Here is a 57,671-nt window from a genome sequence, read left to right as displayed (position 1 = left end):
TTATTGGTGTTCACCCTGACCATCAGCACAGAGGGCTAGGGCATGTATTAATGGGAGCCGTCGACGCGGTGGTGAATGAGGATCCTCTGAGTGAAGGGGTCGCCGTGCTGGTTACCCTACCCAAATGCCTGAGCTTTTTCGAGCATGGAGAATACCATCACATCACTGAGTTACAGGTGGGACGCATTAAGGGGCAACTGATGTTTCATGATGCAACGGAAAAGGCGTAAGAATAACGCCTCTCCCGTTGTACGAAATGTCGTACATTTGTGTAGGAAAATCTGACTTTTTATCCCTGTACAAACACCTACATAATTTGTTAATTCATTGAAAAATAAAGTTAAAATATCTAATTGTCAGGTCTGGATTTTCATCCGGGCCGAATCATTTTAATCTTCCCCATAGCAAAGTTCCTGGATTCCTATATCTTTATCCCTGTCACAAGGAAACACGATGGGTCAAGGACGCATTCAAGGACAACTTCAGGACGAAGCATACTGGTAGTGAGGATGACCAGTGACAAAGGATAAAAGGAAAGGGACTGGTTCAGGACGAACCCCTCAGTCAGGATGATTGAGATAACAGGAGAGGATGGCATAAGGATGTGAAGCAAGGACTGATACAGCAAAGGTATGCGTTATAGGGATGTAATCATCAGTAGGGGCGCGGCTTTATAGCCGCGCCTTTATTTTATGTCCAGGACGGACGGTATGCCGCGATCGCAAGGAAGCGCTAGAGCGGCGATGTCCAGGAAGGACGGTATGCCGCGGTCGCAAGGAAGCGTTAGAGCGGCGATGTCGAGAAAAGACGGCAGGGACGCCTGCATAATCTCAATCCGTCAGCCTGCATGCAGCCTCTACTATGCTGGGTTTATTACAGCGTATTGCTGCTAGTAGCAAAGTACGAGCTATGAGTGAGATCAGACCCGATAGGGTGGTAAGCTGGTTTCGCTCACATAGAGCCCGCGCATGGTCAGCACGCCCTGGTAAGCATCTTCCCCATTACCTGAAAACTCGAAGTTAAACTCGGTATACCAGTCCAGTTTACCCCGATAGCTGTTGATACGGGTTTTTCGTCGCGAAACAGAAATCAGTTGCAACCCTTGCTTCTTGCAATAATGGTGCAAATACTCGGTGGCTTTTTCACTGATGGCTCTGACGCGCCAGAACTGCCAGCCAACAGCTATAACAAGCAGCAGCAACACTAATTCGAATAGGCTCATTGTCGTTGCTCACTGAATAGCGCGCCTATGGCCTGAAGCAGTTCGGGGCTTTTATCGGGACTGCGCAACAGACTCAGCATTTGTGTTCTTAGCATAGGGATTCTGACCAGATCTGCAAATACCGCGCTAAAAAGCGCATGGGAATGTTGCGCCAGTGCATTCATGTAGTTGTGTAACAGGGCGTTGTCTTTTAAGCGCTGCCAGTGTCGTCCACTTATGATCACCAGCATGTCGGTATCAGCACGCTCTTCTGTAAGAAGTTGTTGCAAAAAAGCCGCTATGCGCTCTGGCTCTTTACTGCGTGACAGGGCGCGTAAGCCCGACAGTACGGATGAGGGTTGCTGCTCTGTGGCCAGCCATTGCAGTATCTTTGCACTGAAGTTCGCCGATGGCTGATGATTCTCCATGGCCTGGCACAGAGGCTGTTTTACTTCATCTGCCAGCAGGTCGAAATTATCCAGTACAGCCTGTTCAATAATCGGGTCATCCATGGCGGCGGCTACATCACTGATCCCCTGCACTGGCACATTATTCCAGTCTTTTTCTGTAGGTGACTGAATGTACCGCAATGCTTCGCTGAAATGATCGCTGTGCGGCAATCCCAATTGCTTCCTGACAATGGCATTAAAGTCGGCCATTTGCTGCTGAGGCGGCACAAAACTATAAGGGTGGTCGGGCACATCTTTGATGGTCTCGCCTTCAGCCTGTCTGGCAAGAGCTTCTAATAGAATGCGCAGGAAGTGATCGCGGGGACCCGGCATCAGTTTACTTTGCTCATCCAGTGGCAGTTTTAAAAACCAGATAAAATACTGGGGTGCGCTTGCGCTCACCATGGCGTTAACGCCCGCAGGATCGCTGTTCCAGAACAGAATGCCCAGCCAGGCAGCCCCGAGTCTTGGTGTTGGAAATGGCTGTAGTGCATTTTCTATATCGATAAACTCCTGCGCGGGGAGGGGGCGAATGCCGCGACTCATATCAAAAACCTGATATTGGCTATTGGCATGTAACAGAAATTCACTAATCGTACTGATGTTTGACATGTTATCCTTGGCGGTTTTTAGCGGGTACGGTGTTTTACGCTTTTTTGGCTTTACGGCTTTTTCATGGCGCACTGAAGTCAAATCAACACGCACCTGCGATTATACCCTGAGACGCAGTAACAGGCATCCTATGTCGAAACAGATCCCTAAACACCAACAAACCCGAAAATTACTCGGTGAGTTGACCGTGACCTTGCAGCAACAGGCAATGTGGCAATCTACAAGACCTGCGGCCATAAAACTGGCCAGCACAGAGCCATTTTGTTGTGACACATTGCGTTTTGAGCAGTGGCTGCAATTTGTTTTTATTCCCACTATGGAGCACCTGTTAGAAACGCAGCAGCCTTTGCCACAACACATGAGCCTGGTGCCGATGGCGGAACAAGTGTGGCCAGTGCACCTTCATTGCAGCGACCTGATGCAGGTGCTGCGGGCTTGGGACCGGTTATATCAAAAGGCAGGATAAATGTTACCCATACTCTATCAGGATGATGATTTGATTGCCGTGCACAAGCCCGCGGGATTACTTGTGCATCGCAGTCTGATTGACAAATATGAAACCCGCTTCGCCATGCAGATGGTACGCGATCAGATCAATCAGTATGTTTACACTGTACACCGGCTGGATAAACCCACCTCAGGTGTATTGTTGTTTGCCCTTAGCAGCGATGTGGCGCGGGTGCTCAGCCCCATGTTCGCTCAGGGGCAGGTGCAGAAAACGTATCAGGCGATCGTCAGGGGATTCAGTCCGCACAGCGGTTGCATTGAGCATGCCCTGAAAGAAAAGCTGGATGCAATAGCAGATAAAAAGGCGCGCACCGATAAAGCGCCTCAGGATGCCGTGAGTGAATACACCACATTGGCGAGGTTCGAATTGCCTTATCCGGTCAGACCCTACAACAGTGCGCGTTATTCCCTGGTAGAGCTGTATCCGCGCACGGGACGAAAGCATCAGTTGCGTCGGCATATGGCGCATATTAATCATCCCATTATTGGTGATGCGAATCACGGGGATGGCAAGCACAATGCCATGCTCAGAACAGAGTTCGATTTTCAGGGTTTAGCATTGACGGCTTGTGAGGTGGTGCTGAACCATCCCGTTACCGGGGAAAAATTAGTGATCAAATCAGAGTCAGAGCCACGTATGCAAAGACTCTTAACCCTTTGGCGAGAAAATAACTGGGAGTGCGAATGTCCAAAGTAAGTATTTTTTATGGCAGTGTGTATGGCAATGCGCAGCAACTGGCTGAAGACGTGCAGACAGAACTGGAAAAAATCGGGATTAAAGCTGAGCTGCTCGATGACCCCAAGCTGGATGATGTGCAGATGGCAGAGGAATTACTGTTTATCAGTTCCACCACGGGACAGGGGGATGTGCCGCCCAACCTTGAAGGCCTGATTCTGGATATGGAATCTCGTTTTCCCCTGTTAGACGGGCGCCCGTTTGCGGTGGTGGCACTGGGTGACAGCAGCTATGGTGATACTTACTGTGGCGCAGGACGGCATATCTATGAGCTGCTGGAGGAATTACAGGGCAGTGCTAAAGCGCCTCTTTTCAAAGTGGACGCCTGCGAAACCCTGGAGCCACAGGAAGAGGTCTTACCCTGGGTGAAAAAGCTTTATACAGCATAAATGCTTGCTGACCTATCCAGGCAGGGTATCGGCCCTGCCGTTCATCCTTTTCTGCGTTTACCCCCATTTCCTGCGTTTACCCTCAGAAGCATAATAAGAATTTTGCCATCCCCCCCTTTACGATTATCAGGCAGGTGAAGATAAAAAGGTAAAAAATCATTTGGACGTCTAGACGTAAAGATGTTGACATTTCTCTTTTAGTTGGCAAGATCGGCTCATGGCAGTCTTTGCCAATCCCAGTTCTGTTCCCAGGAGAGAGCCCATGCCAATTTGTATACCCGGTGAGCTGCCGGCACAGGATGTTCTGAGCGAAGAAAACATCTTCGTGATGGAGTCCCATCGTGCTGTCAATCAGGATATTCGTCCTCTGCAGGTCGGTATACTCAATCTGATGCCGAATAAAATTGAGACGGAAGTCCAGTTGTTGCGTTTACTGTCCAATACCCCGCTTCAAATCAGTGTGGATCTGATTCGTATTGACAGTGAGGCACCGAAAAACACCCCAAAAGCGCATATGGACGCGTTTTATCATCAGTTTGAAGAAGTGGCAGGTAAAAAGTACGACGGCCTGATTGTGACCGGTGCGCCGCTGGCCATGCTGGATTACGAGGCAGTGAAGTACTGGGACAAAATGCAACTGGTAATGGACTGGGCCAGACGCCATGTGCAGTCAACGCTATTTCTGTGCTGGGCCGCCCATGCTGCGGTCTATCACTATTTTGGCTTAAACCGTTTCCTGCGCGAGCAGAAACTCTCAGGCGTGTATGCCCATCAGGTCAACAGCGAACACGATGAACTGTTACGTGGTTTTGACCCGGTATTTAACGCCCCCCATTCCCGTTTCGGTGAAGTGGCACTGCAAGATTATCAGTCAGTGCCTGAACTCGACGTTCTGGCCAGTTCACAAGAGGCCGGTGCCTATGTGGTGGCGAGTAAAGACAAGCGCATGGTGTTCGTTACCGGTCATCCAGAGTACGATCCGGATACACTGGCACAGGAATATTACCGGGATTTAAAAGCCGGGCTTAAGCCAGCGTTACCGGAACACTATTTTATCAATGATGATCCGGCGCAGCCTCCGTTAATGAGCTGGCGCTCCCACGGCAGCCTGTTGTTTACCAATTGGCTGAATTATTATGTGTACCAGATTACCCCTTATAACCTGTCAGATATTGCCTGATGGCGAATGGAATAGGAGCTGTTTTTGACCGATTCAACTAAATTTACCCAGGCCCTCAAACAGAGAATTCTGATCCTCGATGGTGCCATGGGCACAATGATCCAACGTCACAAATTAGAAGAAGCCGATTATCGGGGAACCCGTTTTGCAGACTGGCACAGTGACATCAAGGGCAACAATGACTTGCTGGTGCTCACCCAGCCGGATCTTATCCGTGACATTCACGGGCAATATCTGCAAGCCGGTGCTGACATCATCGAAACCAATACCTTTAACGCCACCTCTATTGCCATGGCCGATTATGATATGCAGTCTCTGGTACGAGAGATTAATGTGGAGGCCGCCAGGTTAGCGCGCCAGGCAGCAGACCAGTACAGCAGTGCCGACAAACCACGTTTTGTCGCCGGGGTGTTAGGGCCAACCAACCGCACGGCGTCCATCTCGCCGGATGTGAACGACCCGGGTAAGCGCAATGTCAGCTTTGATCAACTGGTTGAAGCGTATGAAGAGGCATGCGATGGCCTGATGGAAGGCGGCGCGGATGTGATTCTGGTGGAGACGGTGTTCGATACACTGAATGCCAAAGCGGCCTTATTTGCCATTGAGAATACCTTCGACAAGCGCGCGCAGCGACTCCCAGTGATGATCTCCGGCACCATAACTGATGCATCCGGCAGAACCTTGTCCGGGCAAACGGCCGAGGCCTTCTATTACTCATTACGTCACGTTAAGCCCGTATCCTTTGGGCTGAACTGTGCGCTGGGACCGGATTTATTGCGCCAGTATGTACAGGATATCAGCGACATTGCCGAATGTGCCGTGTCTGCACACCCCAATGCCGGGTTACCCAATGAATTTGGTGAGTACGACATGGAAGGGGACGAAATGGCTGAGCATATTCGTGAGTGGGCAGAATCCGGACTGTTGAATATTGTTGGCGGATGCTGCGGCACCAGCCCCGAGCATATCCGTGCTATCGCAGCAGCGGTTGCAGATCAGGCACCTCGGCAGGCGGCTGCACCAGAAGTGCGTTTGCGTCTCAGTGGTCTTGAACCGTTCGTACATTGATAAAGAGGTAATTATGACGAATCAAGCAAGTACAAACTTTATCAATATCGGCGAACGTACCAATGTGACGGGCTCTGCCAAGTTTAAGCGCCTGATCATGGATGAGGACTACGAAACAGCACTGGATGTGGCCCGTCAGCAGGTAGAAAACGGCGCTCAGATCATCGACATCAATATGGATGAAGCGATGCTCGATTCTGAGGCCGCCATGGTGCGATTTTTAAATCTGATTGCCTCTGAACCGGATATCTCCCGGGTGCCGGTGATGATTGACTCATCTAAATGGACGGTCATTGAAGCCGGTCTTAAATGTGTTCAAGGCAAGGCGATCGTCAATTCTATCAGCCTGAAAGAAGGGGAAGAGCAGTTTCTGCAACAAGCCAGTTTGCTCAAACGCTATGGTGCTGCCACGGTGGTGATGGCCTTTGATGAAAAAGGCCAGGCCGATACCGAAGACCGAAAGTTTGAGATCTGTGAGCGTAGCTATCGATTATTGACCGAGAAAATCGGTTTCCCGCCGGAAGATATCATTTTCGATCCGAATATCTTTGCCGTGGCAACGGGCATCGAAGAGCATAATAATTATGCGGTAGACTTTATTAACGCCACGCGCAGAATCAAGCAGCATCTGCCTCATGCCCTCGTGTCGGGTGGCTTGTCGAATATCTCTTTTTCTTTTCGCGGTAACAATCCTGTGCGAGAGGCCATGCATTCGGTCTTCTTGTACCACGCCATTGCAGCGGGTATGGACATGGCGATCGTCAACGCGGGCCAGTTGGCGGTCTATGACGATATTCCCAAGGAGCTGCGCGAAGCCGTTGAAGATGTCATCCTCAACCGTAATGACCAGGCTACTGACCGGCTGCTGGAGCTGGCCCCTAAATATCAGGGCGACGGTAAAGAGGTGGTCAAGGAGAATCAGGAATGGCGTCAATGGCCGGTTAAAAAGCGCCTGGAACATGCCCTGGTTAAAGGCATCATGGACTTTATTGAAGAAGACACCGAGTCGGCACGCCAGGAAGCGGATTTACCTTTGCATGTCATCGAAGGTCCTTTGATGGACGGCATGAACGTGGTTGGCGATTTGTTTGGTGAGGGCAAAATGTTTCTGCCTCAGGTAGTCAAATCCGCCCGGGTAATGAAAAAAGCGGTGGCTTACCTGCAGCCATACATTGAGCGCGAGAAGTCTGAGGGCAGCAGTAACGGCAAAATCCTGCTGGCTACGGTAAAAGGTGACGTGCACGACATTGGTAAGAATATCGTCGGCGTGGTGCTGCAATGCAATAACTTTGAAGTCATCGACATGGGCGTTATGGTGCCGTGTGAGAAAATTCTGCAGACGGCCATTGATGAAGGTGTACAGATGATTGGTTTGTCGGGCTTGATCACGCCCTCGCTGGATGAAATGGTGCATGTGGCCAAGGAAATGGAGCGTAAAGGATTTGATATGCCTCTTCTGATTGGAGGGGCGACCACATCCAAAGCCCATACGGCGGTAAAAATTGAGCAAAATTATCACGGTCCTGTGGTGTATGTACCCAATGCCTCAAGAGCCGTGGGTGTGTGTCAGAAGCTGATATCTAAAACCGATAAGCTCGCCTATGTCGCCCAGCTCAGCACTGAATATGACAAAGTCCGGGAGCAACACGCGCGCAAGAAACCACGTACCAGACCGGTGACACTGGAGCGCGCCAGAGCTAACCGCTTTGTACCGGATTTCAGCGCATATCAGCCTCAACGGCCTAATCAGTTGGGCGTGCAACAGGTGCAGGCGGATATCAGCACCTTGCGTGAATACATTGACTGGACACCGTTTTTTCTGACCTGGTCTCTGGCGGGCAAATACCCACGTATTCTCAATGACGAGGTGGTGGGTGAAGAGGCACGTAAATTGCTCGCGGATGCCAATGCCATGCTGGATGACTTTGAACAGTCCGGGCAGCTGACGGCCAAAGGTGTGGTAGGACTGTTTCCTGCTAATCAGGTTGGTGATGACATTGAGATCTATCGGGATGATAAGCGCACAGAACTGCTCACCACCGCCTGTCACTTGCGACAGCAAACCGAGAAAAAGGACTTTCCTAATTATTGTTTAAGTGACTTTGTTGCCGCAAAAGACACTGGTATTGCCGATTACGTAGGGGCCTTTGCGGTGACCGCCGGGATTGGTGAGGAAGCGCTGGCGGAGGCGCACAAACAAGCCGGTGATGACTACAATGCCATTATGGTTAAAGCGGTGGCCGATCGACTGGCAGAGGCCTTTGCGGAATACTTGCATAAAGTGGTGCGCAAGACTCTGTGGGGCTATGCACCTGATGAAGCGCTGGATAATGAGGCGCTGATCCGCGAGAAATATCAGGGTATTCGTCCGGCACCTGGCTACGCTGCGTGTCCGGAGCATACCGAGAAACAAAAGATATGGGAACTTCTGGATGCCGAAAAACATACCGGTATGACGCTCACCGAGAGCTATGCCATGTGGCCCGGCGCCTCTGTGTCTGGCTGGTATTTTGCCCACCCTGACAGCAAGTACTTTGCCGTCGCGCAAATCCAGCAGGATCAGCTTGAGGACTACGCTGACCGCAAGGGTTGGTCGATTGAACACGCCAGCAAGTGGTTGAGTCCCAACCTCGGTTAACGCTGGCAAAATCGAGCCCCGATGTTTTACAGGGTTTGACTAAAGGGTGATATGGTTCAACTGGCTCACGATAACTAACAAGGGTGAAACGGATGGACAAACCTTTTAGTCAGGCCTGTGAAAACAATAAACAGCCCATTTTGAATATATTACAAGAGGCATTTGCCAATGTCGTTTCGGTGCTGGAAATTGGCTCTGGCACCGGCCAGCATGGGGTGTTTTTTGCGGCCCATTTGCCCCACCTTGTCTGGCAGACCAGCGACATGGCTGACAACCATGATGGCATCAATGCCTGGATTGATGCCTGTCCCTCAGACAATCTGAAGCGTCCAATACCCTTTACTCTGGGTCAAGATACCTGGCCAGAAGGGTCGTTTGATGGCGTTTTTACCGCTAATACCACCCATATTATGCAAGGCGATGAAGCCACACTGATGATGCAGAGCGTGGCTGAGAATTTGCCACCTGATGGCGTATTTTGTCAGTACGGGCCATTTAATATCGATGGGCAGTATACCAGTGACAGCAACCGGGCTTTTGATCAGAGCCTGAGAGCCCGGGGCTATGGTGGTATCCGTGATGTCAGCGAATTACAACGTTGGGTGCAGGGGAGTGGGCTGGCGCTGTGTCATCGTCATCTGTTGCCAGCCAATAATCAGCTTTTAGTGTGGCAAAAGCGCTGCAAGTGACAAATCGGTTATTATTCTGGCTTTAAATAAACCGGGGTCGGCGGGCTTCAGTTTTTGCGAAAGGGTAACAGTGACGTGGCCTGCGTTTTATACTGTTGAAGGTGCGCTCGTTCCTGCTTAAGAAAAGCAGCCACCGCCTGATGAAAGTCGCTATGTTTCAGCCAGTGACTGGAGTAGCAGTAAACCGGCTCAAAGCCACGCTGTATTTTGTGCTCGCCCTGCGTACCGGGATTAAATTGCTGTGGTCCCTTTTCAATACAAAATGCAATGCCCTGATAGTAACAAACTTCAAAGTGCAGGCCATCGACGCTGTGCAGGGCGCCCCAATAACGGCCATACAAGGTATTCTCATCAAACAGTAACAGCGCTGAAGCGAGCAATGTGTCATCTCTGTGCGCCTGCACCAATAAAAGGTTGTCCGCCATGCTGTTCCTCAGCTGCTCAAAGAATGCCGCCGTCAGATAGCCGCTGTGACCAGAGCGCTTGAGGTAGGTTTGACAATAGCAGCGGTAAAAATCCAGCATGTCCTGCTCGCTGATTTGTTCACCTACCAGCCATCGGCAGCGAATGCCATGCTCAGTGAGTCTGTTTCGCTCTTTATTCAGGTTTTTTCGTTTGCGGGAGCTGAATGTACTGACAAAGTCCTCGAAACAGACATATGCACGGTTAAACCAGTGAAACTGAACCGACGTGCGGCTTAACAGATGTTGCTGTGTCAGTGCGGAAGAGCAGTCTTTGTCGGTAAAAAGCAAGTGCAGTGAAGAAAGTTGCTGCACGTTGCAGTAGTTCTTCAAAGCTGAGATGACCTGCGGCCACAGTGTCGCCTCCATGGCTTTGTTGCACAGTAACCGGGGGCCCGTAACCGGGGTGAAGGGCACGGCGCTGATAAGCTTTGGGTAATATGCAAGGCCATGGCGGTGATAGGCGTCTGCCCAGGCAAAATCAAAAATGTATTCTCCATAGCTGTGCGTTTTTTGGTACAAGGGCATGACTGCTATCAGGGTCGCATTGTCATACACTGTCAGGTGGCAGGGTTGCCAGCCTTGTTGTGCGCTTACACAATCTGTTTGCTCCAGCGCGTGCAGAAATTCATACTTGAGAAAGGGACCCGCACCCTCAGCCAACTGTTGCCAAAGGCGGCGATCAATCTCAGAAATGGCGTTGACGAAGGCAAATGTAAGGTTCATGGGATATCAGTAATAAAAACCGGAGTGTAAAAAGGGCAATATGACAGAAGCCGACAAGAAGATCATCCGTGAGAGCCTGACGAACTTGCTGAGTCGTCGTGAGCACAGTCAGAGTGAGTTGTTACATAAATTACAGGCTAAAGGTTTGGATCCTCAATTGTGCCAGCAGGTGATTAGCGAGTTTGCCCAAAGGGGATGGCAGTCGGATCAGCGGTTTGCTGCCAGTTTTGCCCGTCAAAGGGCTTCCAGGGGGCTGGGAGAGATTCGTATACGGGGCGAACTTCGCCAGCGCCAGGTCAACGAACAAGAGATTGACGCAGCGATCGCTGAACTGGAGGTGGATTGGTTTGAGGCGGCTCGCACTTTGTATCAGAAGAAGTATCCCAGTGAGGCGAGTGATTTTAAAGTGCGTCAGAAGCGCGCCCGTCACCTGCAATACAAAGGGTATACGCCGGAGCAGATTCGCTATGCGATGGCATCACCGGAGGAAGACTAACACCTGTTCATCCATACTATATTACAGCTGAGTCTGGTCATGGAAGTAACCCAGGTGCTGACGCTGCCCGATGCTTGTTGGCGATGTCGTCTAGCATCACTGTACAACACGTTGCATTCACTTGCGTTTATTAAAACCAGGATCTTCAGAGTATGGCATGACAGCCCGTGTCACAGGGTGTTTTGAGCAAACTGCCATGACGCTTTTTTGTGCGGGTTACGGGACCGGGCGTATGAGTGTAAAAGTAAATTTCAGCGACTCGGAGTGGTTCTTACCATCAACCTTGTGAAAGTGTGATAAAAATGCCTGAAACAGCATGTTTAATGGTCTTTTAGCACCTGACACGGAGCAAGTTTTCATGCTATTGTCAGCCCCCTGAGTGAATTTTTTCATTTAACTATCCAAGTGACTTTTACCCTTAATGCCGCTTATCCGGGATAATCAATGACTATTAGTACTGCTGACATTCGCCGCAAATTTTTCGATTATTTTACCAGCCGTGGTCACCAGTTGGTGCCAAGCAGCTCGCTGGTTCCAGCCGACGATCCGACCCTGTTGTTTACCAATGCGGGTATGAACCAGTTTAAGGACGTTTTGCTGGGTGCTGAAAAGCGCAGCTACAACCGTGCGGTATCGGCACAGCGCTGTGTGCGTGCCGGTGGAAAGCACAATGATCTGGAAAATGTCGGCTATACGGCACGTCACCATACGTTTTTTGAGATGTTAGGTAATTTCAGCTTTGGCGATTACTTTAAAAAAGAAGCCATTGAGTTTGCCTGGCATTTTCTGACCAAGGAGCTGGGCTTACCAGAGCAAAAACTGCTTGTCACCATTTATGCTGAGGACGATGAGGCCTTTGATATCTGGTCACAACATATCGGTGTGCCTGAAGAAAAGATTATACGTATCGACACCTCAGATAACTTCTGGTCGATGGGGGATACCGGACCCTGTGGACCCTGCTCAGAGATTTTCTATGACCATGGCGAGCATATTTGGGGAGGCCCCCCGGGCACCCCGGAAGAGGATGGTGACCGCTTTATCGAAATCTGGAACCTGGTGTTTATGCAATACAACCGTCAGGCCGACGGTGAATTGCAACCTCTGCCTAAGCCCTCGATTGATACAGGTATGGGATTAGAGCGGATTTCAGCGATACTGCAGGATGTACACAGTAATTATGAAATCGATTTGTTCCAGGCGCTGATCAAGGCTGCCGCTGAGATTACTGGTGCTAAGGATATACAGGACAAGTCTCTGCGTGTGGTGGCGGATCATATTCGTTCCTGCAGCTTTTTGATTGCAGATGGCGTGTTGCCGTCCAACGAGGGACGTGGTTATGTACTCAGACGCATCATTCGCCGGGCAGTGCGCCATGGCTATAAACTGGGCACTGAGGATATTTTCTTTTACAAGCTGGTAGGGGCGTTGATTGAACAGATGGGGGAGGCTTACCCTGAGCTGAAAGCACAGCGCTCAACCATCGAGCGGGTGCTGAAACTTGAAGAAGAGCAGTTTTCGCGCACCCTTGAGCGCGGCATGCAGATTCTGCAGGATGCCCTCGAGAGCCTGGAAGATAAGACGATTCCCGGAGAGCTGGTGTTTAAACTCTATGACACCTATGGTTTTCCGGCCGATCTGACCAATGACGTGGCCCGAGAAAAGGGCTTCGCCATAGATGAGGCGGGATTCGAAGCCGCCATGAGTGAGCAGCGCAAGCGTGCACAACAAGCCAGCAACTTCGGGAAGGATTACAACAGCCAGCTAAGCAGTGAGGTAACCTCAGACTTTACAGGCTATGAGCAAAGCCGCGGTGAGGCGAGCGTACAGGAGTTATTCAGTACAGACGCCAAAGTTGAAAGCCTGAAAACAGGTGAACAGGGTATTGTGGTGCTTGATACGACGCCTTTTTACGCAGAGGCGGGCGGACAAGTCGGAGACACCGGTTACCTGAGCTTAAGCTCTGGAGGCGGATTTAGAATTACGGATACCATAAAGTTGGGCAATGCGATTGCCCATAAAGGTGTGGCTGAGTCAGATATTCATGTTGGTGATAAAGCCAGTGTTGAGATTGATGTTGAACGTCGTCAGGCGATTAAACTGAATCACAGTGCCACGCACTTATTGCATGCTGCACTTAAACAGGTGCTGGGTGAACATGTGAATCAGAAAGGCTCGCTGGTTGAACCTCAGCGTCTGCGATTTGACTTCTCTCACTTTGAGGCAGTCAGCCAGCAACAGATTGCGCAGATTGAAGCGCTGGTCAATGAGCAGATACGACTCAATCACCCGTTAACCACCCAATTAATGGATCTGGAAGAAGCCAAGAACGCCGGTGCACAGGCGTTGTTTGGTGAGAAGTATGACGATCAGGTCAGGGTGGTGAGCATGGGGCCTTTCTCAATGGAGCTGTGCGGTGGCACCCATGTGAAGCAAACCGGCGAGATTGGTTTGTTCCGTATTTCCAGTGAGGGGGGGATTGCTTCTGGGGTGCGCCGCATCGAAGCGATAACCGGGGCCGAGGCACTGAGGTTCTCGCAACAACAAACCCAGCTATTGCATGAACTGGCCGCTGAGGTGAAAAGTGACTGGCAGAAGTTGCCCGAACGCATTGCTCAATTATTGGAACAGTCTAAAACGACAGAAAAAGCGCTGCAGCAGCTCAAGCAAAAATTAGCCAGTCAGGCTGGATCCGATTTATTATCTCAGGCGTATGAAATAAACCAAATCAAAGTACTGTCTGCTAAGTTAGAGGGCGTAGAGGCCAAGTCACTGCGTGATCTGATGGACAATCTTAAGAATAAGATGGGTACAGGTATTTTGGTGTTGGCCGTCGCGGGTGAGGATAAAGTGAGTCTGATTGCTGGGGTGACCAAGGATCTGACAAGCAAGGTAAAAGCCGGAGAGCTGGTTAACTTTGTTGCCCAGCAGGTAGGTGGAAAAGGTGGTGGTCGTCCTGATATGGCGCAGGCAGGCGGTAATCAGCCTGAAAAACTCGACCAGGCACTGGCTTCCGTGTCGACATGGCTAGAAGATAGGCTATAATCCGCGGCTAAATCCGAGGCCGGTTTTTGAGGTGACAACAAAAACAGGGGGCCGCAACGTAAAACTTTTCAGTTAACAGGGTTTTACGCTAGGTTTAAGTAGGGACATTATTTTGGACTAACGGAACAGGAGCAAGAGAATGCTTATATTGACCCGTCGTGTGGGTGAAACGTTGATGATCGGTGACGAAGTTACAGTAACGGTTTTAGGCGTTAAGGGAAATCAGGTGCGTATTGGTGTGAATGCACCTAAAGAAGTATCTGTGCACAGAGAAGAAATTTACATGCGTATACAGGCGGAGAAAAATGCAGATTTTTCCCCGCAGGATGATGACCAGTCAGAGCGTGACTGAGTATTCATCAGCTAAAAAAGGCCGGTTTATCCGGCCTTTTTTGTGTCAGCGCGCTGATCATGACGAAAACATCCGTAGTGACGAAGAGTGTCGAAAATCGCGGTGTTTGAGCAAAATTTAACTGAATTGCTCGAATTGCCAACAACTGCACGGCGCAGAGCCAAAAAAGGTTTGACTCTATATGAGCGAGTCATTAAACTTCGGCCCCACATTCAGGACAGATTGATAGCTGACTGAATGAGCGTTTCCGGAGAGGTGGGTGAGTGGCTGAAACCAGTTCCCTGCTAAGGAACCATACCTATTGCGGGTATCGAGGGTTCGAATCCCTCCCTCTCCGCCATTCTTCTTAAAGAAGAAGCCAATGTTAGTAACGTACTAGCATTGAAACACAATTTCAGGACGCATAGCTCAGCTGGATAGAGTACTCGGCTACGAACCGAGCGGTCGGAGGTTCGAATCCTCCTGCGTCCGCCATATAAACGAAAAAGCCCCGGTGTAGTTTACCGGGGCTTTTTCGTTTATGCGCGGCCCAATGGGATGAGAGCCTCCTCAGGTTCGACTAATTTGCCGGGAGCAAATTAGAACGTGCGCAGTCCAGCGCGGCCCGCAGGGCGCAGGGCAAGGACAGCCCGGAGTAATCCTCCAGCAAATTATCTCCAGTTTGTGCGTTAAGCCCATGCGCAGTTTGCATGGGCTTTTTTTGTTCGCCTCATTCCTGAGGCTCACCCGCTTCGCAGGCCAGCTAAAGCGGTCCTAAAATATTCCCGGTATTTTAGTGTTTATGCGCGACCCAATGGGATGAGAACCTCCTCAGGAATAGACGTTCGACGGTTTCTAAGTGGATGATCGTATAGTATTCTCAACGGTCTGAAATTATGCGCCTCCATCCTATTCTTCAGGTCAAAACTCTGGCCGAGGTTCAGTGGGCAACAACACAGGTTTTTGCAGTATGGATGATGAGAAGGGTTGGGACAGTTATTGGAAATCCCGGCAACATGAACAGGCCCTGACGGTTAGAACGGGGGTGAGCGATCCGCTCGAGCAGCATTGGCATGCTGTTTTTGATGAATATCTTCCCTCCTATATATCCCCGCAGTTGCTGGAGTTGGCTTGTGGCAATGGAACACTGATTAGCATGTTGTCACCCAATGCCCTTGCGTCAATGAATGCCGTCGGACTGGATATTTCGTTCCATGGCATTGCTAATCTCATCCAACGTCAACCTCAGTGTCAGGGGGTAGTGGCAAGTGCCGATGCCCTGCCATTTAAGCCTCAATCATTCGAGTTAGTGGTGAGTCAGTTCGGTGTTGAATATGCGGGCAGTGAGGCATTGATACAAGCCCTGTCCATGCTCAAGAATAACGGGGTCATGGCGGCCCTGGTACATTTTCAGGGTAGCGATATCGTTAAGGCTAGTGCGCACGCCTGTGCGCACCTCAGACAGTTAGCGCAGCAGCACATTCTGTCTGAAAGCAAAAAAGCGTTACAGGCAGCCCTGAGCCTGGCTAACGCACAAATCTCAGAAGTGGAATTTCGTGAAGCAGACAAGGCATTTTCACCTGTCGTGAAAGCACTTGAGAGCATTATCAGAGCCTGTAAGCATCAGGATCTGGGTAATAAGCTTAAACGGTTGCATGGTGATATCGCACGCATTTATCAGCGTCCGGAGCGTTTTAATGAAAAGGAAGTCATGCAGTGGCTCGACACCCTTACAGATGACTTTGTGGCCTATCATAAAAGAATGAAAGCCTTGGTCGACGCTGCCCTTAGCCCCAATCAACTGAGGGAACTGGAACAGCGTATTGGTGCAGCTGGCTGCACAGTAATACGCTACCAGCCGCTGGTCATGGAGCAGTTTAGTTTTGGCTGGGAATTGGTTTGTCAGCGCGTCGGGAAGCAGTGACACCTATCGCCACGGGACATTGACAAATCATTGTGAAGACAGCTTGTTGCACAGTGTCCGTTTTATCCAGAAATCGAGACTCAGATAACGCCCACCGCCGATAAACAACAGTGCCAGCAACATGACAAAGTACGTGATAGCGAATTCGATACCATTATTCAACACCACAAATTTACCACTGGCTGTCAGCCACTCGTAGTTGCCGTGCTCCTGCAAAATACTGTTTGCGGCTGAGAGTTTATCGGCTGAAGCCATGACGCTTTCATTCATAAAGAGCGTACCATTAGCCAGCCAACTGGATGTATCTGCAATGGCTGGCCAGCCATTTTGCCAGTGTACCGTAAACGCCGCCACTAACATGGTGACCATTAATGGAAGGGTTACCAGTCGGGTCAGTAATCCCAGTAACAACAAGATTCCCCCAATCAGTTCGGCTGCAATGGCCAGGCTTGCCATCAGAGCAGGGAAGGGCAGACCCAATCCCCAGTCAGGATTGCCAAACCAGGCAGCGGTATCGGCAAAGCTGATGTATTTGTTCCAACCAGCCTGGATCATTACCGGTGCCAGGTAGAGTCTGATGAGTAGTGATGGGATACCATTGAAGCACTGCAGTCTATCCAACATGCTGAAGTAATACTGTGCCAGTGTATTGATCATTTTGGTGTTCCTGGTCAGGGGCCCCGTTACGAGACAAGAGTGTTCTTCTGTCAATTGACAGGGGCAGCGATAGTTTTCTTTCACAGCATAAGGGAGGAGCAGGGCACGGCAAAGTACTATTTAGATACGTGATAACTGATATTGTCAGCAGTGATACAACCATGCAAATTGTCTGAAAAATACACACTAACCGCTTAAAATGGGTAAATATGCATGTGTTTTGAATAATATGTAATTTGTTATCTCTTTTCGACATCAGGCTTATATTGTTTTTTTCAGATCACCATGTTACTTATCTGGTCTTTCATTCAACTGGACGAGAGTCATGACACCAGAGTTATCTTCACAGTTACAGGATGCCGGTCTGCTTCTGGTCGTCGGCATGGTGGTTGTTTTTACCTTCCTGGGATTATTGATCGGTGCGGTTTCCTTGATCAGTGTGTATTGTCGTAAATTCCCTGGCGCGGCACCCTCTGAAACGCAAGGGCGTATTCCTGTTTCCCGCAAAGGTCTTTCACCTGCAGTCGTCGCGGCCATTACCAGTGCCGTCCATCAGTATCGTAAACAACCATAATTCGGAGATCCCATGTCCAATCCACTTGCTATTACCGATGTTGTACTCAGGGACGGTCACCAGTCACTGTTGGCGACCCGCATGCGCCTCGATGACATGCTACCCATTGCAGAGAAGCTGGACGCTATAGGCTACTGGTCTCTGGAAACCTGGGGCGGGGCGACTTTTGATGCCTGTATTCGCTACTTGGGTGAGGATCCCTGGGACAGAATCCGGGAACTGAAAAAAGCGATGCCCAATACCAAACAGCAAATGTTGCTGCGCGGTCAGAACTTGTTGGGATACCGTCACTATGCTGACGACGTGGTGCGTAAATTTGTCGAGCGCGCTCACACCAATGGCGTTGATGTGTTTCGAATCTTTGATGCCATGAACGATGTGCGTAATTTACAGACCGCCATTAAAACGGCTGTAGAAGTGGGTGCCCATGCCCAGGGTACGCTGTCTTATACCGTCAGTCCGGTACACACCATGGATATGTGGATTAATATGGCACGCCAGCTGGAAGATATGGGGGTACATTCCATTTGCATTAAAGATATGGCCGGATTGCTCAAACCTTATACCTGTGAAGAATTGATCACACAGTTAAAGGACGCGGTGGCAGTGCCTATCACAATGCAATGTCATGCCACCACTGGCCTGAGTACGGCGACATACCAGAAAGCGATTGATGCAGGCATTGATATGCTCGACACCTCAATCTCGTCAATGAGCATGACCTATGGTCACTCAGCAACCGAGACGATTGTGGCGATGGTGGAGGGAACGGATCGCGATACGGGACTGGATCTGATTAAACTTGAAGAGATTGCGGCCTACTTCAGGGAAGTGCGAAAAAAATACGCCAAGTTTGAAGGTAGCTTAAAAGGCGTGGATTCCCGAATTCTTATCGCGCAGGTTCCCGGAGGCATGTTGACCAATATGGAAAACCAACTGCGGGAGCAAGGCGCAGAAGATAAAATGGATGATGTATTGAGAGAGATCCCCTCTGTACGCGAAGATCTTGGCTTTATTCCCCTGGTTACACCTACCTCGCAGATTGTCGGTAGTCAGGCGGTATTAAATGTGCTGACCGGCGAGCGTTACAAAAGTATCACCAAGGAGACGGCGGCTGTACTCAAAGGGGAATATGGCGCAACGGCGGCCCCGGTTAACAAAGAATTGCAGGCCCGGGTGCTGGAAGGAGGGGAAGCCATTACCTGTCGTCCGGCTGATCTGATTGATGATGAGATGGAAAAACTCAGTGGCGAACTCGACGAGGTGGCCAAGAGTGAAAGCATTACCCTGGCGAAGGACAAGGTGGATGATGTGCTCACCTATGCGCTGTTTCCACAGATTGGTCTGAAGTTTTTGCAAAACCGCGGTAACCCTGATGCGTTTGAGCCGGTTCCTGGTGAAGCACCTGCTACCGCGAATTCCACACCATCCGGGGCAACGCAGCGAGGCCCTGCTACCTATTCCGTGCGTGTTGATGGCAAAGTGTATAACGTTGAAGTGGCCGAAAGCGGTGAGCTCAGTGATATTTCTGAGGCCCCTCAGGCGGATAAGCAGCAGCCTCAGACGACCAGCGTGGACGGTACCGAAACCCTTAACGCCCCCCTGGCGGGCAATATCGTTAAACTACTGGCCAAACCCGGCGAACAGGTTAGTAAAGGAGATGTGGTATTGATCATGGAAGCCATGAAAATGGAAACGGAAGTGCGGGCTGCACACGACGGGGTGGTTGCCGAAGTTCTGGTCAGTGAAGGGGATGCGGTGCAATCCGGCCAAGCCCTGATGACATTGGGGTAACCGCGACCATGGAGAAGTTACAGATACTCTGGCAGTCCACTTCTTTGGCGAATTTTGAACTGGGCCAATTGGTGATGATGTTGGTTGGCCTGGTGCTGTTGTACCTCGCCATCGTCAGAAAGTTTGAGCCCCTGCTGTTATTGCCAATTGGTTTTGGTGCACTGCTGGCTAATATACCTCTGGCGGGCTTTAATGATCCCGGTGGCATGTTGTACTACATCTATGCCGTGGGGGTGGATACCGGTATTTTCCCTCTGCTGATTTTTATGGGTGTAGGGGCAATGACAGACTTCGGTGCCCTGATCGCGAATCCTCGCATGCTTCTGCTAGGGGCTGCAGCGCAGTTCGGTATATTTGCAACCTTATTTGGTGCGATTCTGCTCAACGCTGTTCCCGGCTTTGCCTTTACGCTGAAAGAGGCCTCCGCGATTGCGATTATTGGTGGTGCCGATGGCCCTACCGCCATATTCCTGTCGTCACAGCTTGCCCCGGAATTATTGGGTGCTGTGGCGGTGGCAGCCTATTCTTATATGGCCCTGGTGCCCATTATCCAGCCACCCATTATGAAAGCGCTGACGACGCAGGCAGAGCGAGAGATCACCATGGAGCAGTTACGTACCGTCTCCAAAAAGGAAAAAGTACTCTTTCCTTTAGCGGTACTGATATTGACCATTATGGTGTTGCCAACAGCCACCCCGTTGGTGGGGATGTTTTGTCTGGGTAATTTGATGCGTGAATGTGGTGTCGTTGACCGCTTGAGCAAAACAGCACAAAACGAGCTGATCAACATCGTGACCATTTTTCTGGGGCTGGCGGTAGGGTCGAAATTGTCTGCGGATAAGTTTCTTACTCTTGAAACTCTGGGAATTTTGCTGCTGGGCGCGGTGGCGTTTGCCATTGGAACCGCAGCAGGCGTATTGATGGCAAAATTAATGAACCGTCTCAGCGGCGGTAAAGTCAATCCGTTGATTGGTGCTGCAGGCGTGTCTGCGGTGCCCATGGCGGCCCGGGTGGTGAATAAGGTGGGCCTGGAGGCTAATCCCCATAACTTCCTGTTGATGCATGCGATGGGGCCCAATGTAGCCGGAGTTCTGGGCTCTGCGGTTGCCGCCGGCATTTTGCTGGCACTGGTAGGTTAATCTCAAACAAAGCACCGCTATTGCCAGAAAGCCTGAAAAAGCCAGCCCGTATTGCGGCTGGCTTTTTGTTTTCTGAATGCAAAGAGAGCTCCGCTAGACAGAGGCTGTTTCGCCCATTAAGGTATTCATCGGATACAATCCGAACACAAGCAGGAACGATAAATAACAACAAGGAAACTTTTCATGAAATCAACATGGTTCGCTATTGCTGCCCTCAGTCTGGGTTTATTCGGCTGTCAGCATGGCTCCCACGAACAACCGGTTGCAAGTCAATCATCATCTTCACAAGCACCCGAACAGGCGCTGTCGCTGGATTATCATAAATATCAGCTGGAAAACGGATTAACCGTCATTCTCCATCAGGATAACTCTGACCCATTGGTTGCCGTATCAACGCTTGTACATGTCGGCTCCAGTCGTGAAAAGCCCGGACGTACCGGCTTTGCTCATTTCTTTGAGCACATGGCTTTCAATGACTCAGAGAATGTTCCCCAGGGCGCTAACCGTAAGATGATTGAGGAGCTGGGTGGAGTGCGAAATGGGGGCACCTGGTCGGATGCCACCATCTATTATGAGGTGGTACCAAAAGATGCGTTTGAAAAAGTCATGTGGATCGATTCAGATAGACTCGGTTACATGATCAACACCGTGACTGAAGGTGCGCTGGAACGTGAAAAGCAGGTTGTCAAAAATGAAAAACGCCAACGGGTTGATAACCGTCCCTATGGTCATACAGATCATGTCATTCGTAAGAATCTGTATCCCGATGGGCACCCGTATAGCTGGACAGTTATCGGTGAGCTTGAAGATCTTCAGGCTGCGACGCTGGGCGATGTAAAGGAGTTCTATCACCAGTATTATGGGCCGTCGAATGCGACGCTGGTGATCGCCGGTGATATCGATATTGCTGAAACCAAAGAGATGGTAAAAACCTGGTTCGGTGAAATCAAAGCCGCTGAGCCTGTGCCTGATATGCCACCAATGCCGGTAAGACTGGACGACAGCAAGAGCCTCTATCATCTGGATAATTTTGCCAGGGTACCGGAACTGCGCATGACCTTACCCACGGTGGAAGATTTTCATCCTGACAGTTATGCCTTGTCGGTATTGGGGGAAATTCTGAGTTATGGAAAGCGTGCCCCTTTGTACAAGGCAATCGTCGAAGAAGGCAAGCTGGCACCGGGTGTATCCTCCTCTCAGGACAGCAGCGAATTAGCAGGTACGTTTACAATACGCGTGCGTGCAAATGCCAGTCAGGATCTTGATGAGGTTAAAACAGCTATTGACGAGGCGCTGAACACATTTGAACAAGAGGGTTTCAGTGATAATGATCTCAAGCGCATCAAAGCCCGGCAGGAGACCCGTTTCTACCGGGGCATTGCCAGTAATCTGAATAAAGCGTTTCAGCTGGGTATTTATGAGGAGTTTGCTGGCGATCCCGGATTTATCACCGAGGACATCCGCCGCATTAAAGCGGTAACCCGGGATGATGTTATGCGCGTTTATCGTCAGTATATTAAAGATAAACCCTATGTCCTGACCAGCTTTGTTCCCCATAGTGAACCTGATCTCATTGTTGATGGCGCGATAAAGGCGAATGTGGTGGAAGAAGAAATTGTCGAGGGAGCGGAGCAAGACTTCGACTCTGACAGCGAAGCTGAGTACGCCAAAACACCAACCCGTCACGACCGGTCTGAGCCACCCTTGAGTGAAGCGCCTGTCATTAGCATGCCAGAAATTGACCGCAGCAAGCTGGAAAATGGCATGACCCTGTACCATTTGCCGCACAATGAATTACCCATTGTTGAATTCATCCTGCGTATCGAAGGCGGAGCGGTGCTTGAAGCTAAAAACAAGCTGGGACAGGTGAATTTGCTTGGGGAATTAATGAATGAGGGGACGGCGAGTAAAACACCAGAACAACTTGAAGATGCCATTGGTTTGCTTGGGGCTTCGATCTCGGTGAATGGCGGTTTTGAATCAGTGATGATCACCGGTACGACGCTGGTCCGGAATTTTGAACAGACCATGGACTTGGTGACCGAGATGCTGCTCACGCCGCGCTTTGACGAAGCAGAATTTGAGCGACTCAAAGCCAGAAGGCTGAATCTTATCCAACAAAGCAAAGCGAATCCCTCCAGCGTTGCCAGTGCTGCATTCTATCGTCAGCTTTACGGTACGGAACATCGAGCGGGGCTGCCGACAGCCGGCACTGAGGAAACGGTTAGCCAACTCACGTTGGACGACATGAAGTCCTACTACGCGAAAAACCTTAGTCCGAAAAATACCTCACTCCATGTGGTTGGCGATATCACCCCGTCAGAGGTGAAAAAAGCCGTGCAACCGCTGGTAAATCATTGGCAGGGAGAGACTGTTGAGATCCCTGAACTCCCCGATGTCGCGCCAATCGAGGACGCACAAGTCTTTTTTATTGATATCCCGGATGCAAAACAGTCTGTGATCATGGCAGGTAAGCCCGCCATGCAGGGCAAACACCCTGATTATTATCCTTTCTATATCGCCCAGAATCGTCTCGGTGGTGGCTCAAGCGCCCGTTTATTCCAGACATTGCGCATCGAAAAAGGCTACACATACGGTGCCTATAGCGGTATTTCACGGCGTAATTATGTGGCGCCTTTTGTTGCCCAGTCACAGGTGCGTGCCAATGTTACCCTGGAGTCTCTCGAATTATTCCGACAGCTCATCGGTGAGTATGACGAGACCTATACTCAAAAAGATCTGGATGACACTAAGAACCTGATGCTCAAGCGCAACGCATTACGCTTTGAAACCACCGGTGATCTGGTACGCATGATGTATGACATTGATCGTCTGGAGCTACCGCTGGATTATCTGGAACAGGATCAGCAGACGTTGCAGGCCCTGACACTGGAGCAAGCGCTGGCAGTATTCAGGCAATATGGCGAAGAGCAGCAAATGCATTATATCGTGGTAGGGGACGCGAAGACGCAGTTACCAAAAGTTAAAGCCTTTACCCAGACAGATCCGGTTTTGCTTAATCGCGAGGGCGAACGTCTGTAATCTTACAAACACTGGCCTTTATGCCAGGCAACGTAAAGCCAGTCAGATTAGCTGACTGGCTTTTTCGTTTGCGGTGATGATGTTTACGGATTGCGTGTTCGGCGCATTAATCCTGGTCGCTATAATCGACACAGATAAAATCAGTGGCCCAAAGGGGCCATGAGCCTGGCGGTTACAGATTAGTCAGCCACAGCATCAGTGTGTAGAAGGCGGCAATCACCGCTGAGAACATCAGGATATAAATGAACCCCTGTTTACCTTGTTTGAGGCTGTAGCCCTGATGACGAAGGTACAGATACCATATCAGGCATAAAACCGCGGGTATGAGAAACAATAATCTGAGCAACACTCTTCCCTACATTTTTGATAACACCCTGATTCTATTTCAGTCTTTAGATGATTACCAATGTCATCGTGCTGTCTTTTTTTTGCCATGTCAGTGTCACGAAGACTTTATTTAATGGAATACCCTTTACCGACCGTAACGCTCCTTATGTCTGCACCAAAACACATTTTTAACCGGTCTGCCCGCAGTATTGAGTACAGCCGCTATCTCATGCAACAACCTTCAGTGACCCCGAATGACGCAGGATGTCAGCGATGGTTGGCTGAAAAGCTCACCAATATGGGGTTTACGTGTCAGTTTGACCATCATCAGGGAGTGAGTAACCTCATTGCCCGCTTCGGGCATAACGGCAAAACCCTGGCATTTGCCGGACATACGGATGTGGTACCTGCCGGTAATCCAGAGCAGTGGCATGAGGATCCTTTTGCTGCCACTGTGCGTGGAGAACGTCTGATAGGGCGCGGTGCCGCGGACATGAAAACCGGTATCGGCGCAATGCTTGCAGCCACGGAGCGGTTTCTCACACATAACCCCTCACCGGATTGCAATCTGCTCTGGCTTATCACCAGTGACGAAGAAGGCGAGGCAGAGCATGGCTCCAAACGTATCCGGCAGCATTTGCATGAGCAAGGCGTGCAACCCGACTACTGTGTGGTAGGCGAGCCCACAGCACGCCGGTTTACAGGGGATACGATAAAAACCGGACGCCGCGGCGCGATTTCAGCACGACTAAAGGTCTTCGGTCGCCAGGGACATGTGGCTTACCCTCAATATGCAGACAACGCGATTCACAAAATGAACAGTGTACTCGGTGCCCTGACATCCATTAACTGGGATGAGGGTAGCGACGATTTTCCCGGTACCAGCCTGCAAGTGACCCATATCGACTCGGGCAACTTTACTGACAATATTGTTCCGTCTCAGTGCACTATCTGTTTCAACCTTCGTTACAGTCACCGCTTTACCCAAAAAACACTGCAGGGGCTTATTGAAGCGGCGGTGGCAACCGAAACTGATGACTTTAGTTTGTCGTGGGAGCGTCCGTGCGAACCTTACTTTACTTCGGTGGAATCGGCCTGCAGTCTCATCGGTTATGCGGAGCAGGCCATATATGAACATACCGGGGCTTTCCCGGTATTGTCCACATCAGGTGGCACCTCTGACGGGCGCTTCTTTGCCAGCGAGCACACGCAGGTGATTGAACTAGGTGTACCAAACGCCAGTATTCATCAGGCCAATGAGTGGGTAGCGTTACAGGATATTTGCCTGCTGGAGGAAATCTACACCAGTCTGTTGCATAAAGTGGGTGGTTAAAGGTGAGTGGGAATGGGCGCAGTAAACACAGAAGTGTTTCATCATGCACTTTTAGAGTGGGCACAGGGTAGATAATGGCATCGCCGTACCGGCCCGTCCGCTGCTTGACTGATGGACTAATACTCCCGAGGCATGTAGCGCTGGCGCTTTTTCTCCTTTAGGCGCATCAAATCGACCAGCACTAATCCGTCGACACAGTCATTGAAGTCGGGGTCAACACCAAAGCTGAGAAACTTCACGCCTTCTGGTTCGCATATTTCGGTGTACTGTTTGTACAAGGTTGGTACCGCGACACCCATGTTGGCGAGCAGATGTTTTAGCCTGCTGAAATCGGTTTTGTAGTCATTACCGTGAAATTGATTCTGCAGCTCAACTGGTAATGCGTAAGGGCGGTTAGAGACGGCGAGGCCCTGTTCACCGGCGAAATACAGTTGGTAAAACTGTACCAGCAGATCTTTAGCAGGAGCGGGCAGGGCACCACTGATACTGACTGAACCAAACAGGTAGCGATAGTGCGGATGTCGTGTTAAAAATGCGCCAATTCCATACCAGAGATAGTCCAGACTGCGTTTTCCCCAATACCGGGGTTGTACAAAACTGCGTCCCAGTTCCAGCCCCTGTTCGAAGTAGTAATCCATTTGTTTACCGTAATCGAAGAGACTGGCGGTATACAGCCCCGGGCCACTGGCATTCTGAGCGAGCTTTTTGGCATCACCGAAGCGATACGCGCCAACGATTTCCAGATCGTCTTTATCCCATAACAGCAGGTGGTAGTAGTGACTGTCATAGCAGTCAATATCGCGGCGCTTATTGCTGCCCTCACCAACGGCACGAAAAGCCACTTCGCGCAACCGCCCTATTTCACGCAATACGGGTGAGCTGCCCTGATACTGATACAGATAGATGTGTTTACCATCGCCGGTCTCGCCGAGTAGTTCACATTCGTTTTTTATGGCTTTGCTCAGTTCCCGGCGATCTTCAGGCAAGGCGATGGCCCTCTGTGTTACAAAAATACCCTCTTTGCCCTGACCAATTCGGTAGAGGTGTTTTTTGAACAGTTTCACTTTCTGGTTGGGATTAATGTGCGATCCCTCATAGGCTTCAAAGGGGATCATTTCGCCGATGCGCATCGGCAGATGTTTCTTGCGCTGTTTAAACATCTCGGCCACCAGTAACAGGGTGGCCATGGGTTTGTACAACATCGACACCCCGTAGAACAGGGGGGAATTTTTACCATCAATAAAAATCGGCAGGACAGGGGCTTTGGCACTTTTGGCAATACGTAGAAAACCTCTTTGCCAACGGGTATCCCTGACACCCTGAGGGCGTAATCTGGATACTTCGCCTGCCGGAAAGACAATCAGTACACCGTCATGGCTGAGGTGTTGTTGAATTTTACTCAAGTGTTCCCTGCCTGTGCCGCCCTGCATGTTATTTACCGGTATTAACATGTTGTGTAAGGGCTTGACCGCCATCAGCATTTCATTGGCAATAACTTTTACGTCACTGCGGATCTCACTAACCATTTTTATCAGCGCCAGGCCGTCCAGTGTACCGATGGGGTGGTTGGCGATAATGACCAGCTTTCCCTGTGTTGGAATGCGCTCTTTTTCACTGTCGCGCACCGAATAACTGAAATCGAAGTACTCCAGCACCTGTTCGATGAATTCGAGACCTAATAGGTGCGGATAGTCTCGTGAGAACTCCTGAAACTCCCGCTCGTGCAATAAGCGTCGCAACACGAAGCGAGCTGAAGAAAAAACGACGGGGTGTTGAGTCAGTTTCGGGTAATGTTTTTGCAGTACGTCTTCAACGGTAAACATAGGGTTCTTCGACTCGAAATTATGATGACCAGTCTAGAGCCCAAAAATGACGATTTGATGAGGCTTTTATGGCGAAAATATGACTCAGGCGGCCTTTCGGTTGTCCGCCTGATTTAACGGATGCAGTTCTGCGCGTCGGGCCGTCCAGTACACTAACGCCAGCTTTCCGTTGTGATCCTCTGTCAGTGCTGAGCAGTTCTCAATCCAATCGCCGGTGTTGCAGTACACAATGCGCTTTTTCTGGTGGATCTCCGGATGGTGAATATGGCCGCATACAATGCCGTCCATACCCATCTCGCCTGCGACGCGACAACCAATATCCCGATAGCGGGCAATGGCATCATTCGCCCCTTTTATCCGGCTTTTAATAAATCCGGCCAGAGACCAGTAGGGATAACCCATGGCATGGCGCAATTTGTTATACCATCGATTGGCAAAGAGCAGCAGATCGTAGGCTTTGTCCCCTATCCAGGCATGCAGAGGGCCGAAGCACACTTCCTGATCAAACTGGTCGCCATGCATCAACAACAGTTTTCGGCCATCTGCGGTGGTGTGGACATACTGGCGATGGATCTCAATATCACCAAAAGCCATGCCGTCGTATTTCTGGATAGGTTCGTCATGGTTGCCGGGCAGGTAAATGACCCGTGTCCCTTCGCGGGAAAGGCTCAGTAGTCGATGAAAAAGCTGATTGTGGCTTTTTGGCCACATAAACTGTCGACTCATGGCCCACATATCGACGATATCGCCAACAAGATACAGGGTGTCGGCGCGACAGTACTCCAGAAAATCAAGCAGGTAGTCGGCTTTGCAATCCTTGTAACCAAGGTGGATGTCAGACAGCCAGAGAGTCCGGTAGTGTGCTGTTTGGGTCATGGGCATTCCCGCGACGAACTTTGCTTTACCCTAGCCAGCCTCTCTTACATTTTCGTGACGGGTATTTGAAGTTGCCATGACAGTTTTCACCAGGCAATGGACTAGAACAGATGAGATAGCGCTGCAATGGGACCCTGGCGCTCAATGATACGGTATTGCTGGCAGGTATTTGCCGAGGGCATGTCATGGCAGACAAATAAATAGCCAGTGTCATTATCAATTTTCACAAAGCTGGCTTTGGCATCAAGCAGTTTTCCTGAGTCGCCCAAACCTTGCCAATAAACGCCTTTGGAGACGATGTTGGCACGTTCATAGGTCACCAGTTCTGGCATGGGTATAAAGACAATCGCTACCAGCAAAAGTGTGAATAAAAGCAGAGCGCTGATTTTAATAAGATGAGCTTTCACGGGAACCTTGACGCGACCACAACACTTAGGATTAAGCATCATAACAAAGGGGAAGGTTAACTGTCTTGTATGCTGCTGTGTCTAAATGTAAAAGAACGTGACAGCGTCTTCATCGAGAGACATCCATGACCCTGAAAACATGAACACTTAAAGAAAGTAGAGGAAACACAAAATAGCGAGATTGCGCAAATCACCCTCGCAGAGGCAGAAGGTCTGAAGCGCCCAGTTTTAGTGATAGCCATAAAAAAAGCGCCTTACGGCGCTTTTTTCGAAGAAACCCTGTATCAGGCTAAGGCTTTGATCTTAGCAGCAAGACGACTCTTATGACGAGCAGCCTTGTTTTTATGGATCAAGCCTTTGGTTGCCATACGATCCAGCAGCGGCACAGCAGCAGCGTAAGCGCTTTGAGCGGCAGTTTTATCGCCGGCGGCAATGGCAGCCAGAACTTTTTTCAAACTGCTGCGCGTCATTGAGCGACGGCTGGCATTATGCTGGCGGCGTTTTTCGGCCTGGATGGCACGTTTCTTAGCAGACTTGATGTTAGCCAAGGTGAAACTCCCAAAAGAATTTAGTCAAAAATTAAGGGCCCGGATTATTCCTGTTATGGCCCTGGATGTCAAATGCTTTTGTTGGAATATTGCACGGCCCGTGAACGGTGAATAGGGTTTTTAAAAACTTCCCGGATGCCCCATAATACAGCCTGTTTTTCTACTCGGTACGCAATGTGTCTGTTAAGTTGTTGAAATCAGGGATTATCGTCAGCAGTATGACCCTGTTATCCAGGGTGCTGGGACTGATCAGGGATATGGTGGTGGCCAATCTCATGGGTGCCGGGGCTGCCGCCGATGTGTTCTTTTTTGCTAATAAAATCCCCAATTTTTTGCGTCGTCTGTTTGCTGAAGGTGCCTTTGCTCAGGCGTTTGTTCCTGTGCTGAGTGAGGTACAAAAAAAAGAGGATGAACAACAACTCAGGCTTTTTATCGCCAGAGTCGCAGGAACACTGGGCACCTTTGTGCTGCTGGTGACCCTTATCGGGGTCATTGGCTCCCCTGTGTTGGCAGCACTTTTCGGTACCGGCTGGTTTTTAGCCTACCTGTCTGATGAACCAGATGGGGCAAAATTTGAACTTGCCGCATTAATGCTGAAGATTACCTTTCCGTATCTTTTCTTTATTACCCTGACAGGGCTTAGCGGTGCAATACTGAATACGCTCAACCGTTTTGCGGTTGCCGCCTTTACCCCCGTACTGCTCAACGTGTGTATTATCAGTGCGGCTATCTGGCTGTCACCGCGGCTCGACGAACCCGCGTTAGGCCTGGCCTGGGGGGTGTTTTTCGGTGGTATCGTACAACTGCTGTTTCAGTTGCCGTTTCTGCGCCGAACCGGGTTATTAGTTAAACCTCGCTGGGGCTGGCGGGATGAAAAGGTCAGTAAAGTCCGGCGGCTGATGATCCCGGCGTTGTTCGGTGTATCGGTCAGTCAAATCAATCTGTTGTTAGACACGCTGATCGCCAGTTTTCTGGTCACCGGCTCTATTAGCTGGCTCTATTACTCCGATCGCTTGTTGGAATTTCCTCTGGGGCTTTTCGGGATTGCTATCGCTACCGTTATTCTGCCTGCTTTGTCGCGCAATCATGTCAGTGCCCACAGCCATCAATTCCGGGCCAATATGGACTGGGCCCTGAGAATGGTATGTATACTCGGAATACCCGCGTCAGCAGGCCTGATAGTGTTGGCAGAACCCTTGTTGACGGTGTTGTTTGTGCGAGGGGAATTCGGTGCAAACGACGCCAGAATGGCCTCTTATAGCCTGATGGCTTATGGCTCAGGATTACTCAGTTTTATGTTGGTGAAAGTCTTCGCACCAGGTTTTTTCTCCAGGCAGGATACCAGGACACCGGTGCGTTATGGCATCTGGGCGATGGCCTCTAACATGCTGTTTAATATTGTTCTGGCAATCCCTTTTGGTTATGTGGGGCTGGCTATTGCTACGGCGATGTCGGCCACACTCAACGCGTTCCTGCTTTATCAGAAGTTGCACCGCCTGGATGTTTACAAGGTGGATGCAGACAGTCTTTGGTTTATCGGGCGGGTAATGCTGGCCACGGCTGTCATGGTGGGGTGTCTGTGGGCCATGATGCCCGCTTCGGGTAGCTGGACAGCCTGGACGCTGGGTGAACAGGTTAGTCAACTGAGCATATTGATAGGGCTTGGCGTAGTAAGCCTGGCCGTTGCTGCCGTGGTGTTGGGCATCCGCCCCCAGGATCTCAATCGACAGCCAAATCTTCCCTAATAAAACGAAAATCTGACAATCCGGACATTGCCAAATGTGGTGATAGCCGGTGACGTTTTTGTTGATAACAGAGTGAATGACCCAGCAACGATTGATAGGGTCAGGGTGCCAGATGCCAGTGCAGTGGACCTGCACTGCTGAGGCTCGCAATTTGGGGCTAATTGGGTATAATCCGGTGTTTTTGTTTTGGCTGGATAGAGCATAAAAAGGGGCAATGGGTGGAGCTGATTCGTGGGCTGCATAATATCCGCGACAGGCACAAGGGTTGTGTACTGACTATCGGTAAGTTTGATGGCGTCCATTTGGGCCATCAGGCCGTTATCCGCAACCTGATCGAACAAGCCAGAAACATGCAGCTACCGGCAACAGTGATGGTGTTTGAGCCGCAGCCTGAGGAAGTGTTTTCACCGGATACGGCACCAGCCCGAATTAGCAGACTGAGAGACAAGTACGCTCAGCTGAGAAGGCTGGGAGTAGACAGATTGTTGTGTATCCGTTTCGACCGGCACTTTTCCCAATATACCGCGGAGTTCTTCGTCGAACAGTTGCTGGTAAAAAAACTGGGCGTTAAATTCCTGGTGGTGGGCGACGACTTTCGTTTTGGCAAAGGTCGCAAGGGCGACTTCAGTATGCTCGAAAAGGAAGGTCAGCGCTTTGGTTTTGACGTGGTCAGTACCCGAAGCTTTCGTCTTAAAGAGTGCCGTATCAGCTCCACCGCCGTGAGAGAAGCCCTGGCAGAGAGTGATTTTGAGCGAGTGACAGCCATGCTGGGGCGACCTTTCAGTCTGGTGGGAAAAGTGGTGCATGGGGATAAAAATGGCCGCACAATAGGCTTTCCCACGGCTAATGTCCTGCTCAACCGCTGCCGAGCGCCTGTAGCGGGCGTGTTTGCTGTGAAAGTGAGGGTCGATGCAGGGGAATACGATGGGGTTTGTAATATTGGTACCCGTCCCACCTTAAATGGTCAGCGCTCGCAACTTGAAGTGCATCTGTTTGACTTCGATGACAGCCTGTACGGTAAAACCCTTGAAGTTGAGCTGGTGGCCAAAATAAGAAATGAAATCAAATTTTCGTCTTTGCAGGAGCTGCAGACGCAAATTCAAAACGATGCAGAGCGAGCGAGGGCAATACTGGCCTCGCACTTGCCAAGCTAATTTACCCAATCATCATTGGGCAGGCCCGCTTCCAGCGGGCGGACATGAACTGACAGACAGTGGAACAGAGAATCGATGAGCGACTATAAACATACATTGAACTTGCCGGAAACCGAATTTCCGATGCGCGGCAACTTAGCTCAACGTGAGCCACAGATGCTCAAGGCGTGGACCGAAGACGGTCTGTACCACAAAATTCGTCAGGCGAAAGCGGGTAAAACACCCTTTGTCCTGCATGATGGCCCTCCTTATGCCAACGGCAATATTCACATTGGTCATGCAGTGAACAAGATCCTCAAAGACATTATTGTGAAATCAAAAACACTGGCGGATTTTGATGCCCCATATGTACCGGGCTGGGATTGCCATGGTTTGCCCATTGAGCTGCAGGTTGAAAAGAAAGTCGGTAAACCCGGCAAAAAAGTCACAGAAGCGGAATTCCGTGAACACTGCCGCGAATATGCCGAAAAGCAAATTGCCGGACAGAAAACCGACTTTATTCGTCTTGGGGTGCTGGGAGAGTGGGATAAGCCCTATAAAACCATGGATTTTCAGTCGGAAGCGGACATTATCCGCGTGCTGGGTCAGATCATCGATGCCGGCCATCTGGAGAAAGGCTTCAAGCCGGTACATTGGTGCACCGACTGCGGCTCCGCGTTAGCCGAAGCTGAAGTGGAATATAAAGACAAGGTCTCTCCATCCATTGATGTGGGCTATCCAGCCGTGGATGAATCTGCGTTGGTGGAAAGATTCAAGCACCCTGAAAATCATGTAGGCGAGGGGCCGGTTTCGGTGGTCATGTGGACAACGACCCCCTGGACCTTGCCGGCCAGTCAGGCTATCTGCGTTCACCCTTCGTTGGAATATTGTCTGGTTCAGGCCGATACCGAGAGCGGTAAACGTCGTTTGATTGTGGCGGCTGAATTGGTCGATCAGTGCATGGACAGATTTGGCATCAGTCGTTATCACGCGCTGGGCTACTGTAAAGGTATTGAGCTGGAGAATCAGCGCCTTCACCATCCGTTTTACGACTACGATGTACCTGTGATAATGGGAGAACATGTCACCACAGATTCGGGTACGGGCTGTGTTCATACGGCTCCTGGTCATGGTGTGGATGACTTTATCGTGGGTAAGAAATACGGTCTTGAGGTGGTAAACCCTGTCGGTGCCAATGGCGTGTATCTTGAGGATACCCCTCTGTTTGCTGGTGAGCATGTGTTTAAGGCCAATGACCATGTTGTTGAGGTGCTGAAGGAAAAGCATAACCTGATGCACCACCACGCCTACGAGCACAGCTATCCGCATTGCTGGCGACATAAAACACCCATCATTTTCCGCGCTACGCCGCAGTGGTTTATTGGCATGGATAAAAATGGTCTGCGCCGTGATTCACTCAAAGAAATTGCCAAAACACAGTGGATTCCCGACTGGGGACAGAGCCGCATTGAGAGCATGGTAGAAGGTCGCCCCGATTGGTGTATTTCCCGTCAGCGGACATGGGGGGTGCCCATCGCCTTATTCGTCCATAAAGACACTGGTGAGCTGCATCCGGATAGTCAGAGACTATTGGAAGAGGTTGCGCAGCAAGTGGAACAAAAGGGGATTCAGGCATGGTGGGACCTGGAAACAAAGAGCCTGCTGGGTGAAGACGCTCAGGATTATGTAAAGGTCAAAGATACCCTGGATGTCTGGTTCGACTCAGGCGTTACCCACTATTTTGTGGTGGATCGCCGTGAGGATATCCCTGCTTCGGCGGATTTATATCTGGAGGGATCGGATCAGCACCGTGGCTGGTTTATGTCCTCTTTGATGACCTCAGTGGCTGCCAAAGGCCATGCACCTTATAAACAAGTGCTGACCCATGGTTTTACCGTTGATGCGAAGGGCAAGAAAATGTCCAAGTCACTGGGTAATGTGGTGTCGCCGCAGGATGTGATGAACAAACTTGGCGCGGATATCCTGCGCCTGTGGGTTGCCTCCACCGATTATCGTGGTGAGATGACCGTCTCAGATGAAATTCTCAAACGGGCTGCCGATGCCTATCGTCGAATTCGAAATACCTGTCGTTTTCTGCTCTCTAACCTGAGTGGATTCTCACCTGAGACGGATCAGGTGCCGGCTAAAGACATGGTTGCATTGGATCGCTGGATCATGGGCCGTGCACAGGTGTTGCAGCAAGAATTGACAGAGGCCTATGATCGCTATGATTTCCTGGTGGTCACCCAGAAATTAATGAACTTCTGCTCAATAGAACTTGGCAGTTTTTATCTGGATATTATTAAAGACAGGCAATACACCGCAAAGGCGGACAGCATTGCCCGCCGTTCGTGTCAGACAGCGCTGTACCATATTGCTGAAATTCTGGTGAGACTGATGGCGCCGGTCATGAGCTTCACGGCACAGGAGATCTGGCAGGCTTTACCAGGTAAGCGTCAGCAATATGTATTTGCCGATACCTGGTATGAAGGACTCGATGACTTGGCCGTTGAAGATGAGTTTGGCAACACCTATTGGCAGCAGCTTATCGCTGTTAAAGATGCGGTGAATAAAGCCCTGGAACAGGCCAGACGCGATGGTCTGATCGGAGGCTCTCTGGAAGCCAATGTGACCCTGTATGCCTCAGCACCGCTGGCAGATGTACTGCGTAAACTCTCTGATGAGCTGAGATTCGTACTGATTACCTCTTCGGCCCAGGTTGCCGATGAGCACTCGCGTCCTGATACACTGTCACCATCAGAAATGGCAGGATTGTGGGTGCAGGTGACTAAATCGGACGGCAGCAAGTGTGTGCGTTGCTGGCACCATCGTGAAGATGTTGGCGACAATGAACAGCATCCGCAGCTATGTGGACGTTGTATTGATAATGTCGATGGACAGGGTGAGCAACGTCACTATGCTTAAACTGTTTCGGGATACCGGCTTACGATGGTTATGGTTGGCAGGCGTGGTATTGTTGTGCGATCAGCTGACCAAAATTTGGGTGCTGGAAGGGATGGCGTTGTATCAATCTATCCCTGTCATGCCCTACTTTAATCTGACTCATGTGCATAATTATGGTGCAGCTTTTAGTTTCTTAAGCAACGCCGGAGGTTGGCAACGTTGGTTCTTTACAGCCATTGCGCTGACGGTCAGCGTTCTGATCCTGTTTTGGCTGCGCCAGAGTAAAAAAGAGCAGGTGCTGTTGCCCTGTGCCTTTAGCCTGATACTTGGCGGTGCCCTGGGTAACCTTTATGATCGCCTGGCGTATGGCTATGTTGTGGATTTTCTCGATTTCTACGTGGGCGAGTGGCACTGGCCGGCGTTCAATCTTGCTGACAGCGCCATTTTTGTTGGCGCAGCCTTGCTGATCATCGATGCCTTTCGCAACAATGGGGTAAAAACAGATGACTAAAATCATTGGCGCAGACAGTGAAGTGGTGTTGCACTTCGATCTGAAACTTGAAGATGGCTCTGCTGCCGATAGCACCAGGGTCAACAATAAACCGGCGAAACTTAAAATCGGTGACGGCAGTCTGACAGAAAACTTTGAAGCCTGCCTGATGGGCTTGCAGGAAGGTCAGCGCAAGAGTTTTACCCTTGCCCCTGAAGATGCCTTTGGCATGCCCAATCCGGATAATATTCATCATATGGATCGTGGCCGCTTTGGCGCCGATGCGCCGCCCGAAAAAGGCATGATACTGGCGTTTTCTCAGCCAGGAGGGGCCGAGATCCCGGGGATCGTTCGTGACGTGGCCGGCGATTCTGTGACCGTGGATTTTAATCATCCGCTGGCGGGCCACAAAGTCATTTTTGATGTGGAAATTCTGCAAATAACTTAAGCTGAGACTCTATGCAAATTCATCTGGCAAACCCAAGAGGCTTCTGTGCTGGCGTAGATCGCGCCATCACTATCGTTGAGCGGGCTCTTGAGATCTTTTCACCTCCTATCTACGTTCGCCACGAAGTGGTGCACAACAAGTTTGTGGTGGACGGTCTCAAAGACCGGGGCGCCTGTTTTGTGGATGAATTGAGCGAGGTTCCTGATGACAGTATTGTGATTTTCTCGGCACACGGGGTGTCACAAGCCGTTCGACAGGAAGCCGATGCGCGAGGCCTGAAAGTGTTTGACGCGACCTGTCCTTTGGTCACTAAAGTGCATATGGAAGTGACCCGGGCCAGCAAAAAAGGTGTCGAGTGCGTTCTTATTGGTCATCAGGGCCACCCTGAAGTAGAAGGTACAATGGGGCAATATGACAATGCCAGTGGTGGAATATACCTGGTGGAGTCAGTAGATGATGTTGCACATCTTGAGGTGAAAAATCCACAGGCGCTGTACTACTGCAGTCAGACAACCCTGTCTGTAGATGACACCGCCGATATCATTGATGCGCTTCGCAATAAGTTTCCTGCCATAGAAGGGCCGCGCAAGGATGACATTTGCTATGCCACTCAGAACCGGCAAGATGCAGTTCGAGAGCTGGCACAGGCCTGCGACGTGTTATTGGTCGTGGGCGCGCAAAACAGCTCTAATTCTAACCGGCTGCGCGAACTTGCCGAGAAAACTGGTGCCCGTGCCCATCTTATTGCCGGTGCGGATTGCATCAAGCCACAGTGGCTGGAAGCCGTCTCTCATGTGGGCGTAACCGCCGGAGCCTCGGCCCCGGAAGTGTTGGTGCAGGGGGTAGTCGATAAACTGAAATCCTGGGGCGCAGAGGTAGTGATAGAGACACCGGGTCGCCAGGAAAATATCGAATTTGCGGTGCCCAAAGAGCTGCGCATCAAACAGCTATGAGTAATAGGCTGAGAGCGCAGTTTACCAACAGCCCGCAGGCGTTTTCGCCATAGATTGATTAAGTGTCAGTGGACTGCAGGCAGAATCCCCACTCTGACTGCCTTTTGCTGTGGCCCTTAATGTGTACGTGGTGGCCGTCGCGTTTGCAACCGTAAAGGTATAATAGTCACTGACCGGCACCCCCAATGCTGCTGTATCCGCATAGGTATCGTTCTCCAGCCGATAGGCTTCCTGCTGTAGCTGCATCTGCAATAATTGCTGTTTCGCGTCGTTGCGCCGGGAGCTGGTAATCTGGTTCTGATAAGACGGAACCGCAACCGCGGCAATGATGCCAATGATGGCAACAACGATCATTAATTCTATTAGTGTCATACCTGAGATACGGCGCATACCTTTTACATACCTTTATTGTGACCGCTGTGGTCTAAACTAGTCATACATGTGATGCATTAGCACAGTTAAACTGATACTGGATAAGCATCTTCAGAGCATCATTATAGTGGGTTAACGAAATGGTTGGGTATAAGTATTGAAAACTATGTACATAAACAAAGGCATCTCCTTGCTTGAGCTTCTTATCACCATCGCAGTGGTCGGTATTACCATTACCCTTGGTGCGCCAGCCATCATTGATGCGTTTAAATCTCAACAAGTTAAAGGCGCCACGCAAAATGGTTACTTTATGCTTCAATACGCGCGCTCGGTGGCAATCAGTAAAGGCAGCGATGTCACTATTGATTTTGTATCCGGAAATAATTGGTGCGTGGGTATTAGCGATGCAGGCGCCTGTGACTGCGGAGTGGCGAATAGCTGTTTAATAGATGGTGTGGAACAACGAGTGGCTTTCACCGATTACAATGATGTCAAAATGCAGAACCTTGCCTTTGCAGGAGGTACATCGGTTATTGATGGCATGCGCGGCATGTCTGTGGGCAATGCCGGCAGTTTTGAACTGAGCGACGGTACCAATACCTTACGCTTGGTGATGAGCAATCTGGGACGAGTAAGAATCTGCGCGGTGGCAGGCAATGTAGGAGACTATCCGGCATGTTAGAACAACGAAGACAAAGAGGTGCCAGCCTGGTGGAGCTGATGATTGCCATGGTACTGGGTATGGCGTCGCTTTCCTTACTCGCGTCAGTCACCGGATATGGTATCGGTACCAATGCGAATCTTCTCAATCAATCGCGTTTGACAGAAGAGCTACGAGCGGTACTTTTTTTAATGAAGCGAGAGATACGCCGGGCGGGGATTAATGGTGATGCGCTTGCCAGAGTTCAGGACCCGGTGGCAAACCCTTCGGCCTTCGCCAACAGCATCGTGCTGGGAGCCTATCCCGGGGAGATGGCTAACAGTTGCATTTTGTTCAGCTATGACGCTGATTTGGATGGTGAACTGGATGTCCCGGCAAACAATGAAAATTACGGATTCAGGTTACGGGATGGCGCGATAGAGGTACGACAGGCTGGTATCGGATGCGAGGACGATGGTTGGCAGGATGTGACCGATAGTGAAGTGGTCGGGATTACCAGCTTGAGTTTTACCCTTGCGCAGACCACCAGCAATCAGGTCAGCAGTTATGAGGTAACCATCGACCTTATTGGTGAACTCAACAATACTCCACAGTTTAATCGCCATTACGAGGAAAATGTGTTGGTGCGGGCTTATGACTAATCTTAATTCCCCTGTTAAGCAAAAAGGCGCCATGATCCTGGTTTCGGTGGTGTTACTTCTGGTGGTTGTGCTGATGGTAACCTTGTATACCGGCAGAGTGAAAACCCTGCAGCACAAGACGCTACTCAATGAACAAAATTACGCACTTGCTTTTGCCGCCGCAGAAGCCGGACTGATGAAAGGGTTAGGTCGGTTATCTGAAGAACCTGCCTGGGATGGCAGTGCCTTTAATACGACACTGCCTGAAGACACCTCTTACTCAGTCTCCGGGGTTAGGCAATTAGTTGCAAAACAATCTACCACCGTCACCGTGATGGATCTCGTTTCGGTGGGCTCTTCTGCCGATAATCTTGCCACCGCTACGGTGCGTGAATCCGCATTGTTGTATTCGGTATTGGCAAACCCGCCTGATGCCCCCTTGATTGTGGCCGGTGGCATGGCGGTAACCGGTAATTTCGAAGTAACGGCCAATCCCAATGGTGGCGGCACTGGAGTGCCTTTGTCTATCTGGACCGATCAGACCGTCGATATGAATAATGGAAGTGGCACCACCTGTGGCTTGCAGGAGTTTAATGATGGCAATTGCAGTGCCAGCCCCTATTCTGAAAAAGGGTTTAAAAATCTGGATATTGTCGATGATGACCCCGGTTTTCCTGATGATTTGATGGAGTATCTGTTTAATGTTCCTGAAGCCGAATGGCCGCAGTTACGTGCGGATGCCGATCAGGTACTGGCAGACTGCAGTTCATTAAATGCAGCCTCTGTGGGGCTAATCTGGGTGGATGGTCATTGTTCAGTCAATGCCGGTACGATAATCGGGAGCACTGCTGCACCGGTAATACTTATTGTTACCGACGGGAACATAAAAATGAACGGCGGCGCAGAGCTTTTCGGTATTTTATTTTCATTTCGTAAGCCCGGTGTTGTAGCCGATTTTGAGATTGACATGGCCGGTGGCGCCAGAGTGAATGGCGTGGTGGCCTCTAATCACCCCATTGGCCATGCCAATGGTACTTATAACGCCGTTTATGATGCGGATGTACTGGAGTCTATCGAGCAGCACGATGCGTTTCGTCGTGTTGGACGGATCCCAGGTAGCTGGCGGGACTATTAATATGAAAAACAGTAAAGGTTTTACCTTAATCGAAGTGCTGGTAGCGGCACTGATCATCATGCTGGGTGTAACCGGATACGTTACATTGCAGAGTGTCTATATCAAATCTGATGCGAAAACCAATCAGCGATCGGTCGCCATGCAATTAGCCCAGGAGAAGCTGGAAGAGTTACGCAGTTTTACTGCTATTCAGGCGGCTCCCGGTGAGTTTGCCTTTGCTGACATTGCGGATAATGCCGGTGGCACTATCGCCTCTGGTGATGTGGACGTTTCACTTACCGAAGATGCCGATCGGGTGTATACCTTCAACCGTACCTGGGATGTGACATCGCAATATTATGTTGATACGGATGCCGATGGACAACCTGATAGTTGGCTTAATAGCGGCGATGCGAACTTGCCTGCTGTATTGCCTCCCTGGCCTGCTCAAAAGCAAGTGACTGTGACAGTTACCTGGTCTGACCCACAGGGTGAGAGCCATTCCGTCGCCTTGCAAGCCAGCCTGGCACCAGTAACACAGGCGGCCAGTTATCAGGCTATCAATGAGTCGGACAATGCTAAGGCTTCTCCGACCGTAAGCTATACACCAGGTCTGGCGCCAGATGTTATTGCTTACGATTTGGGCGATAACCAGAAAGTGGAAACCAGTAAACCGGTGCCCGAAGTGACCAAGCAAGGTGACAATACCCAGGTGCAATTTGAAACGGTCAAGTATATCGAGTTACCTGATGATGTGACCAAGCTGGAACAGGAAGATTTTCTGACCGTTGACTGCGAATGTAAGATTGCCGGCACCGGCAGTGGTGCCACACCGCATATGACCATTCTGGTGGATGGCGAGTTGATGGTGCAGCCTGGCGAGATGATCAGCAAGACAACGGGCGTGCCGGCTTCGGACAAACAGCCGGCGCTGTGCACTCAATGTTGTCGGGATCATCATGACACCGTCACCATGGTGTCTAATGAGGAGCACTATCGGGCAGAAGATGGTGCTCCACATAAACATTACCTGAACGACGGTGCAGGTAACTTTTCATTGGCGTCCTCAGTAGGGGATGCGTATAACGAAGCGTGCCGTTTCAAGCGGGTTAATGGGCTTTTTCAGCTGTACCCTGATTGGCAGTTGCTCGATATCATTGAATTTGATGACCAGTATTTATTCGGCGATGGCAAACTCAGCGCGTACACCAATTACACGGAGTCCCTCATAAGTAAGCGAATTCAGGGGCTTACCTCGCCGGCCAAGCCCGCAGACAGAGATATTACCGTTGCACCCGGTGCTTACCAGATGATCGCAAGAGGAGTGTATCTCGACAGAATGAAGTCAGAGCACAAACAGCAGGTGCTGGACAAGATAGCCGATGGCGATGAGAGCTGGAAAGCCATCACCCCGTTTTATGATATTAACCTGACATTGCTGGCAAACTGGTCAACTCAGGTGCCGGAAGTGGCCTCAATTACGCAGGAAACCATCCAGACACTGGTTGACCCGGCAAATAATTATTATGGTACCTATAGCCGCGGAAGACTGGAGGCATTGAGTCAGGGGACGTCAACCGTCGCCGTTAATGCATATCCTCATAATGCGGGTATTACGGGAGGTAAAGCTCTGTCTCCGGTGGAATACAGCGGCGTAATTATCGACAATAGCGTCACTGTTGAGGTGGATCCGAAAACGGCGATAGAGAAATACTGGGGCATTATCGGTGACATTAACTGTACCCTGGTCGTAGGAGGCGCGACCCAGGCCTGCGAATTAAACAATAACAAAAAAGCCGATTATGTTGACCTGGCCACTATGCAGATTACCGCCTCACCGGAACATTTTGCCTGTACCATCACCATACCCAAAGGTAATGCCACACCTTTCTTCAGTTGTGATGATGTGTCTGAGAAATGGACAGGAAGCCTGACCTTTACCTTCTCCAAACCCGATTATGGGGTAACCATGCAGATACAGTATCCGGATAACAGTGTGGTAGAGAGCAACCAGTTGACCTTAAGTGAAGGTCTGTCCGCCACCTCAAACAGGGAATACAACCTGATATTGACACTGACTAAATAATGTCCCTTGCCAGCAGCGATAATTTTGTCGCTGCTGGCCATTTATTTGCTCTTATTTCCCGCCCATTGCTCCTCTTTTACATCAAAGTATTCGCTTGCCAATCAGGCTTTAAACGTCCGTACGGAAAATTTATTCATTTCAATGGCGGTGCGTTGAAGAAAGAGCAGCAAAACAAGGCATAATTTTTTATCATAGCTAACCGGACAGAGAGTAAGGCAATGAGAATATGAATGCACAGGCAATTATTGAGGACATGCGGGTACTCCCGCAAATTGATGTGAATTTTGAAATTACCCGACGGGTGAATTTTATTAAACAGCATTTACGCCACTCCGGTCTGGATACCCTGGTGCTGGGCATAAGTGGAGGCATCGACTCCTGTACCCTGGGGCGCCTGGCTCAGCTGGCTGTTGATGAACTAAATCAGGAACACCACGAACATTATCGTTTTGTTGCAGTGCGTTTACCGTATTCGGTGCAGGCTGACGAGCAGGATGCCCAGGCGAGCATCGACTTTATTCAGCCTTCAGCGTCGGTTTCAGTGAATGTACAGCCGGGGGTGGATGCCATTCATCAGCAGACGACTGCTGCTCTTGATGGTGCCGGACTGCTTACTCAGGATATGAGTAAACAGGATTTTGTGAAGGGAAATGTAAAAGCCAGAACACGCATGGTAGTGCAATACGAAATTGCCGGGATGCTTGATGGCCTGGTGTTGGGTACCGATCACTCTGCTGAAAACATCACCGGGTTTTATACTAAATTCGGCGATGGCGCCTGCGATCTTGCGCCCTTGTTTGGCCTGAGTAAGCGCCAGGTACGCCAGGTGGCTGAGCATTTAGGTGCACCAGCCCACATTATTAATAAAGCCCCCACGGCGGATTTGGAGTCGCTCAGCCCGCAAAAAGCCGATGAAGAGGCGTTGGGTCTGACGTATGATGAAATTGATGATTTTCTTGAAGGCAAGCCTGTCGCCCCGCAAGTAGCAGAGAAGCTGGTTTATATTTATCAGCGTACGCAGCATAAGCGGCAGCCCATACCAACAATTTACGATTAGCCTGTAGAACCTAAGGAGTTTTTGTGAAAAAGATTGAAGCGATTATCAAGCCTTTCAAAATGGATGATGTACGAGAAGCCTTGGCCGATGTCGGGGTGACAGGCATGACCGTGACAGAAGTGAAGGGGTTTGGTCGTCAGAAAGGACATACCGAGTTGTATCGTGGAGCGGAATACCAGGTCGATTTTCTGCCTAAGATAAAAATTGATCTGGTACTACCCGATGAGCAAGCAGAACGGGCCATAGAGGCCATTATGCAAACGGCGAAAACAGGTAAAATTGGCGACGGTAAGATCTTTGTGTATGAGGTTGAGCGGGTGGTGCGTATTCGCACCGGCGAGGAAAATGAAGATGCCGTCTGATCAGACGGCATCCTGACAGCTTTTTAACGGCTGAGACTTGTCAAAATAGATGGAAATTTCAGCCACCGTGACACCAAATTTTTTCAGGTAGGAACGGTTCATAAGCCGGTGCTGGTCGAGACGATATAGCCAGTCATCCACTGCAAGTTCATACACGGTGCCATCAACGGGAACCTCCAATACATAATGCCAGTTAAAGGCATGACCGTTCACTTGCCCTGATGCCTCACCGATCACGTCATTCGCGGTTCCGGTAACGCGTCCATCAGGCGCCACAGTCAAGTTCCAGATGCGCACCTGCTCTTCACCATCATTAAAATAAAAGGTTTCATGTAACTGGCCCTGATTCTCATCCCAGCTGCCGACGATGTCGACACAAAAATGCCGGGTCATGACCCCGCTATAGTCCTCAACAATGCCCCAGGCGGTAATTTCACCATTGAAATACTCTGACAGGTTGAAAGCAGGTTTGGTGTTGGCGTAGTCATCCAGTGATGCAGAACACGCGGTGAGAAATACCACCACAAATAGACTGAGAAATTTCATTTATCGCTCCTTTTTATCAGCTTTTCTCTGAGCTTTGGATACTCGGTATCAGGTGAGAGCCAAATGTTGAGGAAGGCCGCACAAAATTCAGGACTGTCTATATTTCCAAGCGCTTGTTGGTTGTAATAAAAGGTCCCCGTTTGCTGCGGGTTGACCCGAAAAATCAGCTGGTCGCCTTTGCTGATATCCGGCCAGAGTTGGTTTACCTGCTCCAGCCATGGTGCGATTTGTTGTTGCGAATAGCCGAGCTTCTGCCATTGTTCGGCGGTGGCCTCGACCAGGTCACCGGCACTAATGTCCCTCAGATAATCAATTTTTAACGCAACAGGATAGCGCCCGGGCGCATACTCTCCCGAGTCGGTATAGAGGCTGGAGTGATAAACATCCCAAAACCATACTTCCAGTTTGGCTTCGCCGACCTTCTGCAAATCTTGTAATACAGCGCCCTGCACGGCGTGACTCCCCCATACATATACCAGAAGTAACACGGTTATCAGTCGTTGATGCCTCATACCTGCACCTCTTTGGGCCGATGTTCAAGCCGGTTAGTGATTGATACAAATAATGGAAACAGGATTGCCCAGAGCGCTGACAATAACATCAGGGTGTGAAGTAGTGGCAAGCCAAAGTCCACGGCTCCCAAACGATGGCCGGCGTAGTAGCTGAGTGGCCCTGCTATGGCGCCAGCAGTTGCGGCCAGGTAGGGCCTTGGCAGAAAAAAGGCCATACCATGTCGCAATGTCGCGACAAAGGCTACCCATAACCCCATCAACCAGAATGGAATAAGTAGGCCGACCTGTGCACTGAAAACAAACACAGAAAAGTAGGTAAGGAGACTGTCAACCACTATCCCTACAGGCGCGCACAGGATAACCAGTAACAGCTCCTTACGACGGTCACGCAACAAAGCAAAGTGCACCGCTATCAGCATGACCAGCACCAGCAGTGCCTGATGGCCGGCTAATATCGCCGTGAACCAGAAAACCTGAAACCAAATCAGGTTAAAAACAGGATTAGAGGCGATGAACGGCATCGCGGAATCCTTGTCGGCTGGTCAGTAACTGAACGGCACTGATGGTGCGCTCAAGAAAGCCGCCTTCACAATAGCTGAAATAGAAGCGCCACAGACGCATAAAGCGCTCGTCATAGCCCAGCGGCACCAGCTCATCACTGTTTTGTAAAAAGCGTTGGTGCCAATCATTCAGGGTTTGCGCATAATGCAGGCCGATATCGTGGCAGTCGCGGATAACCATATCGGTTTTCTTGGCAATGTGTTCACTGAGCAGGTGCAGTGATGGTAGAAACCCGCCGGGAAAAATATGATGCTGAATAAAATCCTGACTCTTGCTGTAGGTTTCAAAACGGGGTTCGCTGATGGTAATGGCCTGCAACAACATCAGACCACCGGGTTTGAGCAGGCTATTACATTTTTTGAAAAACACCGGGAGGTATTCCTGACCGACCGCTTCAATCATCTCTATTGAAACCAGTTTATCGTACTGACCTTGCAGATCCCTGTAGTCTTGCTTTAACAGTTGAATGTGCTCCTGTAAGCCCCGTTTATTAATCTCGGCCTCGGCATAGCGGAATTGTTCCTCTGAAATTGTCGTGGTGGTCACCCGACAGCCATATTCCTGAGCTGCAAAGGTGGCAAGCCCGCCCCAGCCGGTACCAATTTCGAGCAAATGATCCTGCTGAGACAGTTTTAATTTTTCACAGATTTGCCGCAGTTTGTTTTGCTGAGCCTCGGCCAGAGATGCCTGCTGTTGTGGATAGATGGCAGATGAATACATCATGCTGTCGTCCAGAAAACGTCGGTAGAGATCGTTGCCGAGATCGTAATGAGCGGCAATGTTCTTTTTGGAACCGGTTTTGGAGTTCTTACGCTGAAACTTTTTCAGCAGGTTAACGGGTTTGAGTAACCATCCCAGACGGGCTTCAAGTTCATCTAGCAACGGCATGTTTCGGGCGAACAGACGAATTACCGAAGTAATGTCCGGTGTCTGCCACAACCCATCAACAAAGGTTTCCCCTGACGCAACACTGCCGCCGAGCAGGATGCGGGGATAAAAGTCAGGATGTTGTACATCGATTTCTGCTTTAATGTCGCTGTCCTGTTGTCCAAAGCGTTCCACTAACACCCCACGCTCTTTGAGAACAAGGTGGCCCTCTGGCAACTTATTCAACAGGCTTATCAGGCTGGTTCTGGCCAGTTTGCTCCACCAGTTTGCCTGGGCTGATTGATTCAGTAATTGTTCGCCGGATTGCATTATTGCTCCTTGTCCTTCGCAGTGTGGCTGTATACGGGCACGCCTTTGATAAACAGTTTCAGGGCATGCCAATAAATACCTGCCAGAGTTTTTAATGTCATAGTGCTTAACATTACGCGAAACAGGGTCTTTGAGTTCAAAGATTTTTTGCGTAAACGGATCCCGGCATCAAAATGACGCTGGTCTGTATCGCAGCGAATACTCAGATTCAACACCTCATCAGGTTGTGTAACCTGCCAATGGTAGTGCATCTCCATGGGATTAAAGGGAGAAACATGGAAGGCTTTTTCTGTCGTCTGCGGGTTGTTTAAATCCACCAGATAACAATGTCGCTCGTTCCAGGGAGTATTGCTGACTTCAGCTAAAAGATGACTGAAGCTGCCATCAGATTGCTGCAAATAATAGAAGTTGACCGGACTGAAATAGAGTCCGAATAAACGTAACTGGCCTAGCAGATAGACTTTACCCTCGAGTGTCTGACCGGCCAGAGCCGACATCTTATTCAACGCCTCCTGATGTAAGGGCTGAGAGGGATCACTCAGATAATCAGAGCGTCGAAAGGTCACCGGGGCCCACTTTTTGACAGACAGGCCGCGAACCGTTTCAAGATCATCCTGCTCCTGCAGGTCCAGCCAAAAAAGATGAATAAAGTAGGAAAAGCTATGTTTTTTCGGGCGATGCCGATGATGCCAGACCGTACCGCTATAAATAGCACTTGCCATTAAAGTGTCGCTCCAAATCGCTGACACACATCCAGGGCACTGCGCACACCGTCTTCATGAAAGCCGTTATACCAATAGGCACCACAAAAATGTAAACCGGATACTCCGCATATCTCCTCGCGTCTGGCTCTGGCCTCAACACCTTTGAGATCAAATTGCGGGTGACTGTATGTAAAACGGCGCAGAATTTTTTGGGGATCGATGTCTGCAGAATTATTCAACGTCACGCAAAAGGTTGTGTCAGACGTTAGTCGCTGCAATATGTTCATATTGTAGGTAACGGAAGCAGGAAGCGTCGTGTCTGAGTTTGTCTTGAGCAGGTAGTTCCAGCTCGCCCAGGCCAGCTTACGCGACGGCAGCAGGCGGGTGTCAGTATGCAGTACGACGTCATTACTGGCATAGGGAAGTGCGCTCAGAATAGCCTGTTGATTTTCGCTGGGCGCATCAAGCATTGCCAGAGCCTGATCACTGTGACATGCAAAGATAACCTCGTCATACATTGCATCAGGCTGATTGTCTGCACTGATCATATAGCCATCGTTATGACGTGAAACCCGTTTGACCGGACTGTTGAGTTTAATGCGTTGCTCGAAACCGCTGATCATGGGAGCGATATAAGATCGTGAGCCGCCTATCAGCGTATACCACTGTGGGCGGTGATTTACATTCAACAAACCGTGGTTATTGAAAAACTGCAGGAAAAAACGCATCGGGAATTGTCCGGCATCGTCGAGGCTGGCCGACCAGATGGCTGCGCACATTGGCAGGATGTAGTTACGAGAAAACGCCTCACTAAATCCGTGTTGTTCCAGAAAGTCACCTAGCGTATGGGCAGTGATATCCGACTCATGCTCCAATACCTGCTTACAGGTTTTGTTAAATCTGAGAATCTCGCCTAAAAAGCGATAAAAACGCGGTCTTAACAGGTTTCGGCGCTGTGCAAAGAGGCTATTAAGGTTATTACCGTTGTATTCCAGTCCTGAAGCCTGATTTTTGACGCTGAAGCTCATTTCTGTGGGTTGTCGCTGTACCTCCAATTTATCCATTAGTTGAATAAAGTTGGGATAGGTCCAGTCGTTGAACACGATAAAACCGGTATCGATGGCATATTCACGGCCATCGAGCTCAACATCCACAGTGTGGGTATGGCCGCCAATGTAATCCTCTGCTTCAAACAGGGTGATGTCGTGCTCTTTGTGCAGCAGGTGCCCGCATACCAGTCCTGAAATACCACTACCGATTATGGCAATACGTTTTCCCATTACATTTTCATCCTTTTACATAATGCAACCCGTATTGAGTCCGGGAGTTTTCCCATTAAGCGAATCAGCAAGGAAAACACCAGGGGGAAGTAGATTTGTCTGTGGCCCTTCTCCAGTCCCTTTAACAGGGCCTCAGCCGCTTTTTGTGAGCTAATTTTCATTGGCATATCAAAATCATTTTTATCCGTTAACGGGGTTTCCACAAAACCGGGTGACACACTTTGCACAGTGATCCCCTTGCCAGCCAAATCCACCTCGAGACTTTTTGTCAGGTAATGCACGGCGGCTTTACTGGCACCGTAAGCCTGACTGCGTGTAAAGGGCAGTAGTCTGGCCAGACTATCAACAATGGCGATCTGGCTTCCCGACTTCAGATTTTTCAATAGTGGTTGCAGGCAGTTTACGACACCAAAAAAATTGGCATTGAAGACCCGCTCAAACAGGGCAGGCTGCCAGTCATCAATATCAACATATTCACAGGTACCGGCATTGAGAACGGCGATGTCAACGGAGCAATCGGACAGGGCCTGATGGCATGCGCTAGTGTCGGTGACATCAAAACACAGGGCTTGTATCGGTGGACCCACAGCCTCATCTTTCAAGCTTTCCAGCTTGTCCATACTGCGACCGCAGGCGATGACATGGTAGCCGTTGCGACTGGCCTCCAGCGCCAATGCTTTGCCAATACCGGAGCTGGCTCCGGTAATGAGAATACGTTTCACTGTTTTAACCTCCTTTTTATCCATTTAAGTGCACTGCCCAATAGGGGCAGGTGCTCATACAACATGGCGCCCATGTCATAATAATCCTGCTGAAACTGAATCTTTCGGTTCGCATCGAATCTGACTTCACTGCATCCATCGACACAGATAGGTTGTCCGCTTTTTATCTTGGGGTGGCTGAACGTCATGGTCCAGGTTACGAACCCGCCGTTATCCTTCAGTTGTGCCATGTGGATAGCGAAGCGACAGTCATGACAGTTATCAAGCAAATTGGCAAAGTAGTCATGAAGGGCTGTGATACCCTGGTGTTCATCAACAGGGTCCACAAACCTGATATCTTCTGCGTAGACATCAGGCAGAGCATCGAGCGAGGCCAGGTGTAAATTTTCATAAAAAGCACGAAATTTTTTCAGCATTACGTCATTATCCTTTACGGGCTCCATCAATACGCCAGGTTGAAAAAACAGATCATAACGGTGTCCCGCTCTCCACTCTTTCATGTATTTCGATCCTTTTTACACCATTGGCGTAATCCTTTGTATCTTTAACCGATAAGAAGAGACCTTTGAACAGTCAACGTGTTGAACTCGCTCTATTCCCTTTGTCGGCTCACATACTAAGCGGTGGGCGCATGTCATTGCGTATCTTTGAACCACGTTACGTAAGAATGGTAAAAGAAGCATGCGCCGGCAAGCTGGAGTTTGGCATCTGCATGCTTAATCCCAAGGGCGACAAGGATACGAATGAGCACATCTATCCACTGGGAACCCATGTCAAGGTGATAGACTTTGATATGTTGGATCACGGTTTGCTGGGTGTGACAGTTGAGGGACTCGACTATTTTTGGATCGACGCCATTAGCAACGATGCAGACGGTCTTCGTATGGGTCAGTGTCATTGGCTGGATGCCTGGGATTATCATCTGCCTGAAGATGAAATAGAGCAAATGCGGCTGAAGCTAAAACAGATTTTTGAGCGTTTTCCCGATATCCGCAAGCTTTATCAGACTCCGCGATTCAATGATCCTCTATGGGTCATGTTCCGCTGGCTGGAGTTGGTGCCTGTTACGGCGTCACGCAAACAAGAGCTGCTACAACAAAAAGATTGCCGCAAAGTGCTGAGTTTTCTGACACAATTAGTTAATTGATCTTTTTTCTCTCGCCCCCGTATCTATATGAAAATGTGATCAAGGGTGACGGAACTATGCTAGTTGGGATTCAGTTGGAAGCCAGGCAACAACAGCGGCCCGCAGGGCCGGAGTTAGCAAACGAAATGTCAGTGCACCTGCAGACTGTTGCGAGTGAGCGGTGTAAGACGTCCTTTGCCAAGATTTTTCATTATTTTGCGCCTCGCGTACGTTCATACGCGCTCAAGCAAATGAAGAACGAAGCGCAGGCAATGGAGTTGGTTCAGGAGACGCTGGCAAATGTGTGGCAAAAAGCCCACTTGTTTAACGCCGAGAAAGGCTCTCCATCCACCTGGATATTTACCATCGCCAGGAACATTCGTTACGACATGCTGCGTAAACAGCAGAACAGGAAAGAAGATATTTGCTCGGAAGACATGTGGCCGGTGCTGACAGAACAGACGGCCTCTGCTTCAGAGGTAAGCCTTGATCACCAGGTTACGCTCGAACAGGTGGGGCAGCTTTTCGCTGAGCTACCGAAAAAGCAGAAAGCCGTCATTGAGGCGATTTACGTAGAAGGAAAGTCGCAGCAGGAAGTTGCAGACGAGCTTGGTATTCCGCTGGGTACAGTGAAATCAAGAACCCGTTTGGCATTGCAACGATTAAGAGAGATGTTAGGTCAAGATGATTAAACGACACCCCAACTCACAACAGTTATCAGAATTCGCTCAGGGTCAGTGTGATCCCGGTGTGGCGTTGATGATTTCTGCCCATGTTGATATGTGCCCCGGGTGCAAAAGAAACCTGGCTGCCGTTGAAGCAGAGCTGGCCAGAGAGGCCATGGCTGAGCGGGCAGAGGCTGACGTGTCAATGGACAATATGCTGGCCAATATTTTACAAATGCCAGCAGCATCATCCATTGAAATGCCGGTTAAGCGCCAGAAGCTGGAACTGGATGGTAAAGAGTTTACATTGCCGCGCAGTTTGCAGCGTTATGCCAGCAAGATTAACGGCTGGTCTCATGTGGCAGGCAAGCTATGGCAGGCTAAGGTTGACCTTGGTATCGATGGGCGGGCTGACTTCATTTACATGGAGAAAGGCGGCTCCGTGCCGGAGCACACGCACAGAGGGACAGAGCTTACACTGGTGCTCGATGGCGAGTTTTCCGACGGAACACACCATTATGACACTGGTGATTTCATTGTGCGCGATGGTCAACATGTACACACCCCCCATACCGATGCTGACGAAGGCTGCCTGGTGTTCAGTGTGCTGGATAAACCGCTGCACTTTACCTCAGGTATCGCAAGACTGCTGAATCCGTTTAGCCAGCTCTTTTTTAAGTAATAAGCAAACAAAAAACGCGCCATCAAGGCGCGTTTTTTTATCTCACTCTTTTTATTGAACTCATTCTTAGCCCATTAACTGGTATAGCGACTGTCCGGGAAATTAAGCCGCAACGTTCTTAGTGCGTTGTCCTTGAGTTCCGGCAGCTGAAGTTGCTCGTAGCACTCTACCATGATTTCCAGTGCCTGCTGCAGGTGCGGAGAATCTGGGTAGTTTTCCAGCACATACTTACCGCGATTGGCGGCCGCCACGTAGGCCTGACGTTTCATATAGTAGCTTGCAATGGCAAGCTCATAACGGGCCAGTCTGTCTTTAATAAACAACATCCGCTTTTGCGCATCGGCTGCATATTTACTGTCAGGGTATTTTTCAATCAGGCGGCGGAAATCATCAAAAGCTTCCCGGGCCTTGGAGGGATCACGGTCTGCCCTGTCGATACCCACAAAATCCTGGAAGACGTTGCGTCCGGCATCCATATTAACCAGACCACGCATGTATTGTGCGTAGTCCACATCCGAGTGGTTGGGATTCAGTCGCAAAAAGCGATCAATGTTTGCCAGTGCCTGGTCGGTATCTCTGATTTTGTAGTAGGAGTAGATTAAATCTAACTGAACCTGATGAGAAAGGGGACCGAATGGATATCTGGAGTCAAGCGCACTGAGGGTCTGCGCGGCAGCGTTAAAGTTGCCAGTTTGCATGTTTTCTTTGGCTTTGTCGTAGAGGGCATTCGGGCCCTGATTCGCCAGTGCAATGTCCTTGTCTTCTGGTGAACTTGAGCAAGCTGAAAGCAACAGACCAGCTGAAATGATTACTGCAATGGGGATAACTCTATTATTCATATCTCTCTTATATTCACTTTATGCGATGTTATCAATTGATTGAGCCTGCCAGCATAGACAGCCAGTTTTCTGATAAGTGCCCGAAGATGGCGATATTCTACCCGAGAGTCAACCCTGTTGCACGAAAACACTGAATACCAGGGGAGGTAAGATTATCACTGGGTCACCCAATAATGTTACACTCTCAACCTTTCAACACGCTGGGTTTATTGATGCATCAAACCATACAACTACAGGCAGAGGTGCCTGACCACCTGATCGGTAAAAGATTGGATCAGGTGCTGGCCGAATTGTTTTCCGACTACTCTCGGTCGCGTATTAAAGAGTGGATTCTGGCCGGTGCGGTGCAGGTCAACGGAACGGTGATTGATAAGCCAAGAGAAAAGTTGCTGGGCGGTGAAGAGGTACACATCGCTGCGTCAATACAGGAACAACAACAACACGAGGCTGAAGCGATAACCCTCGACATCCAGTTCGAAGACGAGCATATACTGGTCATTAATAAGCCAGCCGGTCTGGTCGTACATCCTGGCGCAGGAAATCAGAGCGGGACGCTGCTCAATGCGCTGCTCAATCATGTCCCTGATATCGGTTCTGTCCCCCGTGCGGGCATTGTTCACCGGCTCGACAAGGACACCACCGGTCTGATGGTGGTGGCAAAGACCGTGCCCGCTCAGACCCATTTAGTGGCGCAATTGCAGGCAAGAGAAATCAGCCGTGAATATGAGGCTGTCGTCAATGGAACGATGGTAGCCGGTGGCAGTATCGATGAGCCCATTGGTCGGCATGAGAGCAAGCGCACCAGTATGGCTGTCAGGGCAATGGGTAAACCCGCAGTAACGCATTATCGGGTCAAACAAAAGTTTCGGGCACACACTCACCTGAGGCTGAAACTGGAAACCGGCCGTACCCATCAGATCCGGGTGCATATGGCCCATTTACATCATCCTATTGTGGGTGACCCGTTGTATGGCGGACGACCACGACCACCTAAGGCAGCCAGTGAGGCCCTTCGACAGTTTTTACGTGACTTCAGGCGTCAGGCCCTGCACGCCGCGCAGCTTGAGCTGGCTCATCCGGTTACCGGAGAATGGTTAAGCTGGCAGGCGCCACTTCCCCAGGATATGCAGTCACTGTTGGCCATATTGCATCAAGATAGTCAGGAACATGATCACGACTGAATCGCCACATCTGATTATTCCTGACTGGCCTGCTCCGGCGAATGTCAGGGCAGTGAGCACCACCCGCGAGTGTGGCTTCAGCCAGGCACCTTACCGCAGTTTTAATCTGGCTTTACATGTGGGAGATAAGCCTGAGAGGGTTCTGCGCAACCGTCAGATGTTGCCGGCTTCACAACAGATCATCTGGTTGTCTCAGGTACATGGCAATGACGTGGTGACACTGGAACCCGGCAGCAAGCAGCAGCAAAAAGCGGATGCATCCATCACCACCGTGCCCGGAGTAAGTTGTGCGGTGATGACAGCAGATTGTCTTGCGGTATTGTTTTGCCATAAGCAGGGTAAAGCCGTCGCTGCGGCACATGCGGGTTGGCGTGGGCTGGCGTCCGGTGTGTTAGAGAATACGCTCAAGCGTTTGCCCGGTAGCAGTGGGGATTATCTGGTGTGGCTGGGGCCCGCCATAGGCCAAAAAGCATTTGAAGTCGGCGCCGAAGTCAAAAAGGCGTTTCCAGAATCACCTTCTGCCTTTGTAAAAACATCCGGTGAGGGGAAATATCTGGCTGATATTTACACGATAGCCAGCGAGAGACTCAGGCGCGCAGGTGTCGCCGCCATTTTCGGCAAAGAGCAATGTACGTTTTCAAACCCGGCAAAGTTCTTCTCCTATCGAAGAGAGGGCATAACGGGACGTATGGCCAGTCTCATATGGCTGACGGACAGCGCCGCCGAAGTATAAATTCTGCTACATGCACTATCACCTGATGTTTTGTAGCGCAGATCTGAAAGTCAGTTGCTGTCTCCAGAGCAGACAGATTAGCGTCCTAATCCTGTGCAATCGCATCGTCTTACGAAGGCTTGATCCAGAGCAAAGGATCGTCCTCCTATTCCTCCTTTGATCTTGAATACTGACCAAAAAGCACCCATAACATAATCAATTCAGTTTGTCAGGTAGGTGCAAAAATGCGTTTAGATAAAATGACCAGCAAGTTTCAACTTGCCATATCCGATGCCCAGTCATTAGCACTGGGCCGGGATCATCAATATATTGAGCCGGCGCATCTGATGATGGCGTTACTCAATCAGGAAGGAGGCTCTGTCAAGCCATTGATGGAGCAGGCCGGGGTAAACAGTAATGCCTTGCGTTCGGCGCTTTCTGAGATTATTGAGCGACTGCCTCAGGTGCAGGGAGTCGGCGGTGATGTGCAATTGGGTAAAGACACGGCGGTGTTGCTCAATCTATGCGACAAAATCGCTCAGAAGCGTAAAGATGACTACATTACCTCAGAAATATTTGTACTTGCCGCCATGCAGGACAAAGGCAAACTGGGGGATACCCTGCGACAGCTTGGCTTAACCGAAGAGAAGGTTGAAAAGGCCATTACCAAACTGCGCGGAGGACAAAAAGTTACCGATCCTAATGCCGAGGATGTCAGACAGGCACTGGAGAAATTCACCACTGATCTGACTGAGCGTGCAGAACAGGGAAAACTGGATCCGGTTATTGGCCGGGATGATGAGATTCGTCGCACCATTCAGGTGCTGCAGCGCCGCACCAAAAATAATCCGGTACTCATTGGTGAGCCGGGTGTGGGTAAAACCGCCATTGTTGAAGGACTGGCGCAGCGCATTGTTAACGGCGAAGTGCCCGAAGGCTTAAAAGATAAAAAGGTCCTCAGTCTGGATATGGGCTCACTGGTGGCCGGTGCAAAATATCGTGGAGAATTTGAAGAGCGCCTGAAAGCGGTTTTGAATGAACTGTCCAAGGAAGAGGGGCGGGTGATCCTCTTTATTGATGAGTTACACACCATGGTCGGAGCCGGTAAAGGCGAAGGTGCCATGGATGCAGGTAATATGCTCAAACCTGCCTTATCCCGTGGCGAGTTGCACTGTGTGGGAGCCACCACGCTGGATGAATACCGGCAGTATATTGAGAAAGATGCCGCGCTGGAGCGTCGCTTCCAAAAAGTGCTGGTGGATCAGCCGAATGTTGAAGATACCATCGCTATTTTGCGAGGGCTTAAAGAGCGCTATGAATTGCACCACTCGGTGAATATTACCGACCCCGCTATTGTTGCTGCTGCAGCACTGTCGCATCGGTATATCAGTGACCGTCAGCTGCCGGACAAGGCCATCGACCTTATTGATGAGGCAGCTTCAAGCATTCGTTTGCAGATTGACTCTAAACCGGAAGAAATGGATCGACTGGAGCGTCGTATCATTCAGCTTAAACTGGAGGAGCAGGCGCTGAGCAAAGAAACCGATGATGCCAGCCATAAACGTTTGGAGCTGATTGAGCAGGAAAGGGAGCAGCTCGAGTTGAAGTTTAAAGAACTCGAAGAAGTCTGGAATACCGAAAAATCGGCCATGCAAGGTACACAACATATCAAGTCTGAGCTTGAGCAGGCCAAACTGGATTTAGAAATCGCACGCCGGGCTGGCGATCTGAGCAGAATGTCTGAACTTCAGTATGGACGTATTCCTGAGCTGGAACGACGCCTGGAGAAGGCCGATGAGGCACAGGGACAAGAAACTACGTTACTGAAGAATAAAGTGACAGAAACTGAGATAGCAGATGTTTTATCGCGCTGGACAGGTATTCCTGTGGCAAAAATGTTAGAAGGCGAGCGGGATAAATTGTTACGTATGGAAGAGGCCTTGCATGCACGGGTGGTGGGGCAGTCAGAAGCGGTGACTTCAGTTTCGAATGCGATTCGCCGCTCCAGAGCCGGGCTGTCTGATCCTAATCGGCCTATCGGCTCCTTTCTGTTCCTCGGTCCTACCGGGGTAGGTAAAACTGAGTTGTGTAAGGCATTGGCAGAGTTTCTGTTTGACAGTTCTGATGCCATGGTGCGTATCGATATGTCAGAGTTTATGGAGAAACACTCTGTTTCCCGGCTGGTGGGCGCCCCTCCTGGTTACGTGGGCTACGACGAAGGGGGGTATTTAACTGAAGCGGTAAGGCGCAAACCTTACTCTGTTATTTTGCTGGATGAGGTTGAGAAAGCGCACCCTGATGTGTTCAATATCTTGTTGCAGGTATTAGATGATGGACGCCTGACCGATGGTCAGGGGCGCACGGTGGACTTTAAGAACACCGTGGTGATCATGACATCTAACCTGGGCTCCGATATTATCCAGGATAAGCATCAGGAAAGTCAGTATGACGAGATGAAGTCGATGGTGATGAATGTGGTTAGCCAACAATTCAGACCTGAGTTTATAAACCGGATTGACGATACCGTGGTCTTCCATCCATTGGGTCATGAACAAATCAAGAAAATTGCTGATATTCAGTTGGCTTCCCTTAAAGCCAGGTTGGCTGAAAAAGGCTATGGTCTTGAACTGACTCAGGCAGCCCTTGATAAATTGGCAGATGCCGGATTTGATCCTGTCTATGGCGCAAGACCGTTGAAAAGAGCCATACAGCATCAGCTTGAAAATCCATTGGCCCAGCAGCTGCTCTCTGGCTCTTTACCTCCGGAGTCGGTGATACACGTGGATGCCGATGCCAGTGGTTTAATTTTCACCTAAGGCAATATGAAAAGCCGCTGCCAGGCGGCTTTTTGCTGCTTACTCCTTGTTGTGGATAACAATTTCACAGTAAGAAAAGCCACTTTATGATATTGTGCACGACCGGTTAAGCGCACCGCGTGGTTTAAAAAGCAGACGTCGGCCCTGCATGGAAACGTCAGTGAAGGCGTGCAGGCTTTGCAACGGTGGTGCGCTTTAAAACAGCCAGAACGAAGGGGCTGTTACGTGAACACGTCAAGCCAGGTCCGAAGTGCGTTTGAGGCGCTCAGGATGTTGAGTTAAGCCCAACGTTGTAAATTTTGCCTAGCCTGTATCATGTTGAACACTCGTTCTTTTTGTTTTGAAACTATATGGCGCTCTCGGAGGATTCAATGCCAGAAAGCAAACGTAAAGGTATCTATCTGTTACCTAATTTATTGACAACCGGAGGCCTGTTCTCTGGTTTCTATGCGGTGGTCTCTGCCATGAATGGTCATTTTGAAGCTGCAGCCATCGCTATCTTCGTGGCCATGTTATTTGACGGCCTCGATGGCCGGGTGGCGAGAATGACTAATACACAAAGTGACTTTGGTGCCGAATATGATTCCATGGCAGACATGGTGTCGTTTGGTATTGCGCCAGCACTGGTTTCTTATACCTGGGGCTTGACTGAACTGGGCAAGCTGGGATGGTTGGCTGCCTTTATCTATGTAGCCGGCGCCGCATTGAGACTGGCCCGATTCAATACCCAGATTGGTACCGCTGATAAACGTTACTTCCAGGGTTTGGCAAGTCCGGCGGCTGCGGCTTTAGTGGCAGGTCTGGTATGGGTTGGAGTGGATTACGACATATCCGGTGAGGATTATGGGCTGTTGGTGGCACTGTTAACTGCAGCAGCAGGGTTACTGATGATCAGCAACTTCAAGTACAACTCGTTCAAAGAAGTGAACTGGCACGGCAAGGTACCCTTTGTGGCACTGTTGGTGGTGATGCTGGTTTTCGTGGTGGTTGCCACCGCGCCTTCTTTAGTACTGTTTATTGCGTTTCTGCTGTACACCATCGCAGGACCGGTCAATACCTTCCGCAGTGTGGACAAGGTGAAGCTGGAACACGTGGTAGGTGACACCGATGATAATCACGATGCCGACTTTGATTCGGATGCCCCGGGCGAAGACAAACCGGATGGTAAACAGGAGAAATAAGTCATGGTTGCTGCAAAAATGAGCGTTTAG

The 57,671-nt window shown here is 50.1% G+C and carries 56 protein-coding genes and 2 tRNA genes (1 of these 58 running past the window's edge); 39 read left to right on the top strand and 19 right to left on the bottom strand.

From position 1 onward, the window contains the following. On the top strand, positions 1-230 hold the final stretch of the coding sequence (locus tag CCY32_RS15230; protein ID WP_088332204.1) for a GNAT family N-acetyltransferase. Its footprint begins 412 nt before the window's first position; the window shows 230 of its 642 coding nt (coding positions 413-642); its start codon lies off the left edge, out of view; its stop codon occupies positions 228-230. 689 nt (positions 231-919) lie between these two features. Here the strand turns inward: CCY32_RS15230 and CCY32_RS15225 are convergent. Both CCY32_RS15225 and CCY32_RS15220 read right to left on the bottom strand, forming a co-directional pair. Continuing rightward, the gene (locus CCY32_RS15225) at positions 920-1,222 is read right to left on the bottom strand and encodes a DUF3301 domain-containing protein (RefSeq protein WP_088332202.1); all 303 of its coding nucleotides are present in this window, start codon (positions 1,220-1,222) and stop codon (positions 920-922) included. After that, positions 1,219-2,262, bottom strand: coding sequence for a DUF3549 family protein (locus tag CCY32_RS15220; protein ID WP_141096244.1), 1,044 nt, complete (start codon positions 2,260-2,262; stop codon positions 1,219-1,221). The genes CCY32_RS15225 and CCY32_RS15220 overlap by 4 nt, the downstream gene beginning before the upstream one ends. 130 nt (positions 2,263-2,392) lie before the next feature. Here CCY32_RS15220 and CCY32_RS15215 point away from each other — a divergent pair, with 130 nt between their 5' ends. The 7 genes from CCY32_RS15215 (at position 2,393) to CCY32_RS15185 (ending at position 9,469) form a co-directional block, all read left to right on the top strand. Beyond that, the gene (locus CCY32_RS15215; RefSeq protein ID WP_168171543.1) at positions 2,393-2,728 is read left to right on the top strand and encodes a YqcC family protein; all 336 of its coding nucleotides are present in this window, start codon (positions 2,393-2,395) and stop codon (positions 2,726-2,728) included. Further along, complete coding sequence (gene truC, locus CCY32_RS15210; protein ID WP_088332198.1) at positions 2,729-3,466, top strand: tRNA pseudouridine(65) synthase TruC; 738 nt, start codon at positions 2,729-2,731, stop codon at positions 3,464-3,466. Continuing rightward, positions 3,454-3,894: a flavodoxin domain-containing protein gene (locus tag CCY32_RS15205; RefSeq protein ID WP_088332196.1), complete on the top strand. Its 441-nt coding sequence runs from the start codon at positions 3,454-3,456 to the stop codon at positions 3,892-3,894. The genes truC and CCY32_RS15205 overlap by 13 nt, the downstream gene beginning before the upstream one ends. 262 nt (positions 3,895-4,156) lie before the next feature. Next, positions 4,157-5,074: a homoserine O-succinyltransferase gene (metA, locus tag CCY32_RS15200; RefSeq protein WP_088332194.1), complete on the top strand. Its 918-nt coding sequence runs from the start codon at positions 4,157-4,159 to the stop codon at positions 5,072-5,074. 24 nt (positions 5,075-5,098) lie between these two features. Next, positions 5,099-6,142, top strand: a complete 1,044-nt coding sequence (locus CCY32_RS15195) for a homocysteine S-methyltransferase family protein (RefSeq protein WP_246840645.1) — start codon at positions 5,099-5,101, stop codon at positions 6,140-6,142. Positions 6,143-6,155: 13 nt separating this feature from the next. Next, positions 6,156-8,780, top strand: a complete 2,625-nt coding sequence (gene metH / locus CCY32_RS15190) for a methionine synthase (RefSeq protein WP_088332350.1) — start codon at positions 6,156-6,158, stop codon at positions 8,778-8,780. Positions 8,781-8,872: 92 nt separating this feature from the next. Beyond that, entirely contained in the window at positions 8,873-9,469 is a 597-nt protein-coding gene (locus CCY32_RS15185) for a DUF938 domain-containing protein (RefSeq protein WP_088332193.1), read from the top strand. A 47-nt stretch (positions 9,470-9,516) separates the two neighbouring features. Here CCY32_RS15185 and CCY32_RS15180 read toward each other — a convergent pair whose 3' ends face one another. After that, a complete protein-coding gene (locus CCY32_RS15180; protein WP_088332192.1) occupies positions 9,517-10,656 on the bottom strand; it encodes a GNAT family N-acetyltransferase in 1,140 nt (379 codons plus the stop codon). A gap of 40 nt (positions 10,657-10,696) precedes the next feature. Here CCY32_RS15180 and CCY32_RS15175 point away from each other — a divergent pair, with 40 nt between their 5' ends. From CCY32_RS15175 to CCY32_RS15150, 6 genes are all read left to right on the top strand, one after another. After that, complete coding sequence (locus CCY32_RS15175; RefSeq protein WP_088332191.1) at positions 10,697-11,152, top strand: regulatory protein RecX; 456 nt, start codon at positions 10,697-10,699, stop codon at positions 11,150-11,152. A gap of 444 nt (positions 11,153-11,596) precedes the next feature. Continuing rightward, positions 11,597-14,197, top strand: coding sequence for an alanine--tRNA ligase (alaS, locus tag CCY32_RS15170; RefSeq protein ID WP_088332190.1), 2,601 nt, complete (start codon positions 11,597-11,599; stop codon positions 14,195-14,197). Positions 14,198-14,336: 139 nt separating this feature from the next. Then, on the top strand, positions 14,337-14,549 hold the full coding sequence (gene csrA / locus CCY32_RS15165) for a carbon storage regulator CsrA (protein ID WP_088332189.1): 213 nt from the start codon (positions 14,337-14,339) through the stop codon (positions 14,547-14,549). Between the two features lie 249 nt (positions 14,550-14,798). Further along, a tRNA-Ser gene (locus CCY32_RS15160) sits at positions 14,799-14,889 on the top strand. Between the two features lie 57 nt (positions 14,890-14,946). Next, positions 14,947-15,023 (top strand) — tRNA-Arg (locus CCY32_RS15155). Between the two features lie 475 nt (positions 15,024-15,498). After that, positions 15,499-16,452, top strand: coding sequence for a class I SAM-dependent methyltransferase (locus tag CCY32_RS15150; protein WP_088332188.1), 954 nt, complete (start codon positions 15,499-15,501; stop codon positions 16,450-16,452). Between the two features lie 27 nt (positions 16,453-16,479). Here the strand turns inward: CCY32_RS15150 and CCY32_RS15145 are convergent, their stop codons facing one another. Then, positions 16,480-17,109 carry a DoxX family protein gene (locus CCY32_RS15145; protein ID WP_088332186.1) on the bottom strand — a complete coding sequence of 210 codons (630 nt, stop codon included), beginning with the start codon at positions 17,107-17,109 and terminating at the stop codon, positions 16,480-16,482. 325 nt (positions 17,110-17,434) lie between these two features. On the opposite strand from CCY32_RS15145, the gene CCY32_RS15140 reads away from it, so the two are divergent. From CCY32_RS15140 to CCY32_RS15125, 4 genes are all read left to right on the top strand, one after another. Continuing rightward, on the top strand, positions 17,435-17,683 hold the full coding sequence (locus CCY32_RS15140; protein WP_088332184.1) for an OadG family transporter subunit: 249 nt from the start codon (positions 17,435-17,437) through the stop codon (positions 17,681-17,683). A gap of 12 nt (positions 17,684-17,695) precedes the next feature. Continuing rightward, positions 17,696-19,477 (top strand): sodium-extruding oxaloacetate decarboxylase subunit alpha, encoded by a 1,782-nt coding sequence (gene oadA, locus CCY32_RS15135; protein WP_088332182.1) that lies wholly within the window; start codon positions 17,696-17,698, stop codon positions 19,475-19,477. Positions 19,478-19,485: 8 nt separating this feature from the next. Then, entirely contained in the window at positions 19,486-20,616 is a 1,131-nt protein-coding gene (locus tag CCY32_RS15130; RefSeq protein ID WP_088332180.1) for a sodium ion-translocating decarboxylase subunit beta, read from the top strand. Positions 20,617-20,799: 183 nt separating this feature from the next. Next, a complete protein-coding gene (locus CCY32_RS15125) occupies positions 20,800-23,658 on the top strand; it encodes a pitrilysin family protein (protein WP_088332178.1) in 2,859 nt (952 codons plus the stop codon). A 172-nt stretch (positions 23,659-23,830) separates the two neighbouring features. On the opposite strand, the gene CCY32_RS17250 is transcribed toward CCY32_RS15125, so the two are convergent. Continuing rightward, complete coding sequence (locus CCY32_RS17250; RefSeq protein ID WP_168171542.1) at positions 23,831-24,004, bottom strand: hypothetical protein; 174 nt, start codon at positions 24,002-24,004, stop codon at positions 23,831-23,833. A gap of 147 nt (positions 24,005-24,151) precedes the next feature. Here CCY32_RS17250 and dapE point away from each other — a divergent pair, with 147 nt between their 5' ends. Beyond that, positions 24,152-25,318, top strand: a complete 1,167-nt coding sequence (dapE, locus tag CCY32_RS15120) for a succinyl-diaminopimelate desuccinylase (RefSeq protein WP_088332176.1) — start codon at positions 24,152-24,154, stop codon at positions 25,316-25,318. Positions 25,319-25,434: 116 nt separating this feature from the next. Here dapE and CCY32_RS15115 read toward each other — a convergent pair whose 3' ends face one another. The 4 genes from CCY32_RS15115 to rpsT all read right to left on the bottom strand — a co-directional run bounded on the left by CCY32_RS15115 (position 25,435) and on the right by rpsT (position 28,972). Then, complete coding sequence (locus CCY32_RS15115) at positions 25,435-27,141, bottom strand: lysophospholipid acyltransferase family protein (protein WP_088332174.1); 1,707 nt, start codon at positions 27,139-27,141, stop codon at positions 25,435-25,437. Positions 27,142-27,225: 84 nt separating this feature from the next. Continuing rightward, positions 27,226-28,017, bottom strand: coding sequence for a UDP-2,3-diacylglucosamine diphosphatase (locus CCY32_RS15110; protein ID WP_210401757.1), 792 nt, complete (start codon positions 28,015-28,017; stop codon positions 27,226-27,228). 101 nt (positions 28,018-28,118) lie between these two features. Continuing rightward, entirely contained in the window at positions 28,119-28,424 is a 306-nt protein-coding gene (locus CCY32_RS15105) for a hypothetical protein (RefSeq protein WP_141096243.1), read from the bottom strand. 284 nt (positions 28,425-28,708) lie between these two features. Next, entirely contained in the window at positions 28,709-28,972 is a 264-nt protein-coding gene (gene rpsT, locus CCY32_RS15100) for a 30S ribosomal protein S20 (RefSeq protein ID WP_088332168.1), read from the bottom strand. 176 nt (positions 28,973-29,148) lie between these two features. On the opposite strand from rpsT, the gene murJ reads away from it, so the two are divergent. The 6 genes from murJ (at position 29,149) to ispH (ending at position 36,645) form a co-directional block, all read left to right on the top strand. Beyond that, positions 29,149-30,717 (top strand): murein biosynthesis integral membrane protein MurJ, encoded by a 1,569-nt coding sequence (murJ, locus tag CCY32_RS15095; RefSeq protein WP_088332166.1) that lies wholly within the window; start codon positions 29,149-29,151, stop codon positions 30,715-30,717. Positions 30,718-30,935: 218 nt separating this feature from the next. Then, on the top strand, positions 30,936-31,871 hold the full coding sequence (gene ribF / locus CCY32_RS15090) for a bifunctional riboflavin kinase/FAD synthetase (RefSeq protein ID WP_088332164.1): 936 nt from the start codon (positions 30,936-30,938) through the stop codon (positions 31,869-31,871). 75 nt (positions 31,872-31,946) lie between these two features. Next, on the top strand, positions 31,947-34,775 hold the full coding sequence (ileS, locus tag CCY32_RS15085) for an isoleucine--tRNA ligase (RefSeq protein ID WP_088332162.1): 2,829 nt from the start codon (positions 31,947-31,949) through the stop codon (positions 34,773-34,775). Then, entirely contained in the window at positions 34,768-35,265 is a 498-nt protein-coding gene (gene lspA / locus CCY32_RS15080; protein WP_088332160.1) for a signal peptidase II, read from the top strand. Before ileS ends, lspA begins: the two co-directional genes overlap by 8 nt. Beyond that, the gene (fkpB, locus tag CCY32_RS15075; RefSeq protein WP_088332158.1) at positions 35,258-35,692 is read left to right on the top strand and encodes an FKBP-type peptidyl-prolyl cis-trans isomerase; all 435 of its coding nucleotides are present in this window, start codon (positions 35,258-35,260) and stop codon (positions 35,690-35,692) included. The genes lspA and fkpB overlap by 8 nt, the downstream gene beginning before the upstream one ends. 11 nt (positions 35,693-35,703) lie before the next feature. Further along, positions 35,704-36,645 (top strand): 4-hydroxy-3-methylbut-2-enyl diphosphate reductase, encoded by a 942-nt coding sequence (ispH, locus tag CCY32_RS15070; RefSeq protein WP_088332156.1) that lies wholly within the window; start codon positions 35,704-35,706, stop codon positions 36,643-36,645. 21 nt (positions 36,646-36,666) lie between these two features. On the opposite strand, the gene CCY32_RS17480 is transcribed toward ispH, so the two are convergent. Next, positions 36,667-37,035 carry a type IV pilin protein gene (locus tag CCY32_RS17480; RefSeq protein ID WP_088332154.1) on the bottom strand — a complete coding sequence of 123 codons (369 nt, stop codon included), beginning with the start codon at positions 37,033-37,035 and terminating at the stop codon, positions 36,667-36,669. A gap of 148 nt (positions 37,036-37,183) precedes the next feature. Here CCY32_RS17480 and CCY32_RS15060 point away from each other — a divergent pair, with 148 nt between their 5' ends. The 7 genes from CCY32_RS15060 to CCY32_RS15035 are packed head-to-tail and all read left to right on the top strand — an operon-like array spanning position 37,184 to position 42,917. After that, the gene (locus CCY32_RS15060; protein ID WP_088332152.1) at positions 37,184-37,699 is read left to right on the top strand and encodes a GspH/FimT family pseudopilin; all 516 of its coding nucleotides are present in this window, start codon (positions 37,184-37,186) and stop codon (positions 37,697-37,699) included. Beyond that, positions 37,693-38,319, top strand: coding sequence for a prepilin-type N-terminal cleavage/methylation domain-containing protein (locus CCY32_RS15055; protein WP_088332150.1), 627 nt, complete (start codon positions 37,693-37,695; stop codon positions 38,317-38,319). Before CCY32_RS15060 ends, CCY32_RS15055 begins: the two co-directional genes overlap by 7 nt. Beyond that, positions 38,312-39,433 carry a hypothetical protein gene (locus CCY32_RS17245; RefSeq protein WP_168171541.1) on the top strand — a complete coding sequence of 374 codons (1,122 nt, stop codon included), beginning with the start codon at positions 38,312-38,314 and terminating at the stop codon, positions 39,431-39,433. The genes CCY32_RS15055 and CCY32_RS17245 overlap by 8 nt, the downstream gene beginning before the upstream one ends. A 1-nt stretch (position 39,434) precedes the next feature. After that, entirely contained in the window at positions 39,435-41,498 is a 2,064-nt protein-coding gene (locus tag CCY32_RS15050; protein ID WP_168171540.1) for a prepilin-type N-terminal cleavage/methylation domain-containing protein, read from the top strand. Continuing rightward, positions 41,498-41,680 (top strand): hypothetical protein, encoded by a 183-nt coding sequence (locus CCY32_RS15045; RefSeq protein ID WP_088332146.1) that lies wholly within the window; start codon positions 41,498-41,500, stop codon positions 41,678-41,680. Before CCY32_RS15050 ends, CCY32_RS15045 begins: the two co-directional genes overlap by 1 nt. 44 nt (positions 41,681-41,724) lie before the next feature. Continuing rightward, the gene (nadE, locus tag CCY32_RS15040; RefSeq protein WP_088332144.1) at positions 41,725-42,555 is read left to right on the top strand and encodes an ammonia-dependent NAD(+) synthetase; all 831 of its coding nucleotides are present in this window, start codon (positions 41,725-41,727) and stop codon (positions 42,553-42,555) included. Positions 42,556-42,578: 23 nt separating this feature from the next. Beyond that, positions 42,579-42,917 carry a P-II family nitrogen regulator gene (locus CCY32_RS15035; RefSeq protein ID WP_088332142.1) on the top strand — a complete coding sequence of 113 codons (339 nt, stop codon included), beginning with the start codon at positions 42,579-42,581 and terminating at the stop codon, positions 42,915-42,917. On the opposite strand, the gene CCY32_RS15030 is transcribed toward CCY32_RS15035, so the two are convergent. Genes CCY32_RS15030 through CCY32_RS14995 form a run of 8 tightly spaced genes read right to left on the bottom strand, consistent with a single transcriptional unit; the run spans position 42,918 to position 48,939 of the window. Continuing rightward, entirely contained in the window at positions 42,918-43,463 is a 546-nt protein-coding gene (locus tag CCY32_RS15030) for a DUF3833 domain-containing protein (RefSeq protein ID WP_088332140.1), read from the bottom strand. Next, positions 43,460-43,975, bottom strand: coding sequence for a chalcone isomerase family protein (locus tag CCY32_RS15025; RefSeq protein WP_088332138.1), 516 nt, complete (start codon positions 43,973-43,975; stop codon positions 43,460-43,462). The genes CCY32_RS15030 and CCY32_RS15025 overlap by 4 nt, the downstream gene beginning before the upstream one ends. Continuing rightward, positions 43,972-44,496, bottom strand: a complete 525-nt coding sequence (locus CCY32_RS15020; protein ID WP_088332136.1) for a DUF2878 domain-containing protein — start codon at positions 44,494-44,496, stop codon at positions 43,972-43,974. Before CCY32_RS15020 ends, CCY32_RS15025 begins: the two co-directional genes overlap by 4 nt. Then, complete coding sequence (locus CCY32_RS15015; RefSeq protein WP_088332134.1) at positions 44,477-45,733, bottom strand: cyclopropane-fatty-acyl-phospholipid synthase family protein; 1,257 nt, start codon at positions 45,731-45,733, stop codon at positions 44,477-44,479. The genes CCY32_RS15020 and CCY32_RS15015 overlap by 20 nt, the downstream gene beginning before the upstream one ends. Continuing rightward, complete coding sequence (locus CCY32_RS15010) at positions 45,733-46,455, bottom strand: DUF1365 domain-containing protein (protein WP_088332132.1); 723 nt, start codon at positions 46,453-46,455, stop codon at positions 45,733-45,735. The genes CCY32_RS15015 and CCY32_RS15010 overlap by 1 nt, the downstream gene beginning before the upstream one ends. Next, positions 46,455-47,717 carry an FAD-dependent oxidoreductase gene (locus CCY32_RS15005; RefSeq protein WP_088332130.1) on the bottom strand — a complete coding sequence of 421 codons (1,263 nt, stop codon included), beginning with the start codon at positions 47,715-47,717 and terminating at the stop codon, positions 46,455-46,457. The genes CCY32_RS15010 and CCY32_RS15005 overlap by 1 nt, the downstream gene beginning before the upstream one ends. Beyond that, positions 47,717-48,439: an SDR family NAD(P)-dependent oxidoreductase gene (locus CCY32_RS15000; RefSeq protein ID WP_088332128.1), complete on the bottom strand. Its 723-nt coding sequence runs from the start codon at positions 48,437-48,439 to the stop codon at positions 47,717-47,719. The genes CCY32_RS15005 and CCY32_RS15000 overlap by 1 nt, the downstream gene beginning before the upstream one ends. Then, positions 48,436-48,939, bottom strand: coding sequence for a nuclear transport factor 2 family protein (locus CCY32_RS14995; RefSeq protein WP_088332126.1), 504 nt, complete (start codon positions 48,937-48,939; stop codon positions 48,436-48,438). Before CCY32_RS14995 ends, CCY32_RS15000 begins: the two co-directional genes overlap by 4 nt. 65 nt (positions 48,940-49,004) lie before the next feature. Between CCY32_RS14995 and CCY32_RS14990 the strand changes: the two genes are divergently transcribed. From CCY32_RS14990 to CCY32_RS14980, 3 genes are read left to right on the top strand one after another with little or no spacing between them, the layout of a single operon-like run. Then, the gene (locus CCY32_RS14990; RefSeq protein WP_088332124.1) at positions 49,005-49,586 is read left to right on the top strand and encodes an LON peptidase substrate-binding domain-containing protein; all 582 of its coding nucleotides are present in this window, start codon (positions 49,005-49,007) and stop codon (positions 49,584-49,586) included. A 56-nt stretch (positions 49,587-49,642) separates the two neighbouring features. Continuing rightward, complete coding sequence (locus CCY32_RS14985) at positions 49,643-50,257, top strand: sigma-70 family RNA polymerase sigma factor (RefSeq protein WP_088332348.1); 615 nt, start codon at positions 49,643-49,645, stop codon at positions 50,255-50,257. Continuing rightward, on the top strand, positions 50,250-50,912 hold the full coding sequence (locus CCY32_RS14980) for a ChrR family anti-sigma-E factor (RefSeq protein WP_088332122.1): 663 nt from the start codon (positions 50,250-50,252) through the stop codon (positions 50,910-50,912). Before CCY32_RS14985 ends, CCY32_RS14980 begins: the two co-directional genes overlap by 8 nt. 74 nt (positions 50,913-50,986) lie before the next feature. On the opposite strand, the gene CCY32_RS14975 is transcribed toward CCY32_RS14980, so the two are convergent. Further along, positions 50,987-51,751 (bottom strand): outer membrane protein assembly factor BamD, encoded by a 765-nt coding sequence (locus tag CCY32_RS14975; RefSeq protein ID WP_088332120.1) that lies wholly within the window; start codon positions 51,749-51,751, stop codon positions 50,987-50,989. Between the two features lie 212 nt (positions 51,752-51,963). On the opposite strand from CCY32_RS14975, the gene rluD reads away from it, so the two are divergent. From rluD to pssA, 4 genes are all read left to right on the top strand, one after another. After that, positions 51,964-52,932, top strand: coding sequence for a 23S rRNA pseudouridine(1911/1915/1917) synthase RluD (rluD, locus tag CCY32_RS14970; protein ID WP_088332346.1), 969 nt, complete (start codon positions 51,964-51,966; stop codon positions 52,930-52,932). After that, entirely contained in the window at positions 52,919-53,665 is a 747-nt protein-coding gene (pgeF, locus tag CCY32_RS14965) for a peptidoglycan editing factor PgeF (protein WP_088332118.1), read from the top strand. Before rluD ends, pgeF begins: the two co-directional genes overlap by 14 nt. 224 nt (positions 53,666-53,889) lie before the next feature. After that, entirely contained in the window at positions 53,890-56,460 is a 2,571-nt protein-coding gene (gene clpB, locus CCY32_RS14960; RefSeq protein WP_088332116.1) for an ATP-dependent chaperone ClpB, read from the top strand. A gap of 371 nt (positions 56,461-56,831) precedes the next feature. Then, on the top strand, positions 56,832-57,641 hold the full coding sequence (gene pssA, locus CCY32_RS14955; RefSeq protein WP_088332114.1) for a CDP-diacylglycerol--serine O-phosphatidyltransferase: 810 nt from the start codon (positions 56,832-56,834) through the stop codon (positions 57,639-57,641). The last annotated feature ends 30 nt before the right edge of the window (positions 57,642-57,671 follow it).

The organism is Lacimicrobium sp. SS2-24, from assembly GCF_002201535.1.
Taxonomy (GTDB): Bacteria; Pseudomonadota; Gammaproteobacteria; order Enterobacterales; family Alteromonadaceae; genus Lacimicrobium.
This window is presented reverse-complemented; position numbering and strand designations above follow the sequence as displayed.

Excerpts from the sequence above, each read along its gene's own strand:
- CCY32_RS15130 (WP_088332180.1), top strand. The coding sequence starts at position 19,486 with ATGGAGAAGTTACAGATACTCTGGCAGTCCACTTCTTTGGCGAATTTT.
- CCY32_RS15020 (WP_088332136.1), bottom strand. The coding sequence starts at position 44,496 with ATGCCGTTCATCGCCTCTAATCCTGTTTTTAACCTGATTTGGTTTCAG.
- alaS (WP_088332190.1), top strand. The coding sequence starts at position 11,597 with ATGACTATTAGTACTGCTGACATTCGCCGCAAATTTTTCGATTATTTT.
- CCY32_RS15220 (WP_141096244.1), bottom strand. The coding sequence starts at position 2,262 with ATGTCAAACATCAGTACGATTAGTGAATTTCTGTTACATGCCAATAGC.
- CCY32_RS15205 (WP_088332196.1), top strand. The coding sequence starts at position 3,454 with ATGTCCAAAGTAAGTATTTTTTATGGCAGTGTGTATGGCAATGCGCAG.
- oadA (WP_088332182.1), top strand. The coding sequence starts at position 17,696 with ATGTCCAATCCACTTGCTATTACCGATGTTGTACTCAGGGACGGTCAC.
- CCY32_RS14995 (WP_088332126.1), bottom strand. The coding sequence starts at position 48,939 with ATGAAAGAGTGGAGAGCGGGACACCGTTATGATCTGTTTTTTCAACCT.
- CCY32_RS15185 (WP_088332193.1), top strand. The coding sequence starts at position 8,873 with ATGGACAAACCTTTTAGTCAGGCCTGTGAAAACAATAAACAGCCCATT.
- CCY32_RS15110 (WP_210401757.1), bottom strand. The coding sequence starts at position 28,017 with ATGACCCAAACAGCACACTACCGGACTCTCTGGCTGTCTGACATCCAC.
- CCY32_RS17245 (WP_168171541.1), top strand. The coding sequence starts at position 38,312 with ATGACTAATCTTAATTCCCCTGTTAAGCAAAAAGGCGCCATGATCCTG.
- CCY32_RS15045 (WP_088332146.1), top strand. The coding sequence starts at position 41,498 with ATGTCCCTTGCCAGCAGCGATAATTTTGTCGCTGCTGGCCATTTATTT.
- CCY32_RS15180 (WP_088332192.1), bottom strand. The coding sequence starts at position 10,656 with ATGAACCTTACATTTGCCTTCGTCAACGCCATTTCTGAGATTGATCGC.
- CCY32_RS14975 (WP_088332120.1), bottom strand. The coding sequence starts at position 51,751 with ATGAATAATAGAGTTATCCCCATTGCAGTAATCATTTCAGCTGGTCTG.
- pgeF (WP_088332118.1), top strand. The coding sequence starts at position 52,919 with ATGATCACGACTGAATCGCCACATCTGATTATTCCTGACTGGCCTGCT.
- CCY32_RS15050 (WP_168171540.1), top strand. The coding sequence starts at position 39,435 with ATGAAAAACAGTAAAGGTTTTACCTTAATCGAAGTGCTGGTAGCGGCA.
- lspA (WP_088332160.1), top strand. The coding sequence starts at position 34,768 with ATGCTTAAACTGTTTCGGGATACCGGCTTACGATGGTTATGGTTGGCA.
- dapE (WP_088332176.1), top strand. The coding sequence starts at position 24,152 with ATGTCTGCACCAAAACACATTTTTAACCGGTCTGCCCGCAGTATTGAG.
- metH (WP_088332350.1), top strand. The coding sequence starts at position 6,156 with ATGACGAATCAAGCAAGTACAAACTTTATCAATATCGGCGAACGTACC.
- ispH (WP_088332156.1), top strand. The coding sequence starts at position 35,704 with ATGCAAATTCATCTGGCAAACCCAAGAGGCTTCTGTGCTGGCGTAGAT.
- clpB (WP_088332116.1), top strand. The coding sequence starts at position 53,890 with ATGCGTTTAGATAAAATGACCAGCAAGTTTCAACTTGCCATATCCGAT.
- CCY32_RS15225 (WP_088332202.1), bottom strand. The coding sequence starts at position 1,222 with ATGAGCCTATTCGAATTAGTGTTGCTGCTGCTTGTTATAGCTGTTGGC.
- CCY32_RS15175 (WP_088332191.1), top strand. The coding sequence starts at position 10,697 with ATGACAGAAGCCGACAAGAAGATCATCCGTGAGAGCCTGACGAACTTG.
- pssA (WP_088332114.1), top strand. The coding sequence starts at position 56,832 with ATGCCAGAAAGCAAACGTAAAGGTATCTATCTGTTACCTAATTTATTG.
- fkpB (WP_088332158.1), top strand. The coding sequence starts at position 35,258 with ATGACTAAAATCATTGGCGCAGACAGTGAAGTGGTGTTGCACTTCGAT.
- truC (WP_088332198.1), top strand. The coding sequence starts at position 2,729 with ATGTTACCCATACTCTATCAGGATGATGATTTGATTGCCGTGCACAAG.
- metA (WP_088332194.1), top strand. The coding sequence starts at position 4,157 with ATGCCAATTTGTATACCCGGTGAGCTGCCGGCACAGGATGTTCTGAGC.
- CCY32_RS15005 (WP_088332130.1), bottom strand. The coding sequence starts at position 47,717 with ATGGGAAAACGTATTGCCATAATCGGTAGTGGTATTTCAGGACTGGTA.
- CCY32_RS14985 (WP_088332348.1), top strand. The coding sequence starts at position 49,643 with ATGCTAGTTGGGATTCAGTTGGAAGCCAGGCAACAACAGCGGCCCGCA.
- CCY32_RS15015 (WP_088332134.1), bottom strand. The coding sequence starts at position 45,733 with ATGCAATCCGGCGAACAATTACTGAATCAATCAGCCCAGGCAAACTGG.
- CCY32_RS15010 (WP_088332132.1), bottom strand. The coding sequence starts at position 46,455 with ATGGCAAGTGCTATTTATAGCGGTACGGTCTGGCATCATCGGCATCGC.
- csrA (WP_088332189.1), top strand. The coding sequence starts at position 14,337 with ATGCTTATATTGACCCGTCGTGTGGGTGAAACGTTGATGATCGGTGAC.
- CCY32_RS15055 (WP_088332150.1), top strand. The coding sequence starts at position 37,693 with ATGTTAGAACAACGAAGACAAAGAGGTGCCAGCCTGGTGGAGCTGATG.
- CCY32_RS15025 (WP_088332138.1), bottom strand. The coding sequence starts at position 43,975 with ATGAGGCATCAACGACTGATAACCGTGTTACTTCTGGTATATGTATGG.
- CCY32_RS15030 (WP_088332140.1), bottom strand. The coding sequence starts at position 43,463 with ATGAAATTTCTCAGTCTATTTGTGGTGGTATTTCTCACCGCGTGTTCT.
- CCY32_RS15215 (WP_168171543.1), top strand. The coding sequence starts at position 2,393 with ATGTCGAAACAGATCCCTAAACACCAACAAACCCGAAAATTACTCGGT.
- ileS (WP_088332162.1), top strand. The coding sequence starts at position 31,947 with ATGAGCGACTATAAACATACATTGAACTTGCCGGAAACCGAATTTCCG.
- CCY32_RS15125 (WP_088332178.1), top strand. The coding sequence starts at position 20,800 with ATGAAATCAACATGGTTCGCTATTGCTGCCCTCAGTCTGGGTTTATTC.
- CCY32_RS15115 (WP_088332174.1), bottom strand. The coding sequence starts at position 27,141 with ATGTTTACCGTTGAAGACGTACTGCAAAAACATTACCCGAAACTGACT.
- CCY32_RS17480 (WP_088332154.1), bottom strand. The coding sequence starts at position 37,035 with ATGCGCCGTATCTCAGGTATGACACTAATAGAATTAATGATCGTTGTT.
- CCY32_RS15060 (WP_088332152.1), top strand. The coding sequence starts at position 37,184 with ATGTACATAAACAAAGGCATCTCCTTGCTTGAGCTTCTTATCACCATC.
- CCY32_RS14980 (WP_088332122.1), top strand. The coding sequence starts at position 50,250 with ATGATTAAACGACACCCCAACTCACAACAGTTATCAGAATTCGCTCAG.
- CCY32_RS15145 (WP_088332186.1), bottom strand. The coding sequence starts at position 17,109 with ATGATCAATACACTGGCACAGTATTACTTCAGCATGTTGGATAGACTG.
- CCY32_RS15140 (WP_088332184.1), top strand. The coding sequence starts at position 17,435 with ATGACACCAGAGTTATCTTCACAGTTACAGGATGCCGGTCTGCTTCTG.
- rluD (WP_088332346.1), top strand. The coding sequence starts at position 51,964 with ATGCATCAAACCATACAACTACAGGCAGAGGTGCCTGACCACCTGATC.
- nadE (WP_088332144.1), top strand. The coding sequence starts at position 41,725 with ATGAATGCACAGGCAATTATTGAGGACATGCGGGTACTCCCGCAAATT.
- CCY32_RS15150 (WP_088332188.1), top strand. The coding sequence starts at position 15,499 with ATGGATGATGAGAAGGGTTGGGACAGTTATTGGAAATCCCGGCAACAT.